General features: G+C 70.4%; 39 protein-coding genes and 4 pseudogenes (2 of these 43 cut by a window edge). 17 read left to right on the forward strand and 26 right to left on the reverse strand.

All coding sequences use genetic code 11. The annotated features are described in order from the left end of the window. Nucleotides 1–1,065, forward strand: the 3' portion of a protein-coding gene (locus AB0H82_RS06215) for a lipase maturation factor family protein (RefSeq protein WP_362989365.1). It extends 363 nt beyond the left edge of the window; the window shows 1,065 of its 1,428 coding nt (coding positions 364–1,428); its start codon lies beyond the left edge, outside the window; it ends in the stop codon at nt 1,063–1,065. Here AB0H82_RS06215 and AB0H82_RS06220 read toward each other — a convergent pair. The 5 genes and pseudogenes from AB0H82_RS06220 to AB0H82_RS06240 all read right to left on the reverse strand — a co-directional run bounded on the left by AB0H82_RS06220 (nt 1,053) and on the right by AB0H82_RS06240 (nt 5,866). Next, nucleotides 1,053–1,910: an amidohydrolase family protein gene (locus AB0H82_RS06220; RefSeq protein ID WP_362989368.1), complete on the reverse strand. Its 858-nt coding sequence runs from the start codon at nt 1,908–1,910 to the stop codon at nt 1,053–1,055. The two genes, AB0H82_RS06215 and AB0H82_RS06220, sit on opposite strands and share 13 nt — an antisense overlap. After that, nucleotides 1,910–2,119 (reverse strand): annotated as a pseudogene (locus AB0H82_RS06225) (L-rhamnose mutarotase); the annotation flags it as partial. The gene AB0H82_RS06220 and the pseudogene AB0H82_RS06225, both read right to left, overlap by 1 nt. 8 nt (nt 2,120–2,127) lie before the next feature. Further along, entirely contained in the window at nt 2,128–3,174 is a 1,047-nt protein-coding gene (locus tag AB0H82_RS06230) for an aldo/keto reductase (RefSeq protein WP_362989656.1), read from the reverse strand. 599 nt (nt 3,175–3,773) lie between these two features. Further along, nucleotides 3,774–4,529, reverse strand: coding sequence for an SDR family oxidoreductase (locus AB0H82_RS06235; protein ID WP_362989370.1), 756 nt, complete (start codon nt 4,527–4,529; stop codon nt 3,774–3,776). Next, nucleotides 4,526–5,866 (reverse strand): L-fuconate dehydratase, encoded by a 1,341-nt coding sequence (locus AB0H82_RS06240; protein ID WP_362989371.1) that lies wholly within the window; start codon nt 5,864–5,866, stop codon nt 4,526–4,528. Before AB0H82_RS06240 ends, AB0H82_RS06235 begins: the two co-directional genes overlap by 4 nt. 396 nt (nt 5,867–6,262) lie before the next feature. Between AB0H82_RS06240 and AB0H82_RS06245 the strand changes: the two genes are divergently transcribed. Together AB0H82_RS06245 and AB0H82_RS06250 are read left to right on the forward strand one after the other, a co-directional pair. Then, nucleotides 6,263–6,973, forward strand: a complete 711-nt coding sequence (locus AB0H82_RS06245) for a FadR/GntR family transcriptional regulator (protein WP_362989374.1) — start codon at nt 6,263–6,265, stop codon at nt 6,971–6,973. Nucleotides 6,974–7,018: 45 nt separating this feature from the next. Continuing rightward, entirely contained in the window at nt 7,019–7,750 is a 732-nt protein-coding gene (locus AB0H82_RS06250; protein WP_362989376.1) for a hypothetical protein, read from the forward strand. An 18-nt stretch (nt 7,751–7,768) separates the two neighbouring features. Here the strand turns inward: AB0H82_RS06250 and AB0H82_RS06255 are convergent, their stop codons facing one another. The 5 genes from AB0H82_RS06255 to AB0H82_RS06275 form a co-directional block, all read right to left on the reverse strand. Beyond that, entirely contained in the window at nt 7,769–10,786 is a 3,018-nt protein-coding gene (locus AB0H82_RS06255) for a glycoside hydrolase family 38 C-terminal domain-containing protein (RefSeq protein ID WP_362989378.1), read from the reverse strand. Between the two features lie 178 nt (nt 10,787–10,964). Further along, a complete protein-coding gene (locus tag AB0H82_RS06260; RefSeq protein WP_362989380.1) occupies nt 10,965–12,239 on the reverse strand; it encodes a glycosyl hydrolase in 1,275 nt (424 codons plus the stop codon). A gap of 36 nt (nt 12,240–12,275) precedes the next feature. Beyond that, nucleotides 12,276–13,175, reverse strand: a complete 900-nt coding sequence (locus tag AB0H82_RS06265; RefSeq protein ID WP_362989658.1) for a carbohydrate ABC transporter permease — start codon at nt 13,173–13,175, stop codon at nt 12,276–12,278. 14 nt (nt 13,176–13,189) lie between these two features. Then, a complete protein-coding gene (locus AB0H82_RS06270) occupies nt 13,190–14,161 on the reverse strand; it encodes a sugar ABC transporter permease (RefSeq protein WP_362989382.1) in 972 nt (323 codons plus the stop codon). A 20-nt stretch (nt 14,162–14,181) separates the two neighbouring features. After that, complete coding sequence (locus tag AB0H82_RS06275) at nt 14,182–15,480, reverse strand: extracellular solute-binding protein (RefSeq protein WP_362989384.1); 1,299 nt, start codon at nt 15,478–15,480, stop codon at nt 14,182–14,184. A gap of 304 nt (nt 15,481–15,784) precedes the next feature. On the opposite strand from AB0H82_RS06275, the gene AB0H82_RS06280 reads away from it, so the two are divergent. Continuing rightward, nucleotides 15,785–16,798: a LacI family DNA-binding transcriptional regulator gene (locus AB0H82_RS06280; RefSeq protein ID WP_362989386.1), complete on the forward strand. Its 1,014-nt coding sequence runs from the start codon at nt 15,785–15,787 to the stop codon at nt 16,796–16,798. 28 nt (nt 16,799–16,826) lie between these two features. Here the strand turns inward: AB0H82_RS06280 and AB0H82_RS06285 are convergent, their stop codons facing one another. From AB0H82_RS06285 to AB0H82_RS06305, 5 genes are all read right to left on the reverse strand, one after another. After that, nucleotides 16,827–17,738: a nitroreductase/quinone reductase family protein gene (locus tag AB0H82_RS06285; protein ID WP_362989388.1), complete on the reverse strand. Its 912-nt coding sequence runs from the start codon at nt 17,736–17,738 to the stop codon at nt 16,827–16,829. A gap of 306 nt (nt 17,739–18,044) precedes the next feature. Further along, entirely contained in the window at nt 18,045–19,145 is a 1,101-nt protein-coding gene (locus tag AB0H82_RS06290) for a hypothetical protein (RefSeq protein ID WP_362989390.1), read from the reverse strand. A gap of 192 nt (nt 19,146–19,337) precedes the next feature. After that, complete coding sequence (locus AB0H82_RS06295) at nt 19,338–19,511, reverse strand: hypothetical protein (protein ID WP_362989392.1); 174 nt, start codon at nt 19,509–19,511, stop codon at nt 19,338–19,340. A gap of 388 nt (nt 19,512–19,899) precedes the next feature. Further along, nucleotides 19,900–21,387, reverse strand: a complete 1,488-nt coding sequence (locus AB0H82_RS06300; protein WP_362989394.1) for an SDR family NAD(P)-dependent oxidoreductase — start codon at nt 21,385–21,387, stop codon at nt 19,900–19,902. Nucleotides 21,388–21,457: 70 nt separating this feature from the next. Continuing rightward, nucleotides 21,458–22,828: a wax ester/triacylglycerol synthase family O-acyltransferase gene (locus AB0H82_RS06305; RefSeq protein ID WP_362989396.1), complete on the reverse strand. Its 1,371-nt coding sequence runs from the start codon at nt 22,826–22,828 to the stop codon at nt 21,458–21,460. A 538-nt stretch (nt 22,829–23,366) separates the two neighbouring features. Here AB0H82_RS06305 and AB0H82_RS06310 point away from each other — a divergent pair. The 4 genes from AB0H82_RS06310 (at nt 23,367) to AB0H82_RS06325 (ending at nt 29,667) form a co-directional block, all read left to right on the forward strand. Next, a complete protein-coding gene (locus AB0H82_RS06310) occupies nt 23,367–23,594 on the forward strand; it encodes a type A2 lantipeptide (protein ID WP_362989660.1) in 228 nt (75 codons plus the stop codon). 136 nt (nt 23,595–23,730) lie between these two features. Continuing rightward, a complete protein-coding gene (locus AB0H82_RS06315) occupies nt 23,731–24,537 on the forward strand; it encodes an HlyD family efflux transporter periplasmic adaptor subunit (protein WP_362989398.1) in 807 nt (268 codons plus the stop codon). Further along, nucleotides 24,534–26,816, forward strand: a complete 2,283-nt coding sequence (locus AB0H82_RS06320) for an NHLP family bacteriocin export ABC transporter peptidase/permease/ATPase subunit (protein ID WP_362989400.1) — start codon at nt 24,534–24,536, stop codon at nt 26,814–26,816. The genes AB0H82_RS06315 and AB0H82_RS06320 overlap by 4 nt, the downstream gene beginning before the upstream one ends. A gap of 1 nt (nt 26,817) precedes the next feature. After that, nucleotides 26,818–29,667, forward strand: a complete 2,850-nt coding sequence (locus AB0H82_RS06325) for an NHLP bacteriocin export ABC transporter permease/ATPase subunit (RefSeq protein ID WP_362989402.1) — start codon at nt 26,818–26,820, stop codon at nt 29,665–29,667. Nucleotides 29,668–29,673: 6 nt separating this feature from the next. On the opposite strand, the gene AB0H82_RS06330 is transcribed toward AB0H82_RS06325, so the two are convergent. The 4 genes from AB0H82_RS06330 to AB0H82_RS06345 form a co-directional block, all read right to left on the reverse strand. Further along, nucleotides 29,674–30,081: a peptidase inhibitor family I36 protein gene (locus tag AB0H82_RS06330; protein WP_362989404.1), complete on the reverse strand. Its 408-nt coding sequence runs from the start codon at nt 30,079–30,081 to the stop codon at nt 29,674–29,676. Nucleotides 30,082–30,184: 103 nt separating this feature from the next. Then, nucleotides 30,185–31,405 carry a glucose-1-phosphate adenylyltransferase gene (glgC, locus tag AB0H82_RS06335; RefSeq protein WP_362989406.1) on the reverse strand — a complete coding sequence of 407 codons (1,221 nt, stop codon included), beginning with the start codon at nt 31,403–31,405 and terminating at the stop codon, nt 30,185–30,187. A gap of 28 nt (nt 31,406–31,433) precedes the next feature. Beyond that, a complete protein-coding gene (gene glgA, locus AB0H82_RS06340; RefSeq protein ID WP_362989408.1) occupies nt 31,434–32,600 on the reverse strand; it encodes a glycogen synthase in 1,167 nt (388 codons plus the stop codon). Between the two features lie 47 nt (nt 32,601–32,647). Then, nucleotides 32,648–33,403 carry a (2Fe-2S)-binding protein gene (locus AB0H82_RS06345; RefSeq protein ID WP_362989410.1) on the reverse strand — a complete coding sequence of 252 codons (756 nt, stop codon included), beginning with the start codon at nt 33,401–33,403 and terminating at the stop codon, nt 32,648–32,650. Nucleotides 33,404–33,649: 246 nt separating this feature from the next. Between AB0H82_RS06345 and AB0H82_RS06350 the strand changes: the two genes are divergently transcribed. Continuing rightward, complete coding sequence (locus tag AB0H82_RS06350) at nt 33,650–34,714, forward strand: DMT family transporter (RefSeq protein WP_362989412.1); 1,065 nt, start codon at nt 33,650–33,652, stop codon at nt 34,712–34,714. Between the two features lie 35 nt (nt 34,715–34,749). Here the strand turns inward: AB0H82_RS06350 and AB0H82_RS06355 are convergent, their stop codons facing one another. From AB0H82_RS06355 to panD, 5 genes are all read right to left on the reverse strand, one after another. Continuing rightward, nucleotides 34,750–35,991 carry a transglycosylase family protein gene (locus AB0H82_RS06355; RefSeq protein ID WP_362989414.1) on the reverse strand — a complete coding sequence of 414 codons (1,242 nt, stop codon included), beginning with the start codon at nt 35,989–35,991 and terminating at the stop codon, nt 34,750–34,752. A 133-nt stretch (nt 35,992–36,124) separates the two neighbouring features. Then, a complete protein-coding gene (locus tag AB0H82_RS06360; protein WP_362989416.1) occupies nt 36,125–37,105 on the reverse strand; it encodes an acetylxylan esterase in 981 nt (326 codons plus the stop codon). Between the two features lie 727 nt (nt 37,106–37,832). Then, entirely contained in the window at nt 37,833–38,051 is a 219-nt protein-coding gene (locus AB0H82_RS06365; RefSeq protein ID WP_362989418.1) for a hypothetical protein, read from the reverse strand. Nucleotides 38,052–38,560: 509 nt separating this feature from the next. Continuing rightward, complete coding sequence (locus AB0H82_RS06370; RefSeq protein ID WP_362989420.1) at nt 38,561–39,223, reverse strand: aspartate/glutamate racemase family protein; 663 nt, start codon at nt 39,221–39,223, stop codon at nt 38,561–38,563. Continuing rightward, nucleotides 39,220–39,648 carry an aspartate 1-decarboxylase gene (gene panD, locus AB0H82_RS06375; protein WP_362989422.1) on the reverse strand — a complete coding sequence of 143 codons (429 nt, stop codon included), beginning with the start codon at nt 39,646–39,648 and terminating at the stop codon, nt 39,220–39,222. The genes AB0H82_RS06370 and panD overlap by 4 nt, the downstream gene beginning before the upstream one ends. A 1,139-nt stretch (nt 39,649–40,787) precedes the next feature. Here panD and AB0H82_RS06380 point away from each other — a divergent pair. The 6 genes and pseudogenes from AB0H82_RS06380 to AB0H82_RS06405 all read left to right on the forward strand — a co-directional run bounded on the left by AB0H82_RS06380 (nt 40,788) and on the right by AB0H82_RS06405 (nt 52,686). Continuing rightward, nucleotides 40,788–44,372, forward strand: coding sequence for a LamG-like jellyroll fold domain-containing protein (locus AB0H82_RS06380; RefSeq protein WP_362989424.1), 3,585 nt, complete (start codon nt 40,788–40,790; stop codon nt 44,370–44,372). A 202-nt stretch (nt 44,373–44,574) separates the two neighbouring features. Beyond that, nucleotides 44,575–50,982, forward strand: coding sequence for an RHS repeat-associated core domain-containing protein (locus AB0H82_RS06385; protein WP_362989426.1), 6,408 nt, complete (start codon nt 44,575–44,577; stop codon nt 50,980–50,982). 83 nt (nt 50,983–51,065) lie between these two features. Next, a complete protein-coding gene (locus AB0H82_RS06390) occupies nt 51,066–51,449 on the forward strand; it encodes a hypothetical protein (RefSeq protein ID WP_362989428.1) in 384 nt (127 codons plus the stop codon). 209 nt (nt 51,450–51,658) lie between these two features. Further along, nucleotides 51,659–51,896, forward strand: a pseudogene (locus AB0H82_RS06395) (transposase); the annotation flags it as partial. After that, nucleotides 51,894–52,232 (forward strand): annotated as a pseudogene (locus AB0H82_RS06400) (transposase); the annotation flags it as partial. The pseudogenes AB0H82_RS06395 and AB0H82_RS06400, both read left to right, overlap by 3 nt. A 49-nt stretch (nt 52,233–52,281) precedes the next feature. Further along, nucleotides 52,282–52,686, forward strand: coding sequence for a hypothetical protein (locus AB0H82_RS06405; RefSeq protein WP_362989430.1), 405 nt, complete (start codon nt 52,282–52,284; stop codon nt 52,684–52,686). Between the two features lie 5 nt (nt 52,687–52,691). Here the strand turns inward: AB0H82_RS06405 and AB0H82_RS06410 are convergent. Beyond that, nucleotides 52,692–52,975: pseudogene (locus AB0H82_RS06410) on the reverse strand (transposase); the annotation flags it as partial. 3 nt (nt 52,976–52,978) lie between these two features. Further along, nucleotides 52,979–55,819, reverse strand: a complete 2,841-nt coding sequence (locus AB0H82_RS06415; RefSeq protein ID WP_362989432.1) for an AAA family ATPase — start codon at nt 55,817–55,819, stop codon at nt 52,979–52,981. Nucleotides 55,820–55,934: 115 nt separating this feature from the next. On the opposite strand from AB0H82_RS06415, the gene AB0H82_RS06420 reads away from it, so the two are divergent. Next, the gene (locus AB0H82_RS06420; protein WP_362989434.1) at nt 55,935–56,849 is read left to right on the forward strand and encodes an MBL fold metallo-hydrolase; all 915 of its coding nucleotides are present in this window, start codon (nt 55,935–55,937) and stop codon (nt 56,847–56,849) included. Nucleotides 56,850–56,871: 22 nt separating this feature from the next. Then, nucleotides 56,872–57,671, forward strand: the 5' portion of a protein-coding gene (locus AB0H82_RS06425) for a carboxylesterase family protein (protein ID WP_362989436.1). 709 nt of this gene lie beyond the right edge of the window; only the first 800 of its 1,509 coding nucleotides appear in the window; the start codon lies at nt 56,872–56,874; the stop codon falls past the right edge of the window.

Consider the following 57,671-nt stretch of genomic DNA (forward strand, 5'->3'; position numbering starts at 1 on the left):
GGCTTCGGCTGGGAGTCGCTGCTCCTTGAGGTGGGCTTCCTCGCGGTCTTCCTCGGCAACGACCGGGTGGCGCCGCCCGTCCTCGTGCTCCTTCTCCTGCGGTGGGTGCTCTTCCGCGTGGAGTTCGGCGCCGGGCTGATCAAGATGCGCGGCGACGCGTGCTGGCGCAGGCTCACGTGTCTGTACTTCCACCACGAGACGCAGCCGATGCCGGGCCCGCTGAGCTGGTTCTTCCACCGGCTGCCGAAGCCCGTGCACCGGGTGGAGGTCGCGGCCAACCACGTCACCCAACTGGCCGTGCCGTTCCTGCTGTTCACGCCGCATCCGGTCGCGACGGGGGCGGCCTGTTTGATGATCGTGACCCAGCTGTGGCTGGTCCTCTCGGGCAACTTCGCCTGGCTGAACTGGCTCACCGTCGTGCTCGCGGTCTCCGCACTCGACCTGTCCGCCTGGCATGCGGCACCCGCTGTCGCGGAGGCACCCCTCTGGTACGTGGTGGTGGTGACCGCCGTCGCCGCGCTGCTCCTGGCGCTGAGCTACCGTCCGGTGCGCAATCTGCTGTCCCGGCGGCAGGTCATGAACCGCTCGTTCGACCCGCTGCACCTCGTCAACGCGTACGGCGCGTTCGGCAGCGTCAGCCGCGTCCGCCAGGAGGTCGTCATCGAGGGCACGGCGGACGAGGCGCCGCGCGAGGACGGCGACTGGCGGGCGTACGAGTTCAGGGGGAAACCCGGTGACGTACGTCACTGGCCGCGCCAGTTCGCCCCGTACCACCTGCGGCTCGACTGGATGATGTGGTTCGCCGGGCTCTCCCCCGCGTACGCCCGGTCGTGGTTCGGCCCGCTCGTGGAGCGCCTCCTGGACGGCGACCGGGACACGCTGCGGCTGCTGCGGAGCTCACCGTTCCCGCCCGACGCCCCGCCCGCGTACATCCGCGCCCGGCTCTACCGCTACCGCTACACGACCTGGCGCGAGCTGCGTGACACGGGTGCCTGCTGGGAGCGTACGTACGTCCGTGAGTTCCTGTCGCCGACGCGGCTCGCCCCGCCGGCTCAGAAGCGGTAGACGCGCCTGGCCGTGCCACCGAACACCTCGGCCCGCCCGGCCGTGTCCAGGGAGCGCGTCAACAGCCGTGCGGCGTCGAGGACTCCGCCGTACTCGGCGGCGAGCGTGCTGACCGGCCAGTCGGAGCCGAACATCAGGCGCCGGGGCCCGAACGCCTCGACCACCGTGTCCGCGAACGGCCGCAGGTCGTCCACCGTCCACGTCGCGCGGTCCGCCTCGGTGACCATGCCGGAGAGCTTGCACACGGTGTTGGGACGCGCGGCGAGCGCGCGGACGGCGGACGCCCAGGGTTCGACGGCCCCCGACGCGATGGGCGGCTTTCCCAAGTGGTCCAGCACGAACGTGAGTTCAGGCATCTCCGCGGCCGCCTTGGCGCAGGCGGGCAGCTGATGGGGCAGCACGACGAGGTCGTAGGCGAGTCCGGCCGCAGCGACCGCCGCGAGGCCCCTGCGGACGTCGGGGCGCAGCAGCCACTCCGGCTCCGGCTCACCCTGTACCTGATGGCGGATGCCCACCAGGTGCTGCCCGCCCGGCAGTTCACGCAGTGCGGCCAGCGTGTCGGCCACGTCCGGGCGGGTGAGGTCCGTCCACCCGACGACCCCCGCCACGAGGTCGCTGTCCGCCGCGAGGGCGAGGAGCTCCGGGGTCTCGTCCGGGACGGTCACCGTCTGGACGAGGATCGTGGCACCGACGCCCGCCGCGCGGGCCTCGGGCGCGAGGTCGGCCAGGGTGAAGTTCCTGCGGATCGGCGCGAGGGCGTCGCCGGTGATCCACTCCTGGTCGCGCACGGAGAGGTCCCACACGTGGTGGTGGGCGTCGACGAGGAGCGGCCCGGTCCCGGTCACGGCAGCTCCCGCAGGACGGGCATGCGCCCGTAATCCCCGCGCTCCAGAGCATGGAAGAGGTCGGCCCCGCTGCGCCGGATCGTCCAGGAAGAGGCGCCCGCAGCGCGGATCGCGACGGTGAGTTCGGCCGGCACCTCGCGGTGCGCGGCGTCGTAGGTGTCGTAGGTGTCGTAGGCGTCGGCGTGGTCGGTGCAGGCCTCGGTGTGCAGGGTGACTCTCACAGCCGGTGCCTTCCCCGTACGCCTCCCGGTATGTCTTCATCCATATCCCGCCGCGCCTCTCCGGGGACCGGCACCTCCGGCGGCAGCAGCCCTGTCTCCCTCGCCTCCCGCCAGAAACCGGCGGGCACCTCGGCGGCGAACTGTGCGGCGGCGTCGGTGACCTGCTCGGGGGCGCGGACGCCGACCAGCACGCTGGCGACGGCCGGGTGGCCGGAGGGGAAGGCGAGCGCGGCGGCCCGGAGCGTGGTGCCGTGCCGTTCGGCCACCGCCCGCAGGGCGCGGGCGCGCGCCAGCAGTCCGGGCGGCGCCTCGGTGTAGTCGAACCGTGCCCCTGGCCTGGGGTCGGCGAGCAGGCCGGAGTTGAAGACGCCGCCGATGACGACCGAGGTGCCGCGCTCGCTCGCCGCGGGCAGCAGCTCGGCTAGGGCCCCGTGGTCAAGGAGGGTGTAGCGGCCGGCGCAGAGCACGGCGTCGACGTCGGTCTCGCGGACGAAGCGGGTGAGCATCTCCGCCTGGTTCATGCCGGCTCCGATCGCGCCGACGACGCCTTCGGAGCGCAGCTTCTCCAGGGCCGGGTAGCCCTCGCGGAAGGCCTCTTCGGCGTGGTCGTCGGGGTCGTGCAGGAAGACGACGTCGAGGCGGTCGACGCCGAGGCGGGTGAGGCTGGACTCCATCGACCGGCGTACCCCGTCCGCGCTGAAGTCCCAGACCCTGCGGTGCGTGCGCGGCACCGCGAAACCGCCGTCGGCTAGGTCGTCGCCGGTCGCCTCGTCGGCCGGCTCCAGGAGTCTGCCGACCTTCGTCGAGATGACGTACGAGGAGCGGTCCCGGTCGCGCAGCGCCTCCCCCAGCCTGCGCTCGGACAGACCGAGGCCGTAATGCGGGGCGGTGTCGAAGTAGCGGATGCCCGCGTTCCAGGCGTGGTCGAGGGCGGCGGCGGCCTGATCATCGGCGACCGGCGCGTAGAGGTTGCCGATGCCGGCGGCCCCGAAGGACAGCACGGTCACCTGGACGCCACTACGCCCGAGAGCACGCCGCGCCAGACCGCTCGCCGATTCCGGCGCACCCGTCGGTTCCGGGGCACTCGCCGGTCCCCGGGCGCTCGCCTGTTCCAGGGCGCTCACCAGGTCCAGGGCACTCGTCGGCTCCAAGGCACTCGCCGGCTCCAGGGCACTCGTCGGCTCCAAAGCACTCGCCGGCTCCAGGGAGTTCGCTGGCTCCAGGGCGCTCGCCGGTTCCGGGCCGCTCACCGGTTGCGGGGCACTCGCCGATTCCGGGCCGCTCGCCGGTTCCGGGGCACTCGTCGGTTCCGGGGCACTCGTCGGTTCCGGCGCGCTCGCCGGTTCCGGGCCGCTCACCGGTTGCGGGGCACTCGCCGATTCCGGGCCGCTCGCCGGTTCCGGGGCACTCGCCGGCCCCCGGGTACTCGTCGGTTCCGGCGCGCTCACCGGTTCCAAGCCGCTCACCGGTTCCGGGCCACTCACCAGTTCCAGGGAGCTCACCGGCTCCAGGGCACTCGCCGGTTCCAGGCCACTCGCCGGTTCCGGCGCGCTCACCGGTTCCAAGCCGCTCGCCGATTCCGGGCCACTCACCAGTTCCAGGGAGCTCACCGGCTCCGGGGCGCTCACCGGCTCCGGGGCGCTCACCGCTTCTCCGGTCGGAGCCGTAGGCCCTGCATGCCGCCGTCGACGGCGAGCGCGGTGCCCGTGGTGGCGCCGGAGAGGGGGCTCGCCAGGTAGGCGATGGCGCCCGCGACCTCGTCCGCCGTGACCAGGCGGCCGGTGGGCTGGCGGGCCGCCAGGGCGGCCCGTTCGGCGGCCGGGTCGGGGGCGGCGTCCAGGAGGCGGCCGACCCACGGGGTGTCGACGGTGCCGGGGTTGACGCAGTTGACGCGCACCCCTTCGCGTACGTGGTCGGCGGCCATGGCGAGGGTGAGGGAGAGCACCGCTCCCTTCGACGCCGCGTACAGGGCGCGTTGCGGCAGGCCGGCGGTCGCGGCGATGGAGCAGGTGTTGACGATCGCGGCGCTCGTCGAGACGCGCAGATGGGGCAGGGCGGCGCGGCTGGTGCGGACGACCCCGAGGACGTTGACGTCCAGGACGGAGTGCCACTGGGCGTCGTCGTTGTCCTCGACGGTGCCCTGTGCGCCGATGCCCGCGTTGTTGACGAGGACGTCCAGTCCGCCGAGGTCGGCCGCGGCCGAGGCGACGGCGTCCCGTACGGACGCGTCGTCGCCCACGTCGGCGACGTACGCGCGAAGGGGTTCCCGCACGCCGCTCGGGTCGAGGTCGAGGACGGCCACGTCCGCTCCGCGCGCGGTGAGGAGTTCGGCGGTGGCCCGGCCGATGCCGGACGCCCCGCCCGTGACCAGGGCCTTGAGACCTTGGAAGTCGGTCATGCGGCTGCTCCCCCGTCCTGTGCGAGGTCGGCGGCCCAGAACGTGCCGTCCGGGTAGGTGAATTCGGCGATGGACTCGGCCCGCATCGTCGCCGAGAAGCCCGGCGCGATCGGGGCCCTGTAGTGGCCCGCGCGGATCACCACCGGGTCGGTGAAGTGCTCGTGGAGGTGGTCGACGTACTCGATGACGCGGTTCTCGGTGGTGCCCGCGAGCGCCACGTAGTCGAACATCGACAGGTGCTGGACGAGCTCGCAGAGGCCGACGCCGCCCGCATGCGGGCAGACGGGGACGCCGAACTTGGCGGCGAGCAGCAGGATGGCGAGGTTTTCGTTGACCCCGCCGACCCGTGCCGCGTCCATCTGGAGGATGTCGATGGCGCCGGCCTGGAGGAGCTGCTTGAAGACGATGCGGTTCTGCACGTGTTCGCCGGTGGCGACCTTCACGGGGGCGACGGCCGTGCGGATCGCGGCGTGGCCGAGGACGTCGTCGGGGCTGGTGGGCTCCTCGACCCAGTAGGGGTCGAATGCGGCGAGGGCGCGCGTCCACCGGACGGCCTCGTCGACGTTCCAGCGCTGGTTGGCGTCGACGGCCATGCGGATGCCGGGGCCGATGGCCTCGCGCGCGGTGCGGCAGCGGCGGATGTCGTCGGCGAGATCGGCGCCGACCTTCAGCTTGATCTGGGTGAAGCCGTCGGCGACGGCCTGCCGGGCGAGCCGGGTGAGCTTCTCGTCGCTGTGGCCGAGCCAGCCGGGCGACGTGGTGTAGGCGGGGAAGCCGTGCTCGGCCAGCCGCGCCGTGCGGTCCGCCGCGCCCACGCGGCCGGACCGCAGCAGCCCCAGGGCCTCCTCCGGGGTGAGGGCGTCGGTGATGTAGCGGAAGTCGATTTGGGAGACGAGCCATTCGGGCGGAGCGTCGGCGAGCAGCTGCCAGAGCGGCTTGCGGGCACGCTTGGCCGTCAGATCCCAGACGGCGTTGACGACGGCGCCGATGGCCATGTGCATCACGCCCTTCTCGGGGCCGAGCCAGCGCAGCTGGCTGTCGCCGACGAGGTCGCGGCTGAGCGTGCCGGGGTCGGCGCAGAGCTCGTCGACAGGGCGGCCGATCACGTGGTGGCGCAGGGAGCGGATCGCGGCGACCTGGACGTCGTTGCCGCGGCCGATGGTGAAGGTGAAGCCGTGCCCCGCCAGGCCGTCGGCGGCGTCGGTGCGGAGCACCACGTAGGCGGCGGAGTAGTCGGGGTCCGGGTTCATCGCGTCGGACCCGTCCCGTTCCCGTGAGGTCGGGAACCGTATGTCGTAGGTGTCGACCGCGGTGACGCGGGAGGGGGTCGGGGGCACCGGGAGGCCTTTCCGGAAGGGGGCGGGAGCGCGGGGAACCAGCGAGTGGTCAGTCCTGTGCGCGGCTGCCGCACGCGGCGAGGGCGAGGGACGCGTAAGCGGCCGCGGCCGCGGTGCGTACCGTCCGCGAAACCCCCCTCCCGTCAGCCCTGTTGCGCACTTTCCTGCCGACCATCTGACAGCTCCTCACCGAGTGGGAACGAAGAAGGGTGGCGCGTGATCGAGAGTGAGCGAATGGATGCCAGGTCTTGGTGACGCGAATATTTATCAGACCACTTGCCGCCCACAACACCCTTCGTCGGCGACTTTTTCCGCTTTCCGGCCGTAGTGGTCGGACCACGTCGGACCACGACTCTGACTAGACTGCGGCGCACTCGGCCAGTGGAGGAGCGTTACGTGGACCGACCGGAGCAGCCCGCCCCGCAGAAGGGCACCGTGACGCAGCGGGCCATCGAGCAGATCAAGGAGATGATCGGCGAGGGGCGCCTCGAACCGGGCCAACGCCTGCCCACCGAGCGGGACTTGGCCGTCCAGCTGGGCCTGTCGCGCAGTTCGATGCGGGAGGCGATCCGCGCCCTGACGGTGCTCGGCGTCCTCGAAGCACGGCACGGCTCCGGCATCTACGTCACGCAGTTGGAGGCCGGGGACCTCCTGGAGACCTTCGGCGTGGTGGCGGACCTGTCCCGTGGACCGCAACTGGTCGAGCTCCTGGAGGTACGCCGGGCCCTGGAGTCCACGGCGACCGCGCTGGCCGCCGCGCGGATCACGGAGACCCAACTCGCCGATGTGGCGAAGCACTTGGACGCCATGAACGCCACCGAGGACCCGGAGGAGATCCTCTCGCACGATCTGGCGTTCCACCGCGCGATCGCCTTCGCGGCGGGAAACGACACGATGGCCGCGATACTGGAGGGCCTCTCCTCGCGCACGTTCCGCGCCCGGGTGTGGCGCGGCTACCAGGAGGAAGACGCCTTCGCACGCACCCGGCGCGAACACGCCCGCATCCACCGGGCGCTCGTGGCACGGGACCCGGAGGCGGCGCGGGCCGCGGCGGCGGCACACGTCGGCGAGGTGGAGGACTGGCTGCGGGGCCAGGTGGAGGGCTGAGTTAAATGAGCGGCGCGATCCGGCCGCCCCTGACACCATCCCCCAGTGATCACCGACCCGCGCACCACCCCGAACACGGCCACGCTCACGGCCGTGGCCTCAGCCGTACGCAACAACGCCGCCTGGTGCGACGCCGTCTGCCGTTCCCACGGCGTGCCCGGTGCCGTCGAAGGCGGCGTCTGGGCGAGCCCCCGGCGCACTCCCCCGCTGTACCCCGACGCCGTGACGCTCTCCCCCGACGCGACACCCGACGACGTGCTCGCCCGCATCGACGTCACGTCACCCGGCGCCTCGGTCAAGGACAGCTTCGGCACGCTGGACCTCTCCGCGGCCGGCTTCGAGGTGCTGTTCGAGGCACGGTGGATCCACCGGCCCGCGGCGGAGTCCGCACCGCGCGGCGGTGGCTGGGAGCCCGTCGAGGGCGCCGGCCGGCTGTCCGCGTGGGAGGCCGCGTGGAGCGGTGACGGCGAGAGCGAAGGACTGTTCCGGCCCGCTCTGTTCGACGACGGAGCGGTGTTCTTGGCGGCCAAGGCCGAGGACCGCGTCACGGCGGGCGCCGTCGCCTTTCCCGCCGCGTCCGTCATCGGCATCTCCAACCTCTTCGCCGCCGACGACGACCTGGACACCGCCTGGAGTTCCTGCCTGGACGCCACGGCCCGCCTCTGGCCCGGCGTGCCAGCCGTCGGCTACGAGCACGGCGACGATCTCACGGCCGCGCTCCGTCACGGCTTCGCACCCGTCGGCCCGCTCCGCGTGTGGCTGCGGACCGACGGGTGAGGGAGTGCCCGGCGGGCGTCAGCTCCGCGTGAACCGCAGCGTCACCAGCTCGAACGGCCGGAGCTTCACCGGCACCGCGGCACCCGCGAGCTCCGGTGCCGCCACCCCGGCGAGCGGCCGCTCCAGCAGGTCGGTCACCGTGACCGAGCCGACCGGGAAGCCGGCCGTCAGTGTGGCGCGGGCCCGGCCGCCGTGTGCCTCGTGGAAGCGGACGACCACGTCACCGCTGCCGTCGTCGGCGAGCTTGACCGCGGTGACCACCACCGCGTCGTCGTCGACCGTCACCAGCGGCGCCACCTCGGAGCCACCGGTGAGCCGGCGCTCGGGCAGGTTGATGCGGTACCCCTCGCGCACCGCGTCGCCGATCCCCGCCCCCGGCACCAGCGCGTGCCGGAAGCGGTGGACGCCCTGGTCCGTCTCGGGGTCGGGGAAGCGCGGGGCGCGCAGCAGCGAGACGCGGACCGTCGTGGTCGTGCCGGAGTCCTCGGCGCGGACGGTGCGGGTCACGTCGTGGCCGTACGTCGAGTCGTTGACGAGGGCGACGCCCCAGCCCGGCTCCTCGATGTGCACGAAGCGGTGGTTGCACGCCTCGAACTTGGCGGCCTCCCAGCTCGTGTTGGTGTGCGTGGCGCGGTAGAAGTGGCCGAACTGGGTCTCCGACGCGTACCGCTCCGCGTGGATGTCCAGCGGGAAGGCCAGCTTGAGGAACTTCTCCGTCTCGTGCCAGTCGACCTCGGTGTCGATGTCGAGGCGCCGGCCGCCGGGGGCGAGCGAGAGCACCTGCGTGAGGCGCGAGTCGCCGAAGGTGCGCACGACTCGGACCGACGCGCCCTCGCCCGGCACGACCTCGTCGGCGTCCGTGAGGTCGCTGACGGTGTTGCGGTAGAACTCGTCGACGTCCCACGCGTCCCACATGTTCGGGAAGTCGGCGTGGAGCTGCGGCAGGTTCGCCGCCTGCCCGGGCGGGACGGTCTCCCGGCCGGCCACGAGGTCGTACGCGGAGACGACCAGGCCGCGCCCGTCGATCTCCACCCGCAGCAGGCCGTTGTCGAGGACGAAGCCGCCCTCCGCACGCGGGGCGAGCGCCGCCTCGCCGTCGGCCCCGGCGGCCCGGGCACCGCCCGCGGGGACGCCGTCGCGGGTGTGCGGCGTGGAGTTGAAGACCAGTGCGCCGGTCCCCTCACCGGCGAGAGCGCGCTGCGCCGCGCCGATGATGCCGTCGAGTTCCTGGGCGAGCGCCGCGTAGGTCGCGCGGGCCTCGCGGTGCACCCAGGCGATGGACGAGCCGGGCAGGATGTCGTGGAACTGGTGGAGCAGCACCGTCTTCCAGATGCGGTCCAACTGCTCGGTAGGGTACGCGAATTCCTCGCACCGGACGGCGGCCGTCGCGGCCCACAGCTCCGCCTCGCGCAGCAGGTGCTCGCTGCGGCGGTTGCCCTGCTTGGTGCCGGCCTGGCTGGTGAGGGTCGCGCGGTGCAGTTCGAGGTAGAGCTCGCCGACCCAGACGGGGGCGTTCGGGTACTCGGCCTCGGCCTTCTCGAAGAACTCCCGCGGCGTCTCCCACCGAACGGTCGCCGAGCCCTCCAGGTCCCGCATCCGCGCGGCCTTCGCGATCATCTCGCGGGTGGTGCCGCCGCCTCCGTCGCCCCACCCGGTGGGCGCGAGGGAGTGCCGCGCCACACCCTTGTCCTTGAAGTTCTTCGCGGCATGCGCGATCTCACTTCCCTTCATCGAGCAGTTGTAGGTGTCGACGGGCGGGAAGTGCGTGAAGATGCGGGTGCCGTCGATGCCTTCCCAGTTGAAGGTGTGGTGCGGGAAGCGGTTGGTCTGCGACCAGGAGATCTTCTGGGTGAGCAGCCACTTGGAGCCCGCCGCCTTGATGATCTGCGGGAGGCCGGCGGCGAAGCCGAAGGTGTCGGGCAGCCACGCCTCGTCGTTCTCGACGCCGAACTCGTCCAAGAAGAACCGCTTGCCGTGCACGAACTGACGGGCCATCGCCTCCGAACCCGGCATGTTCGTGTCCGACTCGACCCACATGCCGCCCGCCGGCACGAACCGGCCGTCGGCGACCGCCTTCTTCACCTTCGCCCACACCTCGGGCCGGTGCTCCTTGATCCACGCCCACTGCTGCGCCTGCGACATGGCGAAGACGAAGTCGGGCTCGTCCTCGATGAGCGCGGTCATGTTCGACGTCGTACGCGCCACCTTGCGCACCGTCTCACGCAGCGGCCACAGCCAGGCCGAGTCGATGTGCGCGTGACCGACGGCGCTGATGCGGTGGGCGGAGGGCTCGGCGGGAGTGGTGAGCACCGTCTCCAGCTCGGCGCGGGCGGCGGCGGCCGAGCCGTTCACGTCCTGGAGGTCGACGGCGTCGAGCGCACGGCCGACCGCGCGCACGATGGCGTAGCGCCGCCCGGAGTCCTCGGGCAGCTCCCGCATCAGCTCACCGAGGACCTCCAGGTCGATGACGAGCTGCCACACCGTCTCGTCGAAGACGGCGAGGTCCATGCGCTCCAGCCTGTACTGGGGTTCGCTGCCGGCGGTCTCCTTGTCGCCCAGCCGGGTGGGCAGGAAGGGGTGGTAGTCGAGGATGACGGGGTTGGAGGCGGCCTCGATGTGCAGCCGCACCTCTTCGCCGCCCTCGGCGGGCGCGGCGATCCGCACCCACTGGTTGCGCGGGTTGAGACCCTTCACCGGGGTGCCGTCGGGGCGGTAGACGAGGCCCTCGCACTGGAAGCCGGGCATGTTCTCGTCGAAGCCGAGGTCGAGGATCGCCTCGACGGTCTTCCCCGCCCACTCCTTCGGCACGGTCCCGGTCACCCGGAACCAGCTGGTCCCCCAGGGCGCGCCCCACTTCTCGCCGACGGAGGTCGGCGACGGCTCGGCGGTGAGCCCTTCGGCGACCGGTACCGGCTCGCCCGGCGCGTTCCACACCGCGACGTCCAGCGGTACGGAGGCCGGATACACGGCGGGCCTGACGCGCTCGTCCAGAACGCGCTTGAGACGGGCTTCGACCAGGGTGCGGTCGTCATGCATGAGGCTTCTCCGATGTGTTCGGGTGTGCGGGAAATCTCGGCCCCTCCGGCGTTCGAGGAGCCCGGGGGACAACTTCAGCCCCTCCGGCGCTTGAGGAGCCGGGGGCAATTTCAGCCCCTCCGGCGTTTGAGGAGCGGGGTCCGGGGCGGAGCCCCGTGTGAGACGGGCGGGCGGGCGCCTACCGGATGTCCGCCGGCAGCAGCACTTCGCTGATGCCTCGCGCAGCGAGGTACCCGGCATCCCCCGCCCGTCCGGCGAGGACCACCGCGGGCCGGACACCGTCCTCGGCCAGCCGCGCGAACGCCTCGAAGACGGCGCCGCCGGGGGCGCACTCCGAGCGCCGTTCCAAGGCGTCGTCCACGACCACCGCGGTCGTTCGGGGCGCGGGCGTGTGCGTACGGCCGCGCCACTCCCCGGCGATTCGCGCGATCGCCGCACCGGCGGGCTTGACCGCGCCGTCATTGGTCAACAGGCCCAGGCTGTACTCAAGTTCGGGGAAGTCCGCGAGGTCGCGTGACACGTCGTGGGAGCACCACCACGTCACGCCCCACACGTCCTGGCAGTCGAGCGCCGCCGTGATCGTGTCCTCGGTGAAGGACGCGGCGTGCTCCGCCGGGATCAGCGGTGCGGGCGCGCCGACCTCCTGGAGCCAGACGGGCCTGCGCGGGTCGTCAGCCCAGGCCTTGGACAGCTCGATCATGTACGCCGCATGGGTCCGGGTGGCCGTGCCGGTGCGCCCGTGACGCTGGGCCGTGCCGTTGAAGACCCAGGAGTGCACGGCGGTGACGGCGCCGAGCCGGGCGGCCTGCGCCGGGGTGAAGGGCTGGTCGTCCTGGTACCAGGCGGCGTCGTACTCGGCGTGCAGGTGCAGCTTGCCGGGGGCGCCCTCCTCGCAGGCGGCGAGGACCGTGCGCAGCCAGGACTCCGCCTGTTCCGGGGTGATGCGGTCGGGGTCGGGGTGCGGGCCCGCGGAGAACTGGTTGATCTCGTTGCCGATGGTCATGCCGATGAAGTTCGGCCGGTCGGCGAGGGCGGCGGCGAGCGTGCGCAGGTACGCGGCCTGCCCGGCCACCACGTCGGGGTCGGTGAAGATGTTCCGCCGGTGCCAGGTCTGGGTCCACGCGGGCAGGAAGTCGAAGCTGGACAGGTGCCCCTGGAGGCCGTCGACGTTGACGTCGAGTCCGCGTTCGGCGGCGGCGTCGGCGAGCTGGACCAGCTGGTCGACGGCGCGCGGCCGGATCAGGGTGCGGTTGGGCTGGAAGTACGGCCAGATCGGGAAGACCCGGATGTGGTCGAGGCCCAGCGAGGCGATCGCGTCGAGGTCGGCGCGCACGGCGTCGAGGTCGAAGTCGAGCCAGTGGTGGAACCACCCCTGGGCGGGCGTGTAGTTGGCGCCGAAGCGCGGCGGGCCCGAAGGCGATGCGGGCGTGCCCGAAGGCGATGCGGAAGGCAATGCGGATCCTGGTTCTGGTGTGTTCGGACGAGCCGTTCAGCCCTTGACCGCGCCCTCCCCCACCCCGCGGAAGAAGTACCGCTGGAGGCAGGCGAAGAGGACGATCAGCGGGAGCACGGCGATGACCGTGCCCGCGGCGACGAGGCGCTCGTCGTTGGCGAAGGTGCCGTGCAGGTAGTTCAGGCCGATGGTGAGGGTGAACCGCTCCGGGTCGCTGAGCACGATGAGCGGCCACAGGAAGTCGTCCCAGGCCCCCATGAAGGCGAAGATCGCGACGACGGCGAGGGTGCCCTTGACGGCGGGCAGCGCGATGCGCAGGAACCGCTGCCAGACGTTGGCGCCGTCCACGAACGCGGCTTCCTCGATCTCGTAGGGCACGTTCAGGAAAGCGTTGCGCATCAGCAGGACGTTGAGCGCGGACACGCAGCCGGGCAGCAGTACGCCGACGAGGGTGTTGTTCAGGCCGAGCTCACGCATGGTGGTGAACTGGGCGATGATGATGCCTTCGACGGGGACCAGCATGGCGAGGATGAAGACGACGGTCGCCGCTTTGCGGCCGCGGTAGCGCAGGCGCGCGAGCGCGTATCCGGCGAGCGTCGCGCCCACGCAGTTGGTGACGACGTTGGCTGCGGCCACCTTCAGGGAGTTGAGGGCGTAGTCCCAGACGGGGATGGTGTCGGCGACCCGCTCGTAGTTGTGGAAGGTGGGGTCGGAGGGCAGGAACTTCGGCGGGGAGCTGAAGATGTCCTCGTGCGGCCCCTTGAGGGACGTGGACAGCTGCCAGAGGAACGGGCCGATCATCAACGCCAGGACGGCGAGGAGGAGTCCGTAGCGCAGGACGATCTCCCACACGGGCATCCGGCGGCCGTTCTCGTCGGTGATCCGGCGACGGCGGGGCTTCCCGGCCGCGGCACGCCCGGTGGCCGTCGGGGGGATCTTCTCGGCGGTGCTCACGCGTCCTCCTTCCGGTCCGCCCGCAGTACGAGCAGCATCAGTGCGACGGTGACGACGAAGACGACGACCGAGATGGCCGAGGCGTAGCCGACCCGTCCGGTCAGGCCGGTGCCGACGCGCTGCACCAGCATCACGAGCGTGGTGTCCTCGCCGGCCGGGCCGCCGGTGGGTCCGGCCATCAGGTACACCTCGGAGAACACCTTGAAGGCGGCGACCGAGGAGAGCGCGCCGACCAGGACCATGGTGGAGCGCACGGCGGGCACGGTGACGGTGAGGAAGCGGCGGAACGCCCCGGCGCCGTCGACCGCCGCCGCCTCGTGGAGCTCGCGCGGCACGTTGGCGAGCGCCGCGAGATAGATGATCATGTAGTAGCCGAGGCCCTTCCAGACCGTCACGGCCATCGCGCTGAACAGCAGCAGCCACTGGTCGCTGAGGAAGCCGACCTTCCCGACGCCGACCGCTTCCAGGACGGCGTTGACCAGGCCTCGCTCGTCCAGCATCCACACCCAGATCAGGCCCACGACGACGATCGAGGCGACGACCGGGGTGTAGAAGGCGGACCGGAAGAAGGTGATGCCGGGGATGTGTTTCTGGACGAGCATCGCGAGGAGCAGGGGCAGCACGACGAGTGCCGGGACGACCACGAGGACGTAGATCGTGCTGTTGCGCAGGCCGATCCAGAACATGTCGTCGTGCAGCAGCTCACGGAAGTTGGCGAGGCCGACGTACTCGCCCGGGATCAGTGTCCGCTTGTCCGTGAAGGAGTTGTTGAGGGTGCTGACGAACGGGTAGAGGATGAAGACCGCGACGATCACGAGCCCGGGGGCGGCGAACAGCCAGGGGCTGGTGGGGAGTTGGCGGCGGATGCGGCGGCGGCCGCCGCGCCCTTCGGGGCCGGGCCCCTTGAGCGCGGGGCCCGCGGCGCCGATGTCGGTCGGGGTCGCCTTGGCGGCGGTGGGGCTCTTCATGGTCGTACGGGTCCCTGGCCTCAGCTGGTCTTCAGCAGCCGGTCACAGTTCTTGACAGCGTTGTCAAGCGCTTCCTTCGGGCTCTCCTTGCCCTGCAGCGCCCTGGCGACGGCGTTGCGCAGCTCGACCTTCATCTGCTCGCTGAACAGCACGGGCGTGTAGTTCACCGCGGTCTTGATGGACTTCGCGGCGGCGACGCGGACCCGGGTCTCCTCCTTGCCGTCCTGCTTCGTGAAGTACGGGTCGTCGAGGGAGCCCTCGGTGCTGGGGAAGATCGCGACCTTCTTGGCGAACTCCATCTGGTGCTTCGCGTCGGTGACGAAGTGCGCGAAGGCGACGGCGGCCGGCGTCTGCTTCGTGCGGGCGTTCACCATCACGCCCATCACGTACATGTTGTCCTTGCCGGTGTTGCTGATCTGCGGGGTGATGCCGATGTTCTTGTAGAGCTTCGGCGCGTCCTTCTTGAACTTCTCCAGGTCGAGCGCGCTGCCGGGGTTCATGGCGACGGCCTCGGTGAGGAACTTCTTGCCCGTCGACTCCGGCGTGGCGGTCAGCGCCTGCCCGTCGAGCGCCTTGGCGTCGTACAACTTCTTGTACTTCGTGAGGAGTTCGACACCCTTGGCGTCGTTGAAGGTGAAGCCGGTGCCTTCCTTGTTCATGAGCGGCACGCCGTAGCGGCCGAAGTCCTCGATGGTGGGGACGTTGGCGAGGGTGGCGACCTTGCCGTCGCTCTTCTCGGCGAGCTCCAGGGCGTTGTCGAAGAGCTGGTCGTACGTCTTCGGGGGCTTGTTCTCGTCGAGGCCCGCGTCCTTGAAGAGGCGCTTGTTGTAGAAGAGCGGGCCGGTGTTGAGGTACCAGGGGAAGGCGTACGTCCCGTCCATGCCCGGTATCTGGTGGCTCTTCCAGGCGCCCGGGAGGTACTCCTTCTCGTACTTCCCCGCGGCCTTGCCGAGGTCGAGGGCGAGGCCGGCCTTGGCGAGCGGGGCGACCAGGTCGGGCGAGACGTTGACGACGTCGGGGAGCGTGCCCGCGGCGGCGTCGGCGCTGATCTTGTCGGCATAGCCCTCGCCGGGCTGGTCGACCCACTTCACCTCGGTGCCGGGGTACTTCTTCTCGAACTCGTCGACCAAGCCTTCGAAGTAGGGCTTGAAGTTGGCCTTCAGGTTCCAGGTCTGGAAGGTGATCTTGCCTTCGATCTTTCCCGACGCGTCCGTGGAACCGCTGCCGTCACCTCCGTCGCCACAGGCGCTCAGCGGCAGCAGGACGGCGAGGACGGCGCCTGCGGCGACCGCTCTGCGGGGGATACGGGAGATACGCACGGTGAAACGGCTCCTTTGCTCGGCCCAGCGTGGGACGGCGGTGACTGCGACCGTCCGAGCCGGGCAATCCACGCCGAGGCAGACCCTGCACGGAACGGTGGCGCAAAGTCAATGGATTCGGGGAACCGAATTCGAAGATCGGGCGACCTGCGGGGCAACTCCCCTGGTCAGCTGGGTGCGTTGAAAGCCTTGCGGGCGCTGACTAATGCGCTTTAGAGTCTCACCGCTCAAGCGCATTAGTATCCGGCAGCCAGGAAAGGGGCAACGGGTGCAAGGCAAGCGGTCACCGGCGCGCCGGCCGACCATGAAGGACATCGCGCGCCGGGCCGGGGTCTCCGAGAGCGCCGTCTCCTTCGCGCTCAACGACCGGCCCGGCGTCTCCGACATCACCCGTGACCGGGTGCGCCGGGTCGCGGAGCAGCTGGGGTGGCGGCCCAGCACGGCGGCGCGCGCCCTGTCCGGCGAGGGCTCGGCGACGGTGGGCCTGGTGGTGGCGCGCCCTGCGGCGACGCTGGGCGTCGACTCGTTCTTCCTGCAGCTGATCTCGGGCATCCAGGAGGTGCTGGCCGAGCGGCACTTGGGGCTGCTCTTCCAGGTGGTGGAGGACGTGGCGGCCGAGTGCGCGGTCTACCGCCGCTGGTGGGCCGAGCACCGGGTGGACGGCGTCCTGGTGGTGGACCCGCGCACGGACGATCCGCGGCCCGCGCTCCTCGACGAGCTGGGGCTGCCCGCTGTGGTGACGGGCGGGGTGCCCGACCCGGAGGCCGGGCCTCCGGGTCTTTCCACGGTGTGGGCGGACGACGCGGGCGCGATGGCCTCGGTCGTCGGCCACCTGTACGCGCTCGGGCACCGCCGCATCGTCCACATCGCGGGTCTGGAGGGGCTCGCGCACACCGAGCGGCGGATCCGGACGCTGCGCGTCGAGGCGGCGGGCCGCGGCCTTTCGGGCGTGCGTTCGGTGACGACGGACTACTCCGACGCCGAGGGCGCCGCGGCCACCCGGCGGGTGCTTGAGTCCGCGGAGCCGCCGACGGCGCTCGTGTACGACAACGACGTGATGGCCGTCGCCGGTGTCGCCGCCGCGAGCTCCCTGGGTTTCGCGGTCCCGGACGACGTCTCGGTCGTCGCCTGGGAGGACTCGGCGCTGTGCCGCATGGTGCACCCGTGGCTGACGGCCCTGTCGCGGGACACGCTGTCGTTCGGCCGCACCGCGGCCCGCGAACTCCTCGCCCTCCTCGACGACGGTCCCGCGGCGACGGTTCAGGTGCCGTTGCCGCGGCTCATCGAACGGGAGAGCACGGGGCCGGCGCGGGCCTGAGACCGGGAAGGCCCGCGCCGGCGTCGGCTCACTCGCCGCCCGGCGGCACGGGAGGCCACGGGAGCGCGGCGAGGACCGGCAGCAGCGCCTCCTCCTCGTAGTCGAGGTGGGCCGTCAACTCCGCGCTCATTCGGGCGAGTTCAGCGCGGAACCGCTCGGGTTCCGCGCCTCCGACGGCCGCGAGGAGCGCGGCCAGCTCCTGCTGGATGCGGGCGATCGTCCGGTGTTCCTCCGCGAGCCGGTCGAAGGTGTCGCGCAGTTCGGGGTGGTGGCCCGCCATGACGGGGAAGAGGTGGGCGTCCTCGCCGGTGTGGTGGAACTCCAGGGCGTCGCAGAACGCCAGGCAGTGCTGGCGGATCTGCAGCCCGAGGCCCGGTGACGGCGGTGCCTCCGGCCCGCGGTGTGCGGCGAGCCCGGCGAAGTACGCGTCGGTCTCGTCGCGTACGTGCCGCAGCTGGCCGCGGAGCCAGCGGTGCACCTGGACCATCTTGTCCGCGAAGTCGGCTGCCTCCGCGGGGATGTCGGCGTCGTGCGCGGGCCGTTCAAGGACGACGACCGGCAGGGCCCGGCTGGTGTGCGCCTGGTAGTCGCCGTATCCGGGTTCGGCGGCGACCACGCGCTCGAAGAGCCGGTCGCGCCGCTCGCCCTCGGCGGGGACGGCGATGGCCTCGAACGCGTCGGTGCCGAGTTCGACGGTCACCGTGGGGTGGGCGAGGACGTTGTGGTACCAGTCGGGGTGGCGCGGACCGCCCAGGTTCGACCCGATGATCAGGAGCAGGCCGCCCTCGCGGACGTAACCGAGCGGCGTGGTGTGCTCCTTGCCGGATTTCGCGCCGGTGGTGGTGAGCAGCAGGAGGTCGCCGCCTTCGAAGGGGCCGCCTACCTTGCCGCCGTTGGCGCGGAACTCGTCGATGACGGACTGGTTGAAGGGTGTGGGCATGACGGTGTCGGATCTCCGTACGGAAGGGTGAAGGCCGCGTCGGGCGCGGTGAAGTGAGGGGGGCACGCGGTGGAGGCGTGGCCGGGGCGCGGGAGGGCGCACGGATCGGGCGGAAGCCCTGGGGGTGCGCATGCCTCGAACGGCATGGCCGTTACGCGCGGTGTGAACTCACGACGTATCCATCGGCGTCGTCCTTGAGTGAAGGTGCTCGCCCGATCGCCGACCTGCCCACTGCTCTTTGGTCGGCGCCACGCGGCACGAGCACCATTACAGACACCCACTCCCTCACATGTCAACGCGGAACGATCAGTCGAAGCGGCGGACGAACACGTCCGACTTGCCGTTGGTGTCGCCGGGCACGATGTCGTCGGCCGTGGACTGGAAGACCACGTCGCGCCCGTCGGCGCTGACCGCGTCGGTGCCGGCCGAGGCGGGCCGGTCCGAGACGACCTGGTCGGTGCCGGTGCTCAGGTCGCGCAGCGTGAGCGCCGGTCCGGTCGTGTCGTGCGGGGCGTACAGCAGGTACCGGCCGGTGGGGTCGATGGCGACGCCCCGGACGTTCGGCACCTGTTGCGCGGTGCCCGAACTCACGTCGTGGACGTAGGTGTCGGGGCCCGAGAGGTAGACGACCTTGCTGCCGTCCTCGCTGAGCTGGAGGAGTGTCGCCTCCTTGGCCGGGCCCTCGACCGGCCCCGAGGTGGTGCCGCCGGTCCGGTCCCGCACGAAGACGTCCTGCGCCTTGCCGTCCTGGTAGGCGATGTGGCGGCCGTCGCCGCTGAGGGACGGCCGGGAGGGGACGGTGTGGTCGAAGGTGGCGACGGTCTCGACGATGTCGGTGTCCCAGTCCTCGACCTGGACGCGCTGTCCGTAGGTCGCCTGGCGGTAGGAGATGCTGGCGTATGCGGTGATGCGGCCGTTCCCGTTCATCGTCGGCTGGTTGCAGGTGAAGAGCGAGCAGTTGCCGGAGGCCGTCCGCCCCGTGCCGACCTCGTAGTGACGTATCCGCACGTTGTTCATCCACTGCACCGGATAGGCGACGTACTCCCCGTTGCCGCTGATCACCGGGGGCTGGACCGGGGGCAGATGCCCCATCCGGTGCGTCTGCCCGGCCTGCCGGTCGCGGACGTACACCTTGTCGCCTTCGGACGGGGTGTCGGAGGTGAGGTTCTTCGCCGCGGACGAGAAGACGACGCGGCGGCCGTCGGGTGTGATCGAGGCGCCGGCGGAGTTGTCGTCGGCCTGGGTGCCGTCGGTCGCGACACTGACCCTCTCGACGACGCCCGTCGCGGTCGCCGGCGCGGCCGAGGCGGCTCCTGGAAGCACCGCTGTGACCGCGCAGACCACGGTGGCCGCGCTCAGGGCGGCCCGCGCACGTCTGCTGGTGCTCCGGTTCACGTCTGCACTCATTTTCCCCCCAGTTGGACACGATTTCTCCTCCGGCTCCCCACCGGAGGACCACAAGCATGCAATCGTGCTGACACTGCGGGGGTCAATGCGTCACATGACGTATCAAGAGGCGGAAACACCTGTGCCCCCGGCCGTCGAAGACAGGGGGCACGTGGCGAAGTGCGCCGGCGCGGTGCCGGGCCCGGCAGTGACTCAGTCGATGCCGGGGAGGATGTGCGGCTCGGCGAGGTCGTCCTCGTAGCCGGCCAGGCGGATGGGGGCCGCCTTGGCCCACGCCTCCAGGTTGCGGAGCTTCGTGGGCCGAGTGGCCCGCTCGCCGCCGCGTTCCGCCGGTCGCTTTTCGTGCTTCGTCAGATCTGGTGTCACCGCGCACTCCTTTGTGTCGCGTAACGGAAGGACAAGGGCAGTTCGGTCGCGGTGGCGCCGTTCTCTGGCGGGACCGCGGCCGTGGTGCCGGCCTGTCCCCGGAGCGGCCGAGGATGCTTGTGGATCTCTCGTGGCCGCCCGTTCGCCCTACATTAACCAAATGAGCGGCGCGGCGCTCGATGGGGAGCTGAGTCGGGGTGGATTCCGGACAAGGAAGCCCGCACGGCGGCATGCGGCGGCGGGGGCCGGGGGTGCGGACGGGCCACGACTGGCGAGAAACAGACAGCCGGTCCGGGACGCGCACCGCGCGACACCCGGACCGGCTGTCCAAAAGCTGAGACGGCTGACGCCGAGCCGACCGAGACGGCTCTCGGCTACGGCCTGCGGACTACCACTTGCCCTGCGCGTAGTCCTTCAGGAAGACGCCGTACAGGTCCTCCCCCGCCTCACCGCGCACGACCGGGTCGTACACGCGGGCGGCGCCGTCGATCAGGTCGAGCGGGGCGTGGAAGCCCTCCTCGGCCAGGCGCAGCTTGTCGTAGTGCGGGCGCTCGTCGGTGATCCAGCCGGTGTCCACCGAGGTCATGAGGATGCCGTCGGTCTGGAACATCTCCTGGGCGCTGGTCCGCGTCACCATGTTCATCGCGGCCTTCGCGGCGTTGGTGTTCGGGTGGCCCGCACCCTTGTAGCCGCGGCCGAAGACGCCCTCCATCGCCGAGACGTTGACGATGTAGGAGCGGCCGCTCGACGCCTTCTTCGCGGCGTCGGCCATGGCCTGCCGCAGCGCGCTGATCAGGATGAATGGCGAGGTGTAGTTGCAGAGTTGGGTTTCGAGGAGCTCCACAGGGGAGATCTGCTCGATGGTCTGCACCCAGGTGTTGCTCTCGACGACGTCCGGGACCAGGCCGCCCGCGTCGATGGCGGTGCCGTCGAGGTGGCGGGCGACGCTGGCGTTGCCGGCGACGAGAGCGAGGTCGGCGACCTGCTGCGCGTCCAGGCCGCTGGTGCCGACGGGCAGCGCGGCCAGGCCGTCCACCGCTCCGGAGTTGAAGGCGCCGATCACGGAGTGGGCGGGCAGCTCCCCGGCGGGCAGCGGCGCGCTCTCGCCGTCGACCAGCGCGGCGTACGCGGAGGGCAGGCGGCGCACGGTCTGCGTCGCGTTGTTGATGAGGATGTCGAGGGGGCCCGCCGCGGCGACCTGCTCGGCGAGGGCCACGGACTGCGCCGGGTCGCGCAGGTCGATGCCGACGACCTCCAGGCGGTGGAGCCAGTCGGCCGAGTCGTCCATCGCCTTGAAGCGGCGGATGGCGTCCTTGGGGAACCGCGTCGTGATGGTGGTGTGAGCACCGTCACGCAACAGCCGCAGCGCGATGTACATGCCGATCTTGGCGCGGCCGCCGGTGAGGAGGGCGCGCTTGCCGGTGAGGTCGGCGCGGGCGTCGCGCTTGGTCCGGTTCAGGTGGGCGCACTCCGGACAGAGCTGGTGGTAGAAGTAGTCGACTTCCACGTACCGGGTCTTGCAGGTGTAGCAGGAGCGCGGGCGCTGGAGTATCCCCGCGATCCTGCCCTCCTCGGTCCGTGAGGAGGGCAGCAGGCCCTCGGTCTCGTCGTCGATGCGCTGCGCGGAACCGGTGGCGGTGGCCTCGGTGACGGCCTTGTCGTGGGCGGTCTTGGCGGCGCGGCGCTCCTGGCGGCGGCGCTGCTTCACCGTCCGGTAGATCCCGGCCGTGGCCCGGCGCACGGCGATCGCGTCCGGGTGGTCGACGTCCAGCTTGTCGAGTTCGTCGAGCACGCTGAGGCAGACGGCGAGACGGTCCGGGTCGATGCCCGGGCCGTGGGAAACGGTCTCCTCCTGGCTTTCGTCTGTCACCGTCATCGCCGCTGTCCTCATGTCATTCCGTGCCGCGGTGCGTCTGGTCGTCCGCGGAAGCTCCAAAAGTGGAACTTTACGTAGCGGCGGGCCCCGTCACCAAACCCGCTTCCTGGGCGCATGCCGCGACGAGGCCGTCGATCTCGTCGCGCACGCTCTGCGCGAGCAGCTCCAGATCGGGTACGGCGGCGGCGTCCGCGACCAGGCCGTAGTGGACCCGGCCCCGGTAGGTGGAGACGGCGACGGCGAGCGACTGCCCCCGGGCGAGGGGCGCAAAGGGGTAGACCTCGGTGAGCCGGCAGCCGCCGAGCCGCAGGCCGATGCCGGGCAGCGGGACGCTGGTGACGAGGATGTCGAAGAGGAGCCGCGCGGCCTGGGCGACGACGGGGCCGCCGATCCGGTGCCCGAGCGACGGCACGTGCTCGGCGAGCAGCGCCACGGCTCCGGCGCCCCGCTCCGGCCCCGCCTCCTTGTTCCGGTCCATGGCGGCGCGTACGGCGCGCAGCCTGTCCAGGGGGTCCTCGTGGCCGACGGGGAGCCGGACCAGATAGCCGGAGAGCCGGTTGCCCGGGGGCTGCGCGGAGCGCGGGCGGCGCCGCGAGACGGGGATGAGGGCGCGCGGCTCGACGCCCTCGCTGCAGTCGCCGCGCTCGTCGAGCCAGCGGCGCAGGGCGCCGGCGACCACCGCGATCAGGACGTCGTTGACGGTGCCGCCGACGGCCTTGCGCACCAGGTGCACGTCGTCCAGGTCGAGGACGACTCCGGCGGTGCGGCGGGTGCCGGAGGCGGCCGCGGTGAGCGCGGCGCAGGAGCGTATGCCCAAGGTGGCGCGCGCGACGGACGTACCGATGCCGATGGCCTGCCCCAGGTCGGCGACCGTGCCGCGGACGCGGTCGGGCAGGGTGCGCGGGTCCAGGAAGGACCAGCGGGAGGCCGCGGGGGCCGGGGGCCGCTCCCGGGCGGTGGGGAGGTCGACGGGGTCGAGGAGGGCCGCGCCGAGGGTCAGCGCGCGCAGCCCGTCGGCGAGCGCGTGGTGGAACTTGAAGATGACCGCGTAGGACGTGCCGTCCGCACCGGGCAGCACGTGCGCCTCCCACGGTGGCCGCCCGCGCTCCACCGGCCGCCGCATCAGCGCCCCCGCCGCGGCGTGGAAGTCCGCCACGGGCGCCGCGAGCCGTACGTGCTCCAGCGGGTCGAAGGCGGGCGCCGGTACGCGCACCGCCCCGCCGACGGGCACCAGGACGGACCGTATGCGCATCCGAAGTCCCGGCACGGCCGCCGCACGGGCCGCGAGCAGGTCGGCGGCGCGGTCGGCCGCGCCGGGCCCGTCGGCCTCGAAGACGCCGAGCGCGCCCAGATGCATGGGGTGTTCGGCGGTCTCGATGTTCCAGAAAGCCAGGTCGAGAGGTACGAGCAGGTCGGAGCTCTGCACAGACGATGAAGTCACGGACTCGCTCTCGCGTCGAGGACGGGGCGGTGCGGTGCGGTGCTGGCGAACGAGAAGTCAACCGCTCCGGGCAACTACGGTCAAGTACGGTCAAGTTACGCAGAGTTAACAACACATTAAGACGTCGCCCGCAACGCACCGGGGCCCCGCCCGCGGGAACGCCCTGCGCACGTCTTCAATAAACCTGCACATCGAATACGCAGTCCGGTCACGCGATTCATTCCTGGCGTCGCCCGAATTTCCGTGCACCGGCCACAGAGCGCACTCTTCGGCGCGCGCGTGTCCGATTTGTTGAAGGGAGTCCCGCCATGCCCTCGATTTCCTTCTGTGAATCTTGTGAAGGAGCTGCCGCCACGCGGTGAAACCGCCTGCACGCAGCGGTGATTCAGCACCTCACCCGTGCCCGACGGTCGCTCCGTCGATTGGATGTACGAGCTGCGAACGTGCTTTGATCCTGGCTCGCCGCGGAATTCGAATCCCCAGGTTCCGCGGAGTGGGAAACACTTATGCACCATTCATGAGAAGGGCAGCTCACACCATGAACAACGTCCCCCAGGTCGAGACCCTCGAAATTTCCGACGCCGACCTCGACAACGTCTCCGGTGGCCTCGTCGCCGGTGTCGCGAGCAACGTCACCAACACCGTTGACTCCATCGCCCCGGTCTCGGGCGTCGTCGCCGGCGTCGTCGGCACGGTCGAGGGTGCCACCGGCATCAACACCGGCGCCGTCACCGGCCTGGCCTCCGGCCTGACCGCCGGTCTCTGAGCCTCTCGCTCATCGAGACGCCATGATTCGTGAGCCCCGGAGCCTCTGGTTCCGGGGCTCACGGACGCCACAGGCACAGTCGCCACGGGTTCAGGCGCAGGCACAGCCGCCACAGGCACAGTAAGGGAAGCGTTCCGTGCAGTTCCGCCAACAGGCCCTGTCCAAGCTGCAGTCGCCCGAGGAACTCGACCTTCCGGTGCGCTACGCCCGCCCCCAGGGCCTGCTCGTCCTCGCCGTCACCCTCGTCGTCATGGCCGCCGCGAGCGTCTGGGCGGTGACCGGCTCGGTCTCCTCCACGCTCCGCGCGCCGGGCATCCTCACGCACGGCCGGGGCAGCTACGTCCTGCAGAGCCCCGTCACCGGTCAGGTCACTCGCGTCCTGGCCGAGGAGGGCAAGCGCCTCGCCACGGGCGCTCCCGTGCTCAAGGTCCGTACGGAACGGGGCGACAAGGTCGTGCGCGCGATCGCCGCGGGCCGCGTGACCTCGCTCGTCGCCAGGATCGGCACCGTCGTCACCACCGGCGCCGACGTCGCCACCCTGGAGCGGGTGGCGGGCAGCCACGACCCACTGCTCGCGACGGTCTATGTACCCGCGGACAGCGTCGCCACCGTCCCCGTCGGCGCCTCGGTGGATCTCACCGTCCAGTCCGTGCCCACCCAGGAGTACGGGACGCTGCGCGGCCGGGTGCAGGCGGTCGGGCGTGCCGCGCAGACCCGGCAGAAGATCACCGCATTCCTCGGCGACAAGGAGCTGGCCGGACAGTTCACGAAGGACGGGCCGCCCGTCGCCGTACTCGTCCGGCTCGACAAGTCGTCCGGCACCGCGTCCGGCTACGCGTGGTCCACCGCCGACGGGCCGCCCTTCGCGCTCGACTCCATGACCCCGGCCACCGGCGCCTTCCACCTCGCCGAGCAGCGCCCGATCGATTGGCTGCTTCCGTGACCGCACCACACCCCTCCCCCACACCCCAGCAGCAGCTGCCGCCCCCCGGCGGCCGTCGCAGGCACCGCCCCGAGCCCCAGCGGCGCGGCCGCCGCGCGGCACCGCGGCCCGCGTCGAAGGGCAGGCGGCCGAAGACCGTCCGCACGCCCACCGTCCTGCAGATGGAGGCCGTGGAGTGCGGCGCCGCCGCCCTCGCCATGGTCCTCGCGCACCACGGGCGGCACGTGCCCCTGGAGGAGCTGCGCATCGCGTGCGGCGTCTCCCGCGACGGCTCACGGGCCAGCAACGTCCTGAAGGCGGCGCGCAGTTACGGCCTGACGGCCAAGGGCATGCAGATGGAGCCGGCCGCGCTCGCCGAGGTCAAAGCGCCCGCGATCCTCTTCTGGGAGTTCAACCACTACGTCGTGTACGACGGCATGGGGCGCCGCCTCGGCCGCCGCGGCGTGTACATCAACGACCCGGACAAGGGCCGCCGCTTCGTGCCGTCGGAGGACTTCGACACCAGCTTCACCGGGGTCGTCCTGGTCCTCGAACCAGGCGACGGCTTCCGTCCGGGCGGCCGCAGGCCCGGCGTCCTGAAGGCCCTCCCCGCCCGGCTGCGCGGCACCACGGGCACGATGCTCGCCGCGCTCCTGGCCAGCCTGCTGCTCGTCGCGGTCGGCGCGGCGCTGCCCGCGCTCAGCCGGACGTACATCGATCTGTTCCTGATCGGTCATCAGACCTCGTTGCTGGGCGCGTTGTTCGCTTCGATGGGCGCGATGGTCGCGCTCACCGTCGTCCTGACCTGGCTGCAACAGGCCAACCTGCTGCGCGGCCGCATCATCTCCTCCACCCTCGGCAGCGCCCGCTTCTTCCGCCATCTGCTGCGCCTGCCCGTCACGTTCTACGCCCAGCGCTCCCCCGCCGACCTCGTGCAGCGCCTCGCCTCCAACGACGCGGTCGCCGAGACCCTGGCCCGCGACCTCACGGCCGCCGGGGTCGACGGCATCGTCGTACTCCTCTACGCGGCCCTGCTGTGGACGTACGACCCACAGCTCACCCTCGTCGGCGTCGGCATCGCCCTGCTGAACATCGTGGCGATGCGCGTCGTCATCCGGCTGCGCGCCACCGGCACCCAGAAGCTCCGCGCCGACAGCGCCAGGCTCACCAACACCTCGTACACCGGCCTGCAGTTGATCGAGACCATGAAGGCCACCGGGGGCGAGAACGGCTACTTCCGGCGCTGGGCAGGACAGCACGCCACCACCCTGGAGGAGCAGCAGCGCCTCGGCGTGCCGAGCGCCTGGCTCGGGGTCGTCGCACCGACTCTCGCGACCCTCAACAGCGCGCTGATCCTGTGGATCGGCGGTCTGCGCGCGGTCGAGGGGCATCTGTCGATCGGGCTGCTCGTCGCCTTCCAGGCCCTCGTCACCCGCTTCACCGCGCCGATCACCCGCCTGAACGGCGTCGCGGGCCGCATCCAGGACTTCGCCGCCGACGTCGCCCGCCTCAAGGACGTCGAGAACTTCCCCGTCGACCCGCTCTACTCCCGCCCCGAACCGGCCGCCAGCACCCGCCGCCTCAAGGGCCACATCACCCTCGACGACATCACCTTCGGCTACAGCCCGCTCGACAAGCCGCTCCTGACCGGCTTCTCACTGTCGGTCGGGCCGGGGCAGCAGGTGGCGCTCGTCGGCGGGTCCGGCAGCGGCAAGTCGACCGTGTCGCGGCTCATCTCGGGGCTCTACAGCCCCTGGGAGGGCACGATCCGCATCGACGGGCAGCGCCTGGAGGACATCCCGCGCGGCGCGCTCGCGGCCTCCGTCTCCTTCGTCGACCAGGACGTCTTCCTCTTCGAGGGCACGATCCGCGACAACGTCGCCCTGTGGGACCCGTCGATCCCCGACGACGCCGTCGTCACCGCTCTCAAAGACGCCTGCCTGTACGAGGTCGTGGCCCGCAGGCCCGGCGGCATCCACGGCCGCGTGGAGCAGGACGGGCGCAACTTCTCCGGCGGGCAGCGCCAGCGCCTGGAGATCGCGCGCGCCCTGGTCCGCCGCCCGAGCATCCTCGTCCTCGACGAGGTGACCAGCGCCCTGGACGCCGAGACCGAACAGGTCATCATCGACAACCTGCGCCGCCGCGGCTGCGCCTGCGTCGTCATCGCCCACCGGCTGAGCACCGTGCGCGACAGCGACGAGATCGTCGTGCTCGACCACGGCCGGATCGTGGAGCGCGGCCGGCACGAACACCTCGTCGCCGCCGGCGGCCCCTACGCCGACCTGGTCAAGGAGCACTGAGGTGACCTCACCACCGGAGCAGCACGCGTACGACGCGGTGGGCACCGCCTTCGGCGCGCTCGGCACCCCAGCCGACTGCACGGGGCTGCGCAGCGTGCACCTGGAGGGTCCACACGTGCTGTGGCTCGTCGTGGCGGGCGCGCTCGACCTGTTCGCGGTCGACGCTGTGCAGCAGGGCCACTGGCACTACCTCGGCCGCCTCGAACCGGGCGCGCTGCTCCTCGGCCCAGTTGAAGGACCCCAGCACACCCTCGTCGGCCGCCCCCTCCAGGGCTGCGAGCTGCGCCGCATCCCGCTGCGCGAGCTGTACCGCCCCGACTACGGCGACACCTGGACGTACGAGCAGCAGTACCCCACCCAGTACGACACCCAGGACGCGGCCCTGAGCCTCCTTGAGCACGCCTTCGCGCTCGGCATCGGACGCGGCCACCGGGTCCTGTTCGAGGCGCCGCTGGACGGCCGCACGGTGGGCGACGACGTGGTGGCCGACGACGACATCCTCTGGATGCCGGTCGCGCCGGGCAGCGTGCAGTACGGCTCCGCCTACAGCGCGGAGGCGGCGGGCGACCTGCTCGTGGACGCCGCGATGTGGCAGCGCATGGTCAACCAGCAGTACCGGCTGCTCGCCACCCTTGACCGCTGGATCGAGCGCCTGGAGCGGGCGCACGAGGACCGCACGGCGGCCGGCATCAAGGCGGGCGAGAGCGTCCGCGAGCAGGCCGACCGCACCCTCATCGCCTCCATCGGCCGCTCGGGCGGGCGCGGCGCCCGCCGCACGGAGTCCCGCGACGGTCACGACGCGACGTACGCCGCCTGCCGGCTGGTCGCCGAGGCAGCGGGCATCACGCTGTCCGGCGTCGCCGAAGGCGGTGCGGTGAGCGACCGGATCGATCCGGTGGAGCAGGTCGCGGTGGCCTCGGGCATCCGCACCCGCGCCGTCCGGCTCGACGGCCGCTGGTGGCGCGAGAACGCGGGCCCGCTCGTGGGGCACCGGGCCGCGAGCGGCACACCGGTCGCGCTGCTGTGGCGGCGCGGCGGATACGAGTCGGTGCACCCCACGTCCGGGCGGCGCACCCGCGTCGGCGCGGCCAACGCCGACGAGTTCGAACCCCAGGGCGTCATGTTCTACCGTCCTTTGCCCGAGCGGCCGTTGACGCCTTGGCGGCTGTTCCGCTTCAGCCTGCGCGGCACCGGCGGCGACGTGCGCAACCTCGTGCTCGCCGGTCTGGTGACGGTCGTGATCGGCGCGCTGGTGCCGGTCGCGACGGGCCAGGTGCTCGGCGTGTTCGTGCCGAACGGCGAGAAGAGCCTCATCGTCCAGGTCTCCCTGGCCGTCATGATCACCAGCATCGTCTCGGCGGCGTTCATGCTGCTGCAGAACCTCACCGTCCTGCGGATGGAGGGCCGCATGGAGAGCGCGCTCCAACCCGCGGTGTGGGACCGCCTGTTGCGGCTTCCCACGCGCTTCTTCGCCTCCCGCTCCACCGGTGAACTGGCGAGCGCGGCGATGGGCGTCAGCGCGAGCCGCCGGATCCTGTCGGGGATCGGCCCCGTCGCCCTCCAGGCCGGCTCGGTCGGTGCGATGAACCTGGTCCTGCTGCTCCTCTACAGCGTCCCCCTCGCCCTGGCCGCGCTCGCGATGCTCGCCGTCATCGCCGCCGTGTTCCTCACCCTCGGCCTGTGGGAACTGCGCTGGCAGCGGCGTCTGGTGGAGCTCGGCAACAAGCTGAACAACCAGGCGTTCCAGAGCCTGCGCGGACTGCCCAAGCTCCGCGTGGCCGGGGCGGAGAGCTTCGCGTATGCGGCGTGGGCGGGCGAGTTCGCGCGCAGCCGCGAGCTGCAGCGGCGGGCCGGCCGCATCAAGAACCTCACGACGGTCCTCAACTCGGTGTATCTACCGCTCTGCACACTGATCATGTTCGTGCTGCTCGCGGGCCCGGCCCGGGGCAGCCTGACCGCGGGCGAGTTCCTCACCTTCAGCACCGCCGTGACGATGCTCCTGACGTCCGTCACGCAGCTCACCGGCGCGCTGATCTCGGCGGCCGCGGTGCTCCCTATGTTCGAGCAGATCAAGCCGGTGCTCGACGAGGCGCCCGAGGTGCGCGCCGGGAGCACCCAGCCGGGTGAGCTGCAGGGCGCGATCGAGGCGCGCGGCCTGTCCTTCCGCTACACCGACGACGGCCCGCTGGTCCTGGACGACGTGTCACTGGCGGTCGAGCCCGGCGAGTTCGTGGCCGTCGTCGGCCCGAGCGGCTGCGGCAAGTCGACGCTGCTGCGCCTCCTGATCGGCTTCGACGAACCGGTCTCGGGCAGCGTGCTCTACGACGGGCAGGATTTGTCGGCGCTCGACCAGTCGGCGGTCCGTCGGCAGTGCGGTGTGGTGCTGCAGAACGCGCAGCCGCTCACCGGCTCGATCCTGGACTGCATCTGCGGCGCCGAGTCGTTCACGCAGAAAGAGGCGTGGGAGGCCGCCGCAATGGCGGGGCTCGCCGAGGACATCAAGCGCATGCCGATGGGCCTGCACACGATGATCTCCGGCGGCGGCGCGGTCTCCGGCGGCCAGCGCCAGCGCCTGATGATCGCCCAGGCCTTGATCCGCCGCCCCCGCATCCTCTTCTTCGACGAGGCGACGAGCGCCCTGGACAACGAGACTCAGCGCACGGTCATCGACAGCACCCGCGCCCTGAACGCCACCCGCATCGTCATCGCCCACCGCCTCTCCACCGTCCTGGACGCCGACCGTGTCGTCGTCATGTCGGAGGGCCGCATCGTGCAACAGGGACCGCCCGCGCAGCTGTTGGCCGACGCGGGCGGCCGGCTGCACGAGCTGGTGCGGCGGCAGCTGCGGTGAGCGCGTTCAGCCGTCCTCGCCCGGGGGCGTGCCGCAGCTCGGACCGCCAGGGCCGTCGAACTGCACCGAGCTGAAGAAGTCCTGGTACGTGGGGAAGAAGTTGCCCTTGCCCGTCGGGCCTGCGGAAGTCACGGCCGTACAGCCGGTGTAGTGCGCGTCGGACCAGAGGTAGATGGTCGAGGACGTGCGGTTCCAGTCCGACTTGGCCCGGTCGTCCATGCCCAGCGCCGCGAGGTCCGGAGTGTTCCCCCTGAGCGTGATCATGTCGCCCGTCCCGTCGAGGCCGGAGAACATGCAGTAGTAGCCGTCGGGGCACCGGTCGTACCCATCGGCCGCGTGCGCCGTGGAGACCGGCACGACGGCGGCGACCACGGCGGCCACCGCCACGAGCGGCGTAAAGAGCCTTTTCCTCATCACCATTGTCTTCCCCCACGCAGAACCGCCCTTGTCGCCCAAGACTTGTCGACCTGCTCGGCGAGCCGCCATCCCCCACACGAGGGATACGTGGGCGCGGGGCTCACATCGGTACGGTCTGCCCCTTGCCGAGGGCGATCACCCCGCCCTTCGACACCGTGTAGAGCTCCTCGTCCCGCTCCGGATTGACCCCGATCGTGGCGCCCGGCGGTACGTCGACGTTCTTGTCGAGGACGGCGCCGCGCACCACCGCGCCCCGCCCGATCCGTACGTTGTCGTGCAGCACGGAGCCCTGGACGACCGCGCCTTCCTCGACGGTCACGCCGGGCGAGAGGACGGAGCGGGTGACCTGGCCGCGGATGACGCAGCCGGGGCTGACGATCGACTCGCCCGCGATGCCGCCCGCGCAGAACTTGGCGGGCGGCAGGCCCCCGGAGTGCGTGTAGATCGGCCAGCGCCGGTTGTCCAGGTTGAAGACGGGCTGGTCGGAGATGAGGTCCATGTGCGCTTCGTAGTACGAGTCGAGCGTGCCGACGTCGCGCCAGTAGCCGTGGTCGCGCGGAGTCTCGCCGGGTACGTGATTGTCGTCGAAGTCGTACACCTGGGCCATGCCGCGCTCGGTGAGCAGGGGCAGGATGGAGCCGCCCATGTCGTGCGCCGACTCCTCGTCCTCGGCGTCCTGCTGGAGGGCGTCGACGAGGGTCTTGGTGGTGAAGAGGTAGTTGCCCATCGAGGCGAAGACCTGGCTCGGGTCGTCGGGCAGCCCCGGGGGGTCGGTCGGCTTCTCCAGGAAGCGCTCCACCTTCGTCCCGTCGCGTCCGGGCGTGATGATGCCGAACGACGGCGCCTCGGCGCGCGGCACCCTGATCCCCGCGACGGTCACCGCCGCGCCGTTCTCGATGTGCTGCTGGAGCATCTGCCGCGGGTCCATGCGGTAGACGTGGTCGGCGCCGAACACGGCGATGTAGTCGGGCTGTTCGTCGTGGACGAGGTTGAGGGACTGCAGGATGGCGTCGGCGCTGCCCAAGTACCAGCGGGGGCCAAGGCGTTGCTGGGCGGGCACGGGCGTGACGTAGTTGCCGAGGAGGCTCGACATGCGCCAGGTCGTCGTCACGTGCCGGTCCAGGGAGTGGGACTTGTACTGCGTGAGGACGCAGACGCGCAGGATGTCGGCGTTGACGAGGTTGGAGAGCACGAAGTCGACGAGGCGGTAGGTCCCGCCGAACGTGACCGCTGGTTTGGCCCGGTCGGCGGTGAGCGGCAGCAGCCGCTTCCCCTCCCCGCCGGCGAGGACTATTCCGAGCACCGAAGGTCCACCGCGCATCCCAGCCCCCTGTTTGGTCGGCTATCGGCTATCTGTCGGCGTGCAGGATCTTCTCGTACACCTCGACCGTGCGCCGGGCCACCGCGCCCCAGCCGAATTCGCCGAGCGCGCGGTCGCGCCCGGCCGCGCCCATCGCCGCGGCCCGTTCCGGGTCGGTCGCCACTTCGTTCAGGAGCAGCCCGAGTTGGCGTTCGAAGCCTTCGGGGTCAGTTTCGTCGTACGGGACGAGTACCCCGGTCGCGCCGTCCCGAACGACTTCCGGGATGCCGCCGACCCGGGAGGCGACGACGGCGGTGCCGCACGCCATCGCCTCCAGGTTGACGATGCCCAGCGGCTCGTACACGGAAGGGCAGACGAACACGGCGGCGTGCGTGAGGAGTTGGACGACCTGCGGGCGCGGCAGCATCTCGGGGATCCACCGGACGCCCGCCCGGCTCCTGCCCAGCTCCTCGAAGAGGGTGCGGAATTCGAGGTCGATGCCGGGGGTGTCGGGCGCTCCGGCGCACAGGACGAGCTGGATGCCGGGGTCCAACTTCCGTGCGGCCCGCAGCAGATGGGGGACGCCCTTCTGGCGGGTGATGCGGCCGACGAACAGGACGTACGGCCGCCCCGGGTCGACGCCGAGGCGCTCAAGGACGTCGGTGCCGGGGTCGGGGCGGTACAGCTCGGTGTCGATGCCGTTGTGCACGACGTGGACCTTCGCCGGGTCGACGGCCGGATAGCAGGCGAGGATGTCGTCGCGCATCGCGCCGGACACCGCGATCACGGCGTCGGCGGCCTCGGCCGCGGTGCGCTCGGCCCAGCACGACAGGGCGTACCCGCCGCCCAGCTGCTCGGCCTTCCAGGGGCGCAGCGGCTCCAGGGAGTGCGAGGTCATGACGTGCGGGATGCCGTGCAGCAGTTTGCCGACGTGGCCGGCGAGGCTCGTGTACCAGGTGTGGGAGTGGATGAGGTCGCGGTCGGCGAGCGCCGCCGCCATGGTGAGGTCCACGGAGAAGGTGCGCAGCGCGTCGTTGGCCCCGTCGAGCGCGGGACACGCGCTGTGCCGCACGAGCCCGTCGGCCGCGCCCTCCCCCCAGCAGTGCACGTCGAGGTCCGTGAGGGAGCGCAACTCCCGTGCCAGGAACTCGACATGGACGCCGGCGCCGCCGTAGACGTCCGGCGGATACTCCCGGGTGAGCAGGCCCACCTTCACGTAGCACCCTCCGTCGTCCGTCCGATGCCGGCCGCGCCACCTCATGGTCACCCAGACGCGGCTCCGGGGGAAGACCGCTGCGGCGGGCGGTCGAAGCAGCAGTCGCCGCACAGCCCGCCGCCGGGGCACCGGTAGTAGAGGCAGCAGCTGCGGCGCCGGAACGCCGTGCCCCGCAGGGTGCCGGTGCCGCGCAGGTCGGGGTGGTCGAAGAGCTCGGCGGCCAGGCTCAGGGCCCGCTCCCCCACGTCCGCGCGCCCCGATCGCGCGGCCCAGCCGTGCAGTTCGCGCGCCGCACCGGCGAGCGCGGATCCCGCGTTGCCCCACAGCAGCCCGGCGGAGATCCGGTACCGCGCTCGCAACGCCTCGGACAGCGGCCCCAGATGGCCGTACTGCACGACGTCCCGGATGGTCCCCGCATCGCCCGGCAGCGGGTGTACGCCGGTCAGCCACAGGTCGTCGGGCGAAGTGCCGTCGGCGTCCCAGCCGAGCAGCGCGGGGTCGAGGTCGGGCACCCGGCCGAACAGCGCGGCGGAGCCGAGCGCCACGGACCAGAGCCGCGCCGCGAGCCCCAGCTGCGCCACGGACACCGCGATGCGGTCCTCCGGGGCGCCGAGCCGCCGCGCGACTTTGCCGACCCGGAAACCGATCGGATCACCGGATTCCGAACCGGTCGGATCACCGGGTTCCGGAAGCCCGTACACCGTTGCCAGCGGCCGGACGCCGCGGTCGTGCGCCGGGCTCACACGCAGGGCGAAGAAACCGCCGACGGAGCCAAGTTCTGCCAGGTCAATGAGGGTGGTCACGGGAGAAGTACAGCAAGCCGCACGGCGCCGCCCGCCCCTGGGGTGCCCATGAGGTCACTCTCCGCGCCCAGTACGTAACCCCTCCTGGGGAGGACACGGCAAGGGCCGTACTCCATCGGCAGTAGGACCAATTGCCTGCTCAGGTACGACGACTTAAAGGGATTCCCGCGTCATCGTTGTCAGTATGGAAGCAGACCGTTCGCCGGACCGGGATCACCGGGAGCACCGCACCCCGCGGAGCACATCATGAGTGCTCTGGCGCTTTCCGTGGTGCTGTCCCTCGTCTCAGCCGTGGCGTACGCCGGCGGGGCGATCCTGCAGGAGCGGGTGGCGGCGACGACGCCCGACCAGCGGTACGCGCCCCTGCGCCGCGGCGCCTGGTGGGCCGCCATCGCCCTGAACGGTCTCGGCGCGCTGCTGCACGTGGTGGCGCTCGCCTACGGCCCGCTCAGCCTGGTCCAGCCGCTCGGCGCGCTGACCATCGTGTTCGCCCTGCCGATGGCGGCCGTGTTCGTACGACGCCGGGCCGGGGCCACCGCCTGGCGGGGCGCGCTCATGGCGACGGTCGGGCTCGCCGGGCTCCTGTCGCTCACCTCGACGTCCGACTCGCAGACGCTGGCCGACGCGGAGCGCATCATGCTCGGCCTCGTCACGGGCGGCGGCGTGGTCGCGCTGACGCTGGCGGCACACGCGGTGCACCGGCACCCGGTGGTGCGCAGCGTGCTGCTGGCCTGCGCGGCCGGTGCGGCGTTCGGCATCGCCTCGGTGTTCACGAAGACGGTGGCGGTGGACTGGGACCAACGCGTCGGGCTCGTCGAGCAGCTTCCCACCCTCGGGGCGATCGCGGTGCTCGCGGCGGCCGGCCTGCTGCTCTCGCAGGCCGCGTACCGGGGTGCGGGGCTCGCGGCACCGCTGTCGACGGTGACCGTGGTGAACCCCGTGGTCGCGGCCGCGGTCGGCCTGACCCTCTTCGGAGAATCCTTCCGTCACGGCGCCACCGGCACCGTCCTCGCGCTCGGCAGCGGTGTCGTGGCCGCCTGCGGTCTGATCCTGCTGACGACCGAGCGGATCGCCCGGGAGGCGGCGGCGACCGTCACCGTGGCCGAGGGCGGCCCGGCACCGCGAGGCGGCCCTTCCGCGGCGCGGCCGGGTGCCGGGACCGCTGCCGACGAGACCGCTGCCGACGCGGGGGACGGCCCTGGCACGTGCCCCGCCGACGCGCTGCCCGCGGTGCCGTCGCAGCAGCCCTCGGCGGCCCACCGCCGGACGCGCCCGCGGCAGCCGAGGCGCCGCGAGCGCATGGTGTCCTGACGGCTCCTGGACGGTCTCGATCCGTACGGGGTGTGTCAGATCCGTACGCCGCGTGCCCGCAGGTAGGCGAGCGGGTCGATGTCGGACCCGAAGCCGGGCCCCGTCCGCACCTCGAAGTGCAGATGCGGGCCCGTGCTGTTCCCGGTGGAACCGGACCGGGCGATGCGCTGCCCGGCGCCGACCTGCTGCCCCGCCTTCACGGAGAGCGCCGACAGGTGCCCGTACTGGCTGTACTTCCCGTCGGTGTGGCGGATGACCACCTGGTAGCCGTAGCTGCCGCCCCAGCCCGCGGAGACGACCCGGCCCGCAGCGACGGACTTCACGGCCGTCCCGGTGGGCACGGCGAAGTCGACGCCCGTGTGGTAGCCCTTCGACCAGGAGCTGCCCGCGGCACGGTACGGCGTGCTGGGCGAGGCGGCGACGGGGGCGGAGGCTCCGGACGTGGCCCGCTCCGCCTGCGGCGCGGAGGCCCGCGGGGCCCGCTGCTTCTCGCGCTTCTTCTCGGCGGCCGCCTTTTCGGCCGCCTGCTTCTCGGCGGCCCTGCTCTCGGTGGTCTTCCGGTCCGCCGCCTTCTGCGGGGCACGCTCCTTGGTGCCGCCCGTCCCATGGACGGAGAGGCGCTGCCCCGGTGTGATCAGGTCCGGGTCACCGCCGATGACGCGCCGGTTGGTTTCGTACAGGCGCTGCCAGCCGCCCCGGACCCGGCGTTCGTCGGCGATCCCGGAGAGGGTGTCGCCGTGGACCACGGTGTACATCTCGGCGCTGCCCGCGGCGGACTGCGGGGTCACCTCGGGCTTGACGTCCCGGACGTCGCGCCCGGGCCGCTCGGGCTTGCCGGGGGCCTTGGCCGGCGTCCTGGCCGGTGCCGCCTTGCCGGGGCTGACGTCGGGCGCACCGCCGCCCCGGGTGAGGCCGGCCTTCGTCGAGCAGACCGGCCAGGCGCCGGGGCCCTGCGCGTCGAGGACCTTCTCGGCGACGGCTATCTGCTGTTCCTTGGTGGCGCGGTCGGCCCGCGAGGCATAGGCCGTGCCGCCGTACGCCTCCCAGGTGGACTGCTTGAACTGGAGGCCGCCGAAGTAGCCGTTGCCGGTGTTGATGCTCCAGTTGTTGCCGGACTCGCAGGCCGCCACCTTGTTCCAGGTGCCGACGTCGGCGGCGCCCGCGGTGCCCGTGAGGGTCAGCGGGAGCGCCATGCCGGCGCCGCCCGCCGTGACGGTCAGCGACGCACGGTTGATGCGGTTCGGCTGATACCGGCGGTGCCGGCCCCGTACGGCCATTGGGAGCCCCCTCGGACACACGTCATCACGGATTGCACACAGCGGACACACGACAAGCCCGCAAGTTAGCCGGTTGACCAATCCGTGACAAGGGCGCAGAGCCGAGGGGGAGTTGAACAGACGACGTTATTCGTCAGCCCCTCAAGTGCTCCTGCAGCCACCGGAGTTGCACGCCCTGCTGGTAGGGACCGCCGCCCTCGTGATCGTTGAAGGCGTACACCTCCATGGAACGCTCGCTCCCCGCATACGCGTTGAAGGCGGCGAACACGGTGGACGGCGGGCAGGTCTGATCCTGGAGGGCCGCGGAGAAGAGAGCGGGCGCACGCCCCCGGGCGGCGAAGTGCACGCCGTCGAAGTACGACAGGGTCTGGAAGACACGTTCCCGGCCATCCCTGCGGGCCTTCAGGTAGGACGCGATCTCGCTGTAGGGCAGCCGGTCCGTGAGGGTCGTCGCGCGCGGGAAGTCGCAGAGGAAGGGGACGTCGGGCGTGACGGCGGCCAGGTCCGGCACGAGTCCGCCGACGGCGAGGGCGAGTCCGCCGCCCTGGCTGACGCCGAGCACGGCGACCCGTGCGGCGTCCACGAGCGGATGGGCGCGGGCGGCCTCGACGGCGCGCACCGCGTCGACGTACAGGCGCCGGTAGTAGTAGTCGTGCGGGTCCTCGATGCCGCGCGTCATGAACCCGGGGTGCGCGGGTCCGCTGCCCACGGGGTCCGGGGTGTCTCCTTGCGCCCATCCCCCGCTGCCCTGCCCGCGGGTGTCCATCACGAAGTGCGCGAACCCGGCCGCGGCCCACAGCAGGTGCATGTGCGGCAGCCCACGGCCGCCGCCGTACCCGATGTACTCCACGACGGCGGGCAGCGGCTCGCCGTCCTCGGCACCGGCGGGCAGAACCAGCCACCCCTTGACGGGATGGCCCCCGAACCCGGCGTACGTGACATCGAGGACCCGCACGCCGGTCAACGGCAGCTCCACCGCCTCGAACCGCGCGTCCAGCTCGTGCGCCCGCGCCTCCAGCAACGTCTTCTCCCAGAAGGCGTCGAAGTCGTCGGGCTCGGGCAAGTCGGGCCGGTAGCGGCGCAGTTCATCGAGGGGCAGGTCGAACTGAGGCACGGGCGACTCCTCCTGAGGTCCTGGGTCATGGCCTGGAAGGGTTCACGCTATGCCAGCTGATCTCCGCCCGACAGGGAGTATTCCCGGCCAGGGGCGGTGAGCGAAGGGTGCCACCACCAGGGGGCGGGGGCGGGGGCTGCCTCCACGGGGTGGGGGCCCGGTCGTGGGCGCAGGCGGGCGTCCACGGGGTGGGGGCCCGGCCGTGGAGGCAGGCGGGCCTCCGCGGGGTGAGGGCCCGGCCGTGGACGCGGGCGGGCGTCCACGGGGCGGGGATCCAGCCGTGGACGCGGGCGGGCCTCCGCGGGGGGGGCGACCCGGCCGTGGACGCAGGCGGGCCTCCACAGGGGTGGTGACCCCGCCGATGACCCAGGCGGGCGCGGACCCACCGGCCCACGCCCACCCTCCCCCTCATCCTCTCCCTTCGCTCAGCGCATCGGCCCCGGCTGGGGCTCCGGCGCCGGGTCGGGGCCCGGCGGCTGAGGGATCGGGGACGGTGGCGGCTCCGGGCTGGGCCGCGGCTCGGGGTTCGGCACGGGGTCCGGGTTCGGGAAGGGCCTCCCCGGCTCCGTCGGCGGCACCGGGTCAGGGTCCGGGAAGGGCCTGACCGGCCCCGGCTTCGGTGCGGGATCGGGGAACGGTTGAGTCATTGCACTCCTCCAGCCAGTGGTACGCCAGCGGCTCCTCCCCGCGTACCCGACGCCCCCGCCCCCAAGCCTTCCACGGTTCCTCACACGCTGCCCGCGACCGACGGCCACCCGAGCGCCGCGCCCGTGGCGGACGGCCGTCCCGGCGCCGCGCCCGTGGCGGACAGCCGTCCCGGCGCCGCGCCCGCGGCCAACCGCCACCCCAGCGCCGCGCCGTGGCCGGACGGCCACCCCGGCTCCGTGCCATGACCGAACCACCACCCGGGCACCGCGCCATGGCCGAACCACCACCCGGTCGCCATGCCCGCAGCCGACCGCCACCCGAGCGCTGCACCCGTGGCCGATACCCACCCGAGCACCGCGCCCGCGGCCGACCACCACCCAGCACCACGCCCACGCTCGACCACCACCCGACACCGCGCCCGCGGCTGAACCGACACCCAAACGCCGTGCCCGCGACCGGCTGCCACCCCAGCACCATGCCCACAGCAGACCGCCACCCAGCACCACGCCTGCGACCGACCGCCACCCCGACACCGCGCCATGGCCGAACCGGCACCCGGGCACCATGCCCACGACCGAACCGCCACCCGAGCTCTGCGCCCGTGGCCGATGGCCACCCGGGCGCCGCGCTCGCAGCCGACAACCACCCTGGCGCCAAGCCCGCAACCGACCGACACCCGGCCCCACGCCTGCGGCCGTCCGCCACCGGAGCACCACGCCCGGCGCCGAGCGCCACCCGGGGGCAGCCACGAACACAGCGCCAGCCAGGACCCGCCGGCCCAGAGGCCTACCCGGGCCCTACCCGGGTCTACACCCCAGCCAGCGCGGCCGCCTCCGCGAGGCCGAGTCGGGGGCTGGACAGCACCGGTACCCGCGCCCGGACGTCCGGGACGAGCCTCTCCGCCCCCGCCATGGAGGCCTGCGCCAGCACGATCGCATCGGCGTCCCGTACCCCGCGCACCGCGCGGGCCACGCCCTCGGCGTACCCCTCGGAGTCCCCGGCCTCGAACCGCGCCCAGACCTCGTCGATCACCTCGACCCGCACCGACACGTCCCGCCCGGCGCGCCGGGCCTCCTCCTCGACCAGCGCCGAGGTCGGCCCGACCGTGGACGCGACCGTGGCGAGCACGACGACCCGGGGTCCCGCGGCGACGGCCGCGGCCGCCATGGGCCGGTCGACCCGCACCACGGGAATCCCGAGGTCGGCGCCCACGGTCTCGGCGATTCCCCCGATGGTGGAGCAGGTGCACAGCACGGCGGCGGCCCCGCCCTCCGCGGCCCGGACGAGACCGGCCCGCACGTCGGCGACGACTGCCTCCGGCCCTTCCTCCCGCGCCCGCGCCAGGAGGTCCGCCACCACGTGGTGGCGCAGCCCGAGCTCCGGGTGCTCGGCGTCCCGCAGCTCTTCGAAGACGGGCACGTGAACGGATGACGTGTGCAGGAGCCCCAGCGTCACCGGGCGGCCGGTCACGCGGAGACCGTGCGGCTCAGCGGGTTGCGCACCATGTCGGTCTCACCGGGCACGGGCTCCGCCGCGTCGTCGCCGAGAGCCACCACACGGTTGTCCTCGTCGACGTGCACGACCCGCGGTCGCAACGCCCTGGCCTCGGCGTCCTCGACCTGGGCGTAGCTGATGATGATCACTTTGTCGCCGGGGTGCACGAGGTGGGCGGCGGCGCCATTGATCCCGATGACCCCGCTGCCGCGCTCACCCTCGATGGTGTACGTCTCCAGACGCGCACCGTTGGTGACGTCGACAATGTGGACGAGCTCACCGGGCAGCAGATCGGCGGCGTCGAGCAGCTCCGCGTCGATGGTGACGGACCCCACGTAGTGCAGGTCGGCCTGGGTCACCGTGGCACGGTGGATCTTGGACTTGAAGAGAGTACGCAGCACTTTGGACTCCTGTAAGACGGCTCCCTGCCAGCTTTTTGCAGGTCAGGGGCGCCTTCCAGTGTACGTCGGCATGCCTTCGACACGAAGACTTTCCACAACCTCACGCGCCGCAGCAAGTAGGCTGGCTTCTCACCTGTGCGGTTTGCGTGAATAACCTGCCGCACAGCCGTCGCCCGAGCTCATGGCCCGCCGCACCTCCTCGTCCAGCCCGTCGACCGCCGCCAGCTCCGCCGTGAGCTGCTGCGTCGAAAGCGTCGCACCCGCCGACGATGGGGCTCATGTCGTACTTCTCTGCGACCGGGCCTTCGAGATCACCGACGGCGCTCACCACAACCGGGACCAGCACGTCACGCCGGCGTCCGCTACGACGGGAGAACGCACGCTTGGGCGCCTCTCCCAACTGGTCGAACTGCCCGTGGGCCACTCTGCCTGAGAAGAAGCCGCAGCATGCCCAAGCGCACCCCGAGAAGAAGGCCCGTCGCAAGAAGCAGGGGAACCACGCCTGAAGGCCGGTCAAGGCTTCATACCCGGCGAGCACCTTTGCCTGCTTGACCAGACAGCCGTGGCGGTACGGGAATTGCCTGACAGTCTGGCGGTGACGGCGCTTGTGGCACCCGTGGGGAGGATGAGCAGAGGCTTGTCACCGCTTGGTGGTGCCGTCCAGGACCTTCATGTTCTTACCGTCCCTGGCCCTGCAGGAGGACGCTCGCACGCTTGAAGGGATCAGCATGATCGCCGGCGGGCCTCGGCACCGAGGGGGACCATGACGTCCTGATCCTCGACAACATCGCGCAGCGCTGCAGTTGGATACTGCCTACCCTCCGCTTCCCAGCATCGGAGATGCTGCCGTGACTCTCGCACCGCGCCAAGACAGGCCTGGAGCGCAACGAGGCGACAACAGCATCGTGACCGCGTGCCCCCCGGCAGGGCACGCTCGCGCGCAACGGAAACGATCGTGGCGCACATCACGTCAGTAGCGGTCCCAGAATGGGAACTCTGCTCTCTTTTGTCAGAAGAAGTGCCACCTGGTCTAGACCCATCCTCCCGGATACCTTCACATCTCGAATGATCTTCATTGAATTCTCAGATTGTGGGGGAACATGGAACGGCGAAGACGCCGTTGGGGAGCGGCACGGGGGGTGACGGCTGCGGCGTTGCTCGCGCTGGCTGGACTCACTGGGGAGGCCGCGATGGGCGCGGCTTCTGCGGCAAGTGCCGCCAATGAGCAAGCAGAGGCCGAAGAGTCGGCTTCGCGCGACCCTGCTGATGCTGCGCATCGAGGCAAGGCATTTTGGGAGGACGACGGGCTTCCGCCCGTGTCCGAGGAGCAGAAGGCGTCTCGGACTGCTGTGTCCTCGGGGCAGCGCGCTGAGGTCAAGTCGCTCACCACGGCAACCAGTCAGCTCTTCGCCAATCCTGATGGCACGTTCACGGTGGAGGCGTCCACCGAACCGGAGCGCGTCCGTAAGGGCGAAGCATGGGTACCGGTCGACACCACGTTGATCGAGCGCAAAGACGGTTCCCTCGCACCGCGAGCGGGCGAGGACATCGAACTGTCCGGTGGCGGCACTCGCGAGCCACTGGCCCGGCTGGCAGCCAACGGCAAGGAATTTGCGGTTTCTGCGCCGTGGGACTTGCCGAAGCCGACAGTTCAGGGGTCGACCGCGGTGTATTCCTCCGTGCTGCCGGACGTGGACCTCGCCGTGACGGTCACCTCCGATGGCTTCACGTATCACCTGGTCGTGCACTCTCGAAAGGCAGCGGCCAATACGGAACTGAAGTCCGTCAAATTCCCCGTGACGGCCAAGGGTCTGTCGTCCCGCGCGACTTCAGAAGGATCCGCTGCGTTCGTCGACTCGGGTGGTCGGCCTGTAGTGCACAGTGGTGCGGCATTGATGTGGGACTCGGCCGCGGCTCCCGCAACTCCTGCTTTCCAGGCTCTCTCCAAAGTCTCACGGTCCAGCGTGGTCACCGGCGCCACGACCGACGCGCTCAGCGCCGGCGCAGGGTCCCGGACCGAGGTCATGGATGTGACGATTGCGGACGACGCCCTCACCGTCGTGCCCGATCAGCAGTTCCTGGCCGATGAGAAGCGGGTCTATCCGGTGGTGCTTGATCCGCCTGCGGTCAAGGCCACGCTGACCAGCTGGACCACCGTGTGGTCCGATTCTCCGAAAACGAGCTTCTGGAAGACCTCCCACGCACTGGGGGTGGGATACGACGCCTATGTGGACAACAAGAAGGCGCGCTCGTTCTTCCAGTTCGACACGCGCAAGGTGTCCGGAAAGAAGATCATCAACGCCACGTTCACAGCGTATGAGATCTGGTCCGCGAACTGCGACAAACGCAACGTCGAGCTATGGCGTACGGGACAGATCTACGGCTCGACCACCTGGAGCGAGCAGCCTTCGTGGAAGTCTGAGGCGGACACCGTCTCGGCCGCGAAGGGACACTCCTCGTCGTGTCCGGACGGTGATGTGGAGTTCGATGCCACGTCTGCCGTGGCATACACGGCCAAGGCGAAAGCCACGCTGACCACGCTCGGCCTGCGGGCCAGTGAGTCGGACCCGATCGCATGGAAGCAGTTCATGTCGCCGACCGACAAGGACGCGACATCGTCGAAGAAGCCTCGCCTGTCGATCACTTACGTTTCGGTGCCGACGGCGAAGCCGTCATCGGTCAAGATGTCCGATCCGAAGGTGTCCTGCTCGGCGTCAGGCAGTCCCGCAATGATCAGGGATGCGACGCCGCGGCTGACGGCAACTCCGACTTCGGCCGATGGATCGAACGCGACGGTGAGGCCGAACTTCGAGCTGTACAAGGACGGCAGCGCGACGGCTACCACACTCAAGCCCTCGGCATGGACGGCCAGCGGTACGGCCGGCACCGTGGTCACCTCGTCCCTTGCCGAGAACACCACGTATCGGTTCCGCGCCCGCACGGAGTACAAGTACAGCTACGGCGGCAAGACGGACTATCTCTACGGCCCCTGGTCCAGCAGTTGTTACTTCAGGGCTGACACACACGGTCCCGCTGCGCCGACGATCAGTTCGAGTGTCTACACCGAGTGCGTCGGTGATACCTGCGAGGGAGACGCGCAGGACGGCAGTGTCGGGATGACCGGCACGTTCCTGATCAAGGGCTCCAGCGATGTGCGTCGCTACGACTGGTGGCTGAACGGGGTAAAGGCAGGCAGCAAGACGTTCACCGTCAACATGCCGGTCCATGACATCAAGGTGACGCCGGACAAGCGGCTCACCAACACCCTGCGGGTACAGACCTTCGACGCGGCAGGAAACGCTGGAAGTACCACGGACTATCTGTTCAACGTCGCCAGAGCGGCTGATCCGGTCGGTGTGTGGAAGTTCGACGAGAGCAGTGGGACCACATCGGCGAATGCCGCGGGTGACAGCAATGCTCTGCGTCTGAGTAAGGCGGCATGGACGGCCAAGGCACGCCACGGTGCCGGATTCAAGGCCGATGGCACGGCGACCGCCGCCACCTCGGGCCCAGTTGTCGACACCACGAAGAGCTTTGCGGTCTCGGCCTGGGCCAAGCTCGACTCCAAGTCCTCGACCGCGACCGTCCTCAACCAGAACGGTGCGAAGGTCGGCGCGTTCCAGCTCTACTACTCCAGCGCATACGACAGGTGGGTCTTCAACCGCTACGACCAGGATTCGAATACCGAGTCGACGGCCATTCACCGTGCCATGTCCTCCAAGCCCGGGGTGGCGGGCGCCTGGACCCATCTGCTAGGTGTGCAGGACCTGCAGAAGAAGGAACTGCGTCTGTACGTCAACGGTCACTTGGAAGACACCACCGGTTTCTCCAACGCTTGGGCGGGCAACGGCGCCTTCGAGATCGGGCGCTTCACGAGCAGTGACGGGCCCTCCAGTCCCTTCACCGGTGACATCGACCAAGTCCAGGCTTACAACCGCGTCGTCTTCCCCGACGAACTGTGGGCGCTGGCGAACATCGAGAATCCCGATACAGGCCACCCGCAGGCACAGCTCCTGGCGGATTGGTCCCTCGACGAGACATCCGGCACCACTGCCGCCGATGGCTCGGGGCGAGGCAACCAGCTCAGTCTCAAACCCGGAGCGGCCTTCACCGCCACCGATGATCCGGCCCACGGCAACGTCGTGGAACTGGACACGGCCGCGGAGGGGCATGCCACGGCAGGGGTCGAACTGGACAACTCCGGCAGCTTCACGGTCGCCGGCTGGGTGAACCTGGCAGCCCAGTCCAAACTGGACGACACCACCGTGGCGCACTCCCCCACGCTGTTCGCCCACCCCGGAGCCAAACGCAACGCCTTCCGCCTGTGGTACCGGCAAGAGGCCGGTCAGAACGTGGGCGACTGGAACTTCGGGGTCTTCGGCACGGACGTACTCGGCGGACCCGCCTACGAGGCAGCATCGGACGAGGTGAACCCACCGGACGGATGGGTGCACGTAGTCGGTGTATACGACTCCGCTGGCCAGTCCGCCAAGCTCTACGTCACCGGCGAGCGCCAGGGCGACGAGGAGGGCGTCCTCGTGAAGGACACCTTCCAGCCGACCGGCCCACTGATGATGGGCCGTGCCCGGCGCCACGACACCGGTGAGTTCGGCAACCTGCTCCCCGGCCAATTCGACGACCTCCGCGTATACGCGGGCGTGCTGTCCGAGGCCGAGATCACTCAGCTGGCCACCGTCGACGAGCCACCGGTGCCGATCGAGTAACCACACGGGCTCCACGTACGAACTTTCACGAACAACCCGCGGGGGTGCCGGACACAGGCCCGGCACCCCCGACTTCCAGATGCGGAGATTTCCCGTGGTCAGGCACCTCACCGTGCTGCACAAATGGGCATGGAGCAGAGCCAGCCGCCGTCGGATGGCGGCTGTCTCGCTTCCTGTCTCGGTGGCAATTGTCGCCACCCTCTTGGGCACAGCGCCGGCCCAGGCGTATGAGCGCAAGCACAGCGCCTTGGAGAAGGCCGAGTACGGCAAAGCCGAACCGTTCGGCTTCAAGGGCAAGAAGATCCACGATCCGGCCGCGGCGGCCGCGCGGAAGTCCCGCGCCCGTGCAGAGCGCAAGGTCACCTGGCCGGATGCCACGGCCGTGACTGTCGCACTCCCCAAGCGCCAGAAGGCACAGGCGAAGGCGGGTGACCTGCCGGTGCTACTGGCACGGCCTCGCCAGGCCGAGCGCGGCACCAAAGCAGCGCGCTCGGTCGCGGCTGTTCCGGGCAAGGCGAAGGTCAAGATCCTGGGGCGGGCGGCCACCCGCAAGCTCGGCGTCGACGGTGTGGTCGTAACGCTGCAGCGCGCCGACGGCAAGCAGGGTGCCGCAGACTTCGCCGCCACCTTCGACTACAGCGACTTCGCCCATGCCTACGGTGGCAATTGGGCCTCACGTCTGCGCGCCGTACAACTGCCTGCTTGCGCGCTGACCACACCGCGGAAGCCCGCCTGCCGCCGGACGAGCCCTGTCGCTTCCTCCAACAACAGTGCGGACCAATCCGTCACAGCTCAGGTGCACACGCCCTCCGCCAGGGCCGGCGCGCCCGCGGTGAGCGTGCTCGCGCTCGCTGCCGGTGCCGGTTCGGACCAGGGCTCCTACGAGGCGACGCCGCTCGCCGCCTCGGCGACTTGGGCGGCCGGCGGCTCGAACGGTGACTTCACCTGGAACTACCCACTCGATGTGCCACCCGCCCCGGCAGGCCCGTCACCCAACCTGTCCTTCGGCTACTCCGCGCAGAGCGTGGACGGACACACATCCTCCACCAGCTCGCAGCCGTCGTGGATCGGCGACGGTTTCGACCTGCCCATCTCCTACATCGAACGCTCCTACGGCAGTTGCGACGACGACGGCCAGGACAAGAAGTACGACCAGTGCTGGAAGGAGGACAACGCCTCCATCGTCCTCAACGGCAAGGCCACCGCGTTGGTCAAGGACGAGAAGACCGGCGAGTGGCACACCAAGAGTGACGACGGCGAGCGTGTGGTGCGCTCCACGGGTGCCGACAACGGTGATGACGGCGACACGGACGACAAGGGCGAGTACTGGACCGTCACGTCCACCGACGGGACACAGTACGTCTTCGGTAAGGACCGCCTGCCGGATTGGGCCAGCGGCAAGCCGGAGACCAACTCCGTCTGGACCGTGCCCGTATTCGGTGACGACTCCGGTGAGCCGGGCTATTCCAGTGGCGATTCCTTCGGCTCGCGCGCCAAGACCCAGGCGTGGCGATGGAACCTCGACTACGTCGTGGATCCTCATGGCAACGTCATGACGTACTGGTACGGCAAGGAGACGAACCACTACGCCAAGAACGGCACCACCGGCAACGGCACCGCCTACACGCGCGGCGGTTACCTCAAGCGCATCGACTACGGGCAGCGGAACGACACGATCTTCTCGACCACGCAGCCGCCCGCCGCGCGCATCAAGTTCTCCACCGCGGAGCGCTGTATTCCCGTCTCCGGGAGCGAGGACTGCTCGTCGTTGGGCGATGCCAACCGTGCCGCCTGGCCCGATGTGCCGTTCGACCTGATCTGCAAGGCCGACACGCCCTGCACCGACCAGCGCTCGCCTTCGTTCTTCTCCCGCAAGCGCCTGACCGACGTCACGACTCAGGTCTACAAGGGGAGCGGGTCCGGGGCCGACACCGACTACCGGGACGTCAACAACTGGCACTTGGAGCAGTCTTTCCCCGACCCCGGAGATGGTTCGGATGCCGGTTTGTGGCTGAAGTCCATCCAGCACACCGGAAAGTCGGGCACCGATGTCTCGCTGCCCGCGGTCAAGTTCAGCGGCGTCCAGTTGCACAACCGCGTCGACAAGACCGGTGACAGTGTCGCCCCGTACATCAAGTGGCGCGTGCGCACCGTCACGTCGGAGACCGGTTCGGTCCTGACGGTCAACTACTCCAAAGAAGACTGCGTCGCCGACTCCAGCATCCCGGCCAAGCTCGACGACAACACCAGGCGCTGCTTCCCGGTGAAGTGGATACCGCCGTCCAACCCGACACCGGGCACCGATCCCAAGCCACGCACCGACTGGTTCCACAAGTACGTCGTCACGCAGGTCACCGAGTCGGACCCGACCGGTGGCGCACCACTGAAGCAGACGGACTACAGCTACACCGGCGGTGGCGCCTGGGCCTACGACGACGAATCACCCATCACCCCTGCCAAGTACCGCACCTGGGGAATCTGGCGCGGCTACCAGAAGGTCACCACCACCACCGGTGAGGCGTCCGGTACCCGGTCCAAGACCACTGCCCTCTACTACCGTGGCATGGACGGCGACAAACAGTCCGACGGCACCGCGCGCAAGGAAACGGTCACCGACTCCAAGAACACGGCCAAAACGGACTCTGAACAGTTCGCCGGCCAGGTGCGGGAGCAGATCACGTACAACGGCGTCGACGGCGCCGAGATATCCGGAACCATCAACACCCCCTGGTACCGGACAACGGCGACCGACAAGCACTCTTACGGCACCGTCAACGCCTACATGGTTCGCAATGCCACCGCTGTAACCCGCACCGCCATACCCGGCGCAGCGGAGATGACCCACACCAAGAAAACCAGTTATGACCCCACCAGCGGCCTGACGCTCAAGGTGGAGACCGATGCGGGTGGTGAGAAGGACTGCACCGTCACCGAGTACGTCCCCAACACCAAGGAGTGGATCCTTTCGCTGCCCAAGCGGGAGGAGAAGGTCTCGGTCGGCTGTGACGCGACTCCCCGGCGCACCGGCGATCCCAAGACCACGGACGTCATCTCGGAAGCCCGTATCTCATACGACGACCAGGCATGGGGCAAGGCACCCACCAAGGGCGACGCCACCCGCACCGAGCGCGTTGTCGACTACAGCGCCGACGGCACAGCCAAGCTCCAGACCGTCAGTACCGCCAAGTATGACGCTCTCGGGCGGCCCACGGACATCTATGACACGCATGGCACCCGCACCAAGCACACCGAGTACACCCCGGCCGTCGGTGGCCCGCTGACCAAGACGGTCGAGAAGAATGCCCTCGACCACACGGTCACCACGGACCTCAATCCCGACTGGGGTGTGAACGTCGCCAGTACGGACCCGAACGGCAATCGCACCGAGCTGGACTACGACGGTCTGGGCCGACTCACCGATGTCTGGCTCGCCGACCGGGACCGCGCCGCGGGCAAGACCCCCAGCAAGAAGTTCGAGTACAGGGTCCAGAACACTGCCGCTTCATGGGTGGCCACCAAGTCCCTTAACAACGACGGCAGTACGTACCAGACCTCGTACGCCATCTACGACGCGTTGCTGCGTCCCCGCCAGAGCCAGGTTCCGGCGGCGACCGGCACCGGCCGCGTGATCACGGAGACGAAGTACGACACGCGAGGCCTCACAGTCGCCACATCGGCCGACTACATCGACACCACCGCACCCGAGAGCAAGCTAGCCACCCTCCTGACGGCTCCGCCCGCCGGCACCGAGACCACCTACGACGGTGCCGGCCGCCCGATCACGGAGAAGACCCTCGCCCTCGGCAAGGAGTTCTCCCGCACCAAGACCACCTACAAGGGCAATTCCACCATCGTCGAACCCCCCACTGGGGCCTCGGCGGTCACCGAGACCGCCGACGCGCGCGGCCGCGTGGTCCAGAAGCTGGAGCACGAGGGCAGTTCCGCCGGGAGCTCGTCCACCAAGATCGACTACAGCTACGACCACGCCGACCGGCTGACCAAGGTCACCGATGACGACGGCAACGCCTGGAAGTACGCCTACGACTTCTTGGGCCGCAAGACCGACATCTACGACCCCGACTCCGGCCACAGCAAGACGACATACAACGACCTCGATCAGGTCGAGTCCACCACCGACGCCCGCGGGAAGACCCTCGGCTTCACGTACGACCTGATAGGGCGGCCCGCCGGCCGACTGGACGGTGCGGTGCCCATCATCGGGGGCAAACCCACCCCGGACGATTCCAAGTACCTGGCCCGCTGGACGTACGACTCCATCGCCAAGGGACACCTGACGTCGGCGATCCGCTATGTCGGCGGCAAGGGTGGTGACGTCTACGCCACCACCAGCGCCTCCTACGACAAGCTGTACCGCCCTCTCAAGGAGCAGTACACGATCCCCAAGAGTGAGGGCGCGCTCGCCGGAACCGGCACCTTCACCATCAGCAACGCCTATAACCTCGACGGCACCCTCCAAAAGCGCACCATCCCCGCGATGGGCGGGCTCGACGCCGAAGTCCTGGACTACGGCTACACCGCACAACGGATGCCTGACACCCTCAAGGGCCTGACCGGAATCGTTCAGAACACCGACTACCTGCCCGCCGGTGAACAGATCCGCACCACGCTCGGCACCTCCTCCACCGCCAAGTGGACAGAGATCAACACCTCGTACGAGGACGGCACCAAGCGACTGGCCCGACAGACCGTCAAGTCCGAGTCCAACCCGGGCACCGACTCCGACGTCTTCTACCAGTACGACCCGGCCGGCAACCCGATCCAAGTCGAAGACAAGGCAACCGGTTCCAGCGACAAGCAGTGCTTCCGCTACGACGGCCACCGCCGCCTGAAGGAAGCGTGGACCGCGACCGGCCCCTGCTCCACCGAACCCACCAAGAGCAACACCGGCGGCCCGGCCCCGTACTGGCAGTCGTTCACCTATGACAGCGCCGGCAACCGCGAGACAGCCACCGACCACCTCGCTCCTGAAGGGGCGGCGACCTCCACCTACACGTACAAGACCGCCGACCAGCCCCGTCCCCACGCCGTCGCGTCCACCGAGACGAAGACCGGCGGTAACACGACTACCAACCGGTACACCTACGACGCCGCCGGAAACACGGAGACGCGCACCCTCGACGGCAAGAAGCAAACCCTGGACTGGAACACCGAAGGCAGCCTGACCAAGGTCACCGAAGCCGACGACAGCACCACCGAGTTCCTCAACGGCGCCGACGGGAACCGTCTCATCCGGCGCGACAAGACCGGCACCACTCTCTACCTGGCAGAGACCGAACTCCGCCTGCCCAAAGCCACCGGCAAGGTCGAGGCAACCCGCTACTACAGCCACGGCGGCAAGATCGTCGCCGTGCGCACCCCGTCCGCGCTGACCTGGGTAACCAGCGACCACAACGGCACAGCAAGCCTCCAGATCAACGCCTCCACGCAGACGGTAACCCGTCGCCACATGACTCCCTTCGGAGAACAACGTGGCACCGCCTCCAAGCTGTGGGCCGGTGACAAGGGATTCGTCAACGGCACTCAGGACCCCACCGGTCTGACCCACCTCGGGGCCCGCGATTACGACGCGTCCACCGGACGGTTCATCAGCGTCGACCCCATCGCGGACCTCAAGGACCCGCAGCAGATCAACGGCTACGCCTACAGCAACAACAATCCCGTCGCTTTCTCCGACCCCGACGGCAAATTCCTCGGTGGCCTCATCGGCCTCATCATTGTCTCGGTCATCGTCATCCCCATCATCAACTCAATATTCGGTGGCGGCGGAGGAGGCGGCGGCTCCGGCGGCATGAGCACCATGGGCAGCGCCAACTACGGAGGGGGAGGCAGCACCTACGGCAGTAGCGGTGGCGGTGGAACCGACTGCGGCGCTACCTACCCCGCCTACAAACCCGGTTGCCACACAAACGTGGAGCCGGCCGACCCTCGGGCCCAGGGAAGCTTCAAGGACTTCGGCAAGGGAGCGATCCGGGGCGGCGGCAATGTCCTCAGCGACACGCTCGATCTAGGCGCCAAGCTCCACCCCTCCTGCTGGATCTTCGGCGACTGCAGCCCTGCCCGTGATGCGTGGGACGACTTCGTCAAGGGGCACGGGCTCGACGGCGACAACAAGGCCAACGACGCGGGTGCCGCCGCCATTGAGGTCGGCAGCATGATGGCGGGGATCACCGGGCTCGTCCGCGGGATGGGTAAGAAGATCCTCAAGGGAGCAGCGAAGGAAGGACCGAAGCAGGGTGCGAAGAAGGCTCCGAAGGGGACTCCCAAGGAAGTACCTGGTCCGCCGCTCTCAGGCGCAGACGGAAAGCAGTTGGGCAAAAAGTGGGGAAAGCACGCAACTGACTACGGGAAGAGCCCCGGGGACGCCAGTGCGCGACAGTGGTACGGAGAACGAATTCAGGAAGTCCGTGGTAGGCCTGACTCAGTAAGGCAAGGCCCTTACCGCCCCGGGCAGGGCGGAGCCGATAACTACTGGTTCTACCAAAAGGGCAACGATCTGCTCATCACCAAGGGTGACGGAGAGTTCGTCAGCATGTTCCCCCTCGACGGGCCGAACAAGTGGCATGAGGGAGCAAAGGATATGCTGGGCTGAAAGTTCAGCGCGGCGGGGTGGGCAGTAGATTCCCACCCCGCCGCTATCATTACACCGTTCCTCAACCATGGAGGTGCACAAAGATGTCGACTTCAGACCTTCTCAACAGATTGAAGAAGGAGAGAATTTGCGAGGTGCATGAACTTCTTCATTCCGATGGAGAATCCGTAGCGCTCGCATTCAAGTTCAGTGACAGGAGCGGAATAATCTTCACAGACTGGACTGATTGGACCCTTCGCGTAGACACACTACAAAACTTCGAGGCGCCCGAATATTTTTGGCCATCAAGCGATTACTCCTTTAAAGTCGTGGAAACATGCGCCTCCGGCTGCGGAATCGAGTCGATCGAAGAGGAGGTTGACGAGATGGGTGACGTCATTGGGATGGTATTTTCAAGTTCCGACTTGGGAAGCATTTGGGTCAAAAGCTCTGGTGGCAGTTTCTCATGGGGGCGCAGGTCGGCTTAGGCCCTCGACTCCTTCGGGTCAGCCTCCGAACACCGGCACCACGGCAGAGGAACCACGCAGGATCGCCCGACACAATCCAAGGCCGCGACTGAGGTGTTCCTACAGCCAGACCAACGACCTCCCAAGCGAAAAGCCGCATGATCAACGGCTTGGTTGCTCATTGGTCTGGTCGTAGGAAAGTCGCAGGAAAGAGGGAGTCGCGGCCGTGGATCGTCTCGGACGAACTGTGGTGGCAAATCGAGCCATTGCTGCCCGCGCCGGGTCCGAAGCTGGCCGAGGGCAGACCGCGGGTCCCGGACCGGCAGGCCTTGTGCGGGATCGATCCTGTTCGTACTCGTACTGCACACCAGCAACCAGTGGGAGTACCTGCCCCAAGAGCTGCGCTTCGGCTCGGGGATGACGTGCTGGAGGCGTCTGGCCGCCTGGGACGAGGCCGGCGTCTGGGACGACCGCGATCGGTTCGCCGATGCGCGAGGGCTGAAGGCCTACGCGGGCTCGGCACCCATTACCCGCGCCTCCGGCAAGAAGCACCACGTCGGACGCCGCAGAGTCAAGAACGACCGGCTCAGCCATGCCGGGCACCTGTGGGCCTTCGCCTCGTTGAAGGCCTCGCCGGGCGCGAACGCCCACTACCGCCGACGGCGCGAGCGCGGTGACTGGCATGCCCAGGCCCAGCGGCATCTGTTCAACCGCATGATCGGCCAGCTCTTCCACTGCCTCCAGCGAGGGGAACTGTTCGACGAACAAAACGCGTTTCCCTCCCCTCTTGCGGAGACGCTTGCGGCCCATGGAACGATCCCCTTCAGCCACGGGCTCAGGGGGATGACGCCGTATGGAACGGGTTGGGGATGCACGGGGGCTCGTGCTTGGTTACGTCGACGCTCTGCACGCGGTTGACGAGGCTATGAGGGCGGCGGTCCCCTCGCTTGAGCGACTCGCGGATGTCCTCGGCGTGGTCCGTTCGCACCGGATCATCAACCGGAGTGGGCAGGTCGGCACCTACTCCTACACGGTTCATGGGGCCGGGTGCCGCTTCGTCAGCGACAACGGCACCGAGGTCGATGTCGATTTCGCACCCGACGGGAGCGAAATCTTCGACCACTGGCGGCTGCGCCGGTACGGGCTGAGCTTGCCCGAGCCTCTTGATCTCGCGGATCAGGACCTGCGGACCGCCGTGCGGTCCCTGCAACCGCTTCTGACCGAGGTGCGACCGGGGTGGTTCAGCGTCACCATCTGATCGCTTCAGGATGAGGTGCGCAGGCGGCGCAGGCATATGAGGCCGCAGGCCAGTTCGAGCAGGCCCTGGTGGAGATCGGCGCGTCGCTCGTAGCGGGTGCGGAGCCGTTTTAACTGGTGCAGCCAGGCAAAGGCACGCTCGACCACCCAGCGCACCTTGCCCAGCCGTGAGCGACTCCGCGTCGGGCGATCAGCGTTTTGATGCCTCGTTTCCACAGCAGGCGGCAGTACTTGTCGAAGTCGTAGCCCCGGTCGGCATACAGACGCCGGGGCTTGTGGCGGGGACGCCCCGCTTACAACGAGGCGTCCGGCGAGCGGCGTCGTTCCTCTTGTTCGACGAGGTCGCGCAGCTGGGAGCGGGCAGTGATGCCCAGTCTGGGGAAGCTGCGGTAGAGGTGTGAGCTGACCGTGCGCGGGGAGAGGAAGAGCTTTTCGCCGATCTCGCGGTTGGTCAGTCCGCGGGCGGCGAGCCGGACTGTCTCCCGCTGTTGCGGGGAGAGTTCGGCGAGTGCGTCGGGGGGCGTGTCCGTGACGTCGAGGCCGGCGGCGCGCGATTCGGCACGGGCGCGCTCGGTCCACGGGCGTGCGCTCAGGCGGCGGAAGGTCTCCAGGGCCTCGGTGAGGGGTCCGCGCGCCTCCGCGACGCGCCGGCGGCGCCGCAGCCACTCGGCGAGGTCGAGCAGGGTCTGTGCGCGTTCGAAGGGCCAGTACCGCAGCACCGGGTCCGCGAGAGCCGCCCGGAAGTGCGGCTCGGCGTCCTCGGGGGCCGCCAGCAGGCCACGGGCACGGCTGATCAGCGCCCGCAGACGAGGTGAGGCGTTGTCGGCGAGTACGGCTGCCGCGTGCTCGACGATCGCGGCGGCCTCCTCGTGGCGGCCGCAGCGCACCGCGGCGGCCGCCAGGTCCGCGAGGGCCGGGTAGGAGGCGTGGTAGTGCACGGGCTCGCCGTCTGCCGTGAAGACTGCGCGGAGTTGGTCGTACGCGGTCTCGTGGGCGCCTTCCGCGGCTGCAGCGGCGCCGAGCGCGCGACGGGCGTAGACGGCGACCGAGCGGCTTTCCAGCGGGTCGATCAGGGTGAGCGCGTCTTCCGCGCGAGTTCGGGCGGCGGGCGTGTCGCCCTGGAAGGCCAGCAGGGTGGCGTCCACGGCGGCCGCGCACGCCACGGCGTGGTCGAGGCCGGTCGCCCGGCCGACCGCGGTGGTGTGGGCGCAGGCCTCGCGTGCCTGTTGCCACCGCCCTCGCTCCACATAGGCCCAGGCGACCGCGCCGCCCAGCCCCTCGGGCAGCGTTCCCCGCGCTTGCCAGCGGTCGAAGGCCTCGTCGAAGGCGCGGACGGCCCGTGGGGTCTCGTCCAGGAGCCACGCCATGATCCCGACGGCGGTGAGCCGTTCCGGTCGGGCTGCTGCCTCTGCGAGCAACTGCGGGAGCAGGGCGAGGAGTTGGGGGCGGGTCGCGAAGGGGTCCGACACTGCCTCCGCCCAGGTGCGCAGGCCTGCGGGTGAGGCGTTCGCGGGAAGGCGCCGCAGGATGTCGTGGATGCGGCGGCGCTGGGTGTCCTCTCCGGAGTAGAAGCGGACCACGGCGGCGCCGGCCACGAGGTCGAGAGCGGCCGCCGGCTGGGATGCCCTCAGCTGCTCGGCCGCCTCGGTCAGCCGGGAGAAGACCATGGTGTGGCGCACGGTCAGGACCGCAAGCCGTCCGGCCTGCACGGTGGCGGAGGCCAGCAGGGCCGCGTCCTCCGTGCGGGTGCGTGCCGCGGCGACCAACTCCTCGACCCAGGCGATGTCCCCGGTGTACGCGGCTGCCGCGGCGGCTTCGACCAGCAGCCGTGCGCTGTCCTCGCGTCGCGGCGCGAGTTCCGCGGCGCGCCGCAGGGCGTGGGCCGCCGCCGCGTGGCCGCCGCGGCGGCGGGCCCGGTCGGCGGTCCGCTCCAGCTCCGCCGCCACGGCCGCGTCCGGGTGGGAGCAGGCGGCGGCGAGGTGCCAGGCACGCCGGTCCGGTTCACCCCGCAGCAGCTCGGCGAGGGCCAGGTGGGCCTCGCGCCGGGCGGCCGCGGATGCCGCGTGGTACACGGCGGACCGGGCCAGCGGGTGGCTGAACCGGACGTCCTGGCCGACCCGCCGGACCAGACCGGCCTGCCGGGCCGGCGGCCAGGCAGCGTCCTCGGGGCGCGGCAGTCCCGCGGAGACCGCGACCGTGGAGTCGGCGCTGTCCATGGCGGCCAGGAGCAGCAGGGCCCGAACGGTGGCGGCGGGGAGGCCGCTCAGGCGGGCGGTGAAGACCCGCTCCAGGTGATCGGTGAGTGGGAGCGGGCCTGCGGACGGCAGACCCGCGGCCGTGACGTGAGTCGTGGGCGTGGCGTGAGTCGTGGGCGTGGCGTGGGCCGCGGCCGTGGCGTGGGCCGCGGCTGTCCTCGCCAGTTCCACCAGGGCCAGTGGGTTGCCGGCCGCCTGGTCGAGGATGCGCGAACGGGTGTGGCCGGTGGGGCTCTTCGGCCGCAGGTCCAGCAGTCGGCCGGCCGCGGTGCGGTCGAGCGGTCCCAGGGGCAGCGTCGGCACATGACCGTCGAATCCCGGGAGGTGATCGCCGCTACGGGCCCCGATCAGCATGGTGACCGGTTCGCCTGCCAACCGTCTGGCGACGAAGGCCAGTGCGTCCAGCGAGGCACGATCGCACCACTGCGCGTCGTCCAGCGTCACGAGCACCGGATGGCGGTCCCCCAGCCCTGACAGCAGGTTCAGGACGGCGACCCCGACGAGCATGAGATCGGGCTCCGACGCGGCCGGTCCCTCGCCGAAGGCGCCTCGCAGCGCGGCACGCTGTCTCTCCGGCAGCCCGTCCACCTCGGCGGGCACCGGCCGCAGCAGTTGATGCAGTGCGGAGAACGCCAGGTTCGACTCCGACTCGCTCCCCTGTGCCCGCAGTACGCGGGCCCCGCCGGCTTCGGCCCGGCGCACCGCGCGCTCCAGCAGCGCGCTCTTGCCCGTGCCCACATCGCCGACCAGCATCAGCACCGGGTCGGCCGACACCGAGTCCACCGCACGGAAGAGGCGTGCCGATTCCGCGTCCCGGCCGACGATCAGCTGCCCCGAATCCGAAACCGAATCCGGGGCCGACTCCAGCTCCGCTGCCATGACCGCACCCTAGCCGCCCGGGCCCTGCGCCCAAGTGCAGTCACGTGACGGATACCGCGGGCGTCACGGCCGCTCGTACGGTCTCGGAACACCTCCACTCTCCCGAGGACACCCCATGGAACACATAACGCTCGGCAACGTCACCATCACACGCGTACGGGAGTACTTCGGCCCCGTCGAAATGACGCCCGACACCTTTTTCCCCGAAAGCCCGAAGGAACTGTGGAATGACGGCGCCTCCTGGCTGGCCCCGCATTTCGTCGATTCCGAGACCAATGTCGTCAACTCCGCGATCCAGACCTGGCTGCTGCGCAGCGGAGGCAGGACCATCCTCGTCGACACCGGCGTGGGCAACCACAAGGACCGTCCGTACGCGCCGGTCTGGAACCGCCTCGAAACAGATTTCCTGGCCAATCTCGCGCGTGCCGGCGTCGCGCCCGAGGACGTGGACATCGTGATCAACACCCATCTCCACATCGATCACGTCGGCTGGAACACGTATCTGGACGACCGGCAGTGGGTCCCCACTTTTCCCAACGCCACCTATCTGATGCCGAAGGACGACTTCGACTTCTGGAATCCCGAGAACAACCACAAGCCGGTGCTCGGCCGCGGCAATCAGAACGTCTTCGAGGACAGCGTGGCCCCGGTGCACCGGGCCGGCCGGACGTTGCTGTGGGAGAAGAGCCACCGGATCGACGCCGACCTGCGGCTCGACGCGGCTCCCGGACACACCCCCGGCTCCTCCGTGCTGACCCTCGCCTCCGGGACGGACCGCGCGGTGTTCGTCGGGGACATGCTGCACAGCCCCGTGCAGATCCTCGAACCCGACGCCAACAGCTGCTTCTGCGAGGACCCCGCCGGTGCCCGCGCCACCCGCCGCAAGGTCCTCGGCTGGGCGGCGGACCACAACGCGCTCGTGATCCCCGCGCATCTGGGCGGCCACGGCGCCGCCGAAGTGGCGCGCGAGGGCGCGAAGTTCGCCATCAGGGGCTGGGCGCCCTTCACCCCGTACACCCAGCAGGTCTGAGACCGGCGGAGAGACACGAGACATGAGCCACCACCCCGACCCCGTCGTGACCACGGCGCAAGGAGCCGTCCGCGGCCTGCGCCGGGGCGACGCAGCCGCTTTCCTCAACATCCCCTACGCCGCCCCGCCCCGCGGCGCCGGCCGGTTCGCGCCGCCCCGCCCGCACGAGCCGTGGCACGGCGTACGGGACGCCACCGTGCTGGGACCCACCGCGCCGCAGGCCGAGCGCGTACTCGGCGACATCGACATGTCCCCCTACTTCGGCACCGGTTGGAGCCGCGGCGAGGACTACCTCACCGTCAACGTCTGGACACCCTCCGCCCGCGCCGGTGAGCTGTCTGTCGGCGACCTGCCTGTCATGGTGTTCGTCCACGGCGGCGGATTCGTCGCCGGATCGACGCGGTCCGCGCTGTACGACGGCTCGGCCTTCGCCCGCGACGGCGTCGTCCTCGTCACCCTCAACCACCGGCTCGGCATCGCCGGGTTCCTCGATCTGCCCGGCGCGCCCGCCAACCGCGGCCTGCTCGACGTCGTCGCCGCCCTGCGCTGGGTCCAGGAGAACATCGCCGTCTTCGGCGGCGACCCGCGCAACGTGACCCTCTTCGGCCAGTCTGCCGGAGCGACCGTCGTCGGCGGTGTGCTCGCCGCTCCTGAAGCCGTGGGCCTCTTCCGCCGGGCGATCGTCCAGAGCGGCAGCGGCCTGGGAGCGTTCACCACCGAGCAGGGCGCCCGCGTCGCCCGGGCGGCCGCCGCTGCCCTGGGCGTCGAGCCCCACGCCGACGCCTTCGCGGACATCTCCGACGACCGCCTGGTCGAAGCCGC

The organism is Streptomyces sp. NPDC050732 (genome assembly GCF_040654255.1).
Taxonomy (GTDB): domain Bacteria; phylum Actinomycetota; class Actinomycetes; order Streptomycetales; family Streptomycetaceae; genus Streptomyces.

Bases quoted from the DNA above. Each gene is read 5' to 3' on its own strand.
- AB0H82_RS06330 (WP_362989404.1), bottom strand. From the start codon at position 30,081: ATGAGGAAAAGGCTCTTTACGCCGCTCGTGGCGGTGGCCGCCGTGGTC.
- AB0H82_RS06355 (WP_362989414.1), bottom strand. From the start codon at position 35,991: ATGGCCGTACGGGGCCGGCACCGCCGGTATCAGCCGAACCGCATCAAC.
- AB0H82_RS06255 (WP_362989378.1), bottom strand. From the start codon at position 10,786: ATGCATGACGACCGCACCCTGGTCGAAGCCCGTCTCAAGCGCGTTCTG.
- AB0H82_RS06290 (WP_362989390.1), bottom strand. From the start codon at position 19,145: ATGAGTGCAGACGTGAACCGGAGCACCAGCAGACGTGCGCGGGCCGCC.
- AB0H82_RS06415 (WP_362989432.1), bottom strand. From the start codon at position 55,819: ATGGCAGCGGAGCTGGAGTCGGCCCCGGATTCGGTTTCGGATTCGGGG.
- AB0H82_RS06390 (WP_362989428.1), top strand. From the start codon at position 51,066: ATGTCGACTTCAGACCTTCTCAACAGATTGAAGAAGGAGAGAATTTGC.
- AB0H82_RS06285 (WP_362989388.1), bottom strand. From the start codon at position 17,738: ATGCCCACACCCTTCAACCAGTCCGTCATCGACGAGTTCCGCGCCAAC.
- AB0H82_RS06280 (WP_362989386.1), top strand. From the start codon at position 15,785: ATGAAGGACATCGCGCGCCGGGCCGGGGTCTCCGAGAGCGCCGTCTCC.
- AB0H82_RS06405 (WP_362989430.1), top strand. From the start codon at position 52,282: ATGGAACGGGTTGGGGATGCACGGGGGCTCGTGCTTGGTTACGTCGAC.
- AB0H82_RS06235 (WP_362989370.1), bottom strand. From the start codon at position 4,529: ATGACCGACTTCCAAGGTCTCAAGGCCCTGGTCACGGGCGGGGCGTCC.
- AB0H82_RS06420 (WP_362989434.1), top strand. From the start codon at position 55,935: ATGGAACACATAACGCTCGGCAACGTCACCATCACACGCGTACGGGAG.
- AB0H82_RS06310 (WP_362989660.1), top strand. From the start codon at position 23,367: ATGAACAACGTCCCCCAGGTCGAGACCCTCGAAATTTCCGACGCCGAC.
- AB0H82_RS06365 (WP_362989418.1), bottom strand. From the start codon at position 38,051: ATGGCGACCGGGTGGTGGTTCGGCCATGGCGCGGTGCCCGGGTGGTGG.
- AB0H82_RS06300 (WP_362989394.1), bottom strand. From the start codon at position 21,387: ATGACGGTGACAGACGAAAGCCAGGAGGAGACCGTTTCCCACGGCCCG.
- AB0H82_RS06270 (WP_362989382.1), bottom strand. From the start codon at position 14,161: ATGAAGAGCCCCACCGCCGCCAAGGCGACCCCGACCGACATCGGCGCC.
- AB0H82_RS06350 (WP_362989412.1), top strand. From the start codon at position 33,650: ATGAGTGCTCTGGCGCTTTCCGTGGTGCTGTCCCTCGTCTCAGCCGTG.
- glgC (WP_362989406.1), bottom strand. From the start codon at position 31,405: ATGCGCGGTGGACCTTCGGTGCTCGGAATAGTCCTCGCCGGCGGGGAG.